This window comes from Paraburkholderia aspalathi (assembly GCF_900116445.1).
Classification (GTDB): domain Bacteria; phylum Pseudomonadota; class Gammaproteobacteria; order Burkholderiales; family Burkholderiaceae; genus Paraburkholderia; species Paraburkholderia aspalathi.
Genome location: NZ_FPBH01000013.1, coordinates 113305 through 170975, shown reverse-complemented (window position 1 = coordinate 170975; position 57671 = coordinate 113305). Strand labels below are relative to the sequence as shown.

Sequence of the window (57671 nt, the reverse complement as noted above, 5' to 3'; positions counted from 1 at the left end):
GGCCTGTTGGCCGCGCTGAAACCCCTCGCTTGCCCCGCCCGTTCATTAAGGGGCTGCATCCCTCACCCCGCCGCCGTGTAAACTGCTGACTTTTTTGACTCTGGTGGTATGGTGCAAGCCCCACAGCGCACAGCTTTCAGTGGTCCGGCGCTCATTCGTTTACTTGCTCGCCTGACGGACGTCGATGTTCCCGAATCCAGCCAGTCGCTTTCGGACCGGCTAAGCCAATGGCTCGGCTGGACCGACGCGATCGCGTTGTCCTCGGCGCTGAGCAACGCTCCGCCAGCCGTCGCCGGCGGCGCACGCGCCTTCAGCGACGCTGAAGAGAGCGAGTGCGCCCGCGTGCGCGCGTCGTTGGCGGATGCCATCGTCGGCGATAGCGTGTTTGCCGTCGCGAGGCGTCGCGGGTCGGCAGCGCAGGCGCTCCCGCAAGGCGCCCCGGCGGATGCGCCGGTCGACTATGCGGTTTTCCGTCAGCGCTACCTCTCCATGCAGCAGTCGATGGAGACGGGCATCGGCACCCTACGCGCCCGCCTGCGGGCCATGCTGGCCGCCAGAACGCCCGCCATGGCCCGGCTTGCGGTGATGGACGCCGTGATGGAGCGCGCGCTCAGCGAGCGTGAGCGGAGTCTGCTGGCCGCCGTGCCGGGCTTGCTGAAGGGGCACTTCGAGCGTTTGCGCGAGGCGGAGCAACAGACGCTGGCCGACGCGGAAGCCTCGGGGGACGCCGCAACCGTCCCGTCCGCCACACCCGCCACACCCGGCACGTGGCTGAACACGTTCCGCAAGGAAATGCAGAGCGTGTTGCTGGCCGAACTGGATGTTCGTTTACAACCGGTCGAGGGGCTGCTCGCCGCCCTTCGCACCTGCTAACTGGGACACTATGTCCAGATATCTCAATCTCGTTGTTTTTCTGGTGGGTCTGGCCGCGGTGTGCTGGATCGGTGGCGGCTACGTCGGCTCGAATGTGCTGGCGTTGGCGGTCACACTGTTGATTGGCGTCTGCTACGTGGCCGGCGCGCTCGAGCTGCGACGCTACAGCCAGGCCACGTCTACGCTGGCGCGTGCGGTTGCGGGTCTGTCCGGGCCGCCGGCCAGCCTGGGCGCCTGGCTCGAGCCCCTGCATCCCAGCCTGCGCAATGCGGTGCGCCTGCGCGTTGAGGGTGAGCGGGTGGCGTTGCCGGGCCCGGCGCTGACGCCGTATCTGGTCGGTTTGCTCGTGCTGCTGGGCATGCTCGGCACGCTCCTCGGCATGGTGGCGACCCTGCGCGGCACCGGCATGGCGCTGGAAAGCGCGACAGACCTTCAAGCTATCCGCGATTCGCTCGGCGCACCGGTCAAGGGACTGGGCTTCGCGTTCGGCACGTCGATTGCGGGCGTGGCCACGTCAGCAATGCTGGGACTGCTTTCGGCGTTGTGCCGGCGCGAACGGATCGATGCCGCTCAATTGCTCGACGTGAAGATCGCGACGACCTTGCGCATCTACTCGCAGGCCCATCAGCGCGAGGAAAGCTTCAAGCTCCTGCAGCGGCAGGCCGAGGTGATGCCCACGCTGGTCGATCGTCTGCAGGCGATGATGACGGTCATCGAACAGCAGAGCCTCGCCTTGAACGAGCGGCAGCTCGCCAGCCAGGACGCTTTCCACGGCAGAGCCGAAGCCACCTATACGCGCCTTGCTGCGTCCGTTGAGCAGTCGTTGAAGGAGAGCGTCGCCGAAAGCACCCGCGCCGCCAGCGCGGCGCTGCAGCCGGTCATGGCGGCCACGTTGGCGGGTCTCGCGCGCGAGACGACCGCAATGCACGACACCGTCACGCACGCCGTCCAGCAGCAGTTGGATGGACTCTCGACTGGATTCGAGGCAAGCACCGCCACCGTCGCGGGCATCTGGAACAAGGCGCTCGAGGGGCAGCAACGATCGAACGAGGCGCTCACGCAGCAGTTGGGCACGTCGCTGGATCGATTCACCGAGACTTTCGAGCAACGCTCGGCCGGCCTGTTGGAAGGCGTCTCCGCGCGACTGGAAGCGACGGCGGGCAACGTGTCGGCAGCGTGGAACGAGGCGCTGTCACGGCAAGAACAGGTCGGCGAAAAACTGGCGGGACACAATCAGCAAGCTTTGGCGGCGGCCGCAGCAACCTTCGAGCAGCACTCGGCGTCACTGCTCGCCGCAGTGGGCCAATCGCATACGGACATGCAGACGGAATTGGCCTCGCGAGATCAGCAACGATTGGCAGTCTGGACCGAGACGCTCGGTTCGATGGCCGCAACGTTGAACAAGGAGTGGGAGCAGGCGGGCACGCTTAGCGCGAGCCGGCAGCAGGAGATCTGCGACGTGCTGGCGCAAACCGCGCGCGACATCTCCGCTCAAACTCAGGCACACGCGAGCAGCACGATTGCTGAGATCGACCGGCTCGTGCAAGTGGCTGCGGATGCGCCCAAAGCCGCAGCAAACCTGCAGGCGGAACTCGCCGCACGAGATCAGCAGCGGCTGGAGGCCTGGACCGCGGCACTCAGTTCAATGGCCGCTACGTTGAGCAAGGAGTGGGAGCAGGCAGGGACGCTTAGCGCGAGCCGGCAGCAGGAAATCTGCGACGTACTCGCACAGACCGCGCGCGACATCTCGGCCCAAACACAAGCACACGCGAGCAGCACGATCGCCGAGATCGACCGGCTCGTGCAAGTGGCTGCGGACGCCCCCACGGCCGCCGCAAACCTGCAGGCGGAACTCGCCGCACGTGACCAGCAGCGGCTGGCCGCCTGGACCGAGACACTTGGCTCCATGGCCACCACGCTGAGCAAGGAATGGGAGCAAGTTGGCACGCGCAGCGCGACCCGCCAGCAGGAGATCTGCGACACGCTGGCACAAACCGCACGCGACATCTCCGCTCAAACTCAGGCGCACGCGAGCAGCACGATCGCCGAGATCGGCCAGCTTGTGGAAGCCGCGTCGGAAGCGCCCAAGGCAGCGGCGGAAGTCGTCGCCGAATTGCGTCAGAAGCTCTCCGACAGCATGGTCCGCGACACCGCGATGCTGGACGAGCGCAGCCGCCTGCTGGCAACGCTGGAAACCCTGCTCGATGCCGTCAACCATGCATCCACCGAACAGCGCACGGCCGTCGACGCGCTCGTCGCCACGTCAGCGGATCTGCTGGATCGTGTCAGCACCCGTTTCACTGACAAGGTCGAACTCGAGACCGGAAAGCTGGGCGCGGTGGCCGCGCAGGTCACCGGCAGCGCCGTCGAAGTAGCAAGCCTAGGCGAAGCATTCGGCGCGGCCGTCCAGGTGTTCGGCGAGTCGAATACCACGCTGGTCGCACATCTGCAGCGTATCGAAGCCGCGTTGGACAAGTCCCTCGCGCGCAGCGATGAGCAGCTGGCCTATTACGTCGCCCAGGCGCGAGAAGTCATCGACCTGAGCATGATGTCGCAGAAGCAGATCGTCGAAGACCTGCAGCACCTTGCCGGCAAGCGGGCGTCTGTCGGAGCTGAAGCGGCATGAGCGAGGAAATCGACGGCGGCGTGGAGACCACGGCGCCCATCTGGCCCGTCTTCGGCGATCTGATGTCGGTGTTGCTGGGCGCGTTCGTGCTGATCCTGGTGGGTGTCATCGGTGTGCAGCTGGAACTCTCGACCCGGCTGAAGCAAGAGGTCAAGCAGCGTCAGATGGAAACACAGCGCCGCAAGACGTTGGAGCAGGCGCTGGCAGGACCGCTGGCAGCGGGCCGGGTGACGCTGGTCAACGGACGCATCGGCATCAACGGCAGCGTGTTGTTCGCACTGAACTCCGATCAATTGCAGCCGGAAGGCCGGGACGTCCTGAAGAGCCTGGCGGGGCCGCTGTCCGCTTACCTCCGGGCCAATGACGAGATCCTGATGGTGAGCGGCTTTACCGATGACCGGCAGGTGCGGGAAGCTAACCGTCGCTTTGCCGACAACTGGGAGCTCTCGGCCCAACGCGCGTTGACGGTGACCCGTGCGCTGATCGATGCAGGCGTTCCCGCCTCTTCCGTATTTGCGGCCGCGTTCGGCTCGCAGCAGCCCGTCAGCACGAATGCCGACGACCAGGGCCGGGCGAAAAACCGGCGCGTGGAAATAGCACCGGTCCCGAGGCCTTCGAGCGCAACGGTGAAGCCTCGTGAGTAGTGTGAGTCGTCCGAGTAGTGGCGCTAACGAGGTGACAGGCGGCGCCCGGGCAACGCTCGACGCATGGCGCGAGCGTGGCGCCGATCGCATGGATCCCATTCGCTTTCATTTCATCGAGGCGCTGGATCGGCGGGCAGCCAGTCATAGCGGCGAGGCGCGGCGTCTCCTGGATGAGAGGCTCGCCAAACTGATCGAGGCGTATGCGGTCGATCTCGAGCGCGCTGCATCCGAGGCTGGCGATGCTGGCACCGACACCAAGGCATCACCTGGCGATCCCGCTCGCGGAACGCTGGCCGGACTGATCGACTACATCGCCAATCATGCGCCTGCAGACGATGACAGCCTCACAGCGGGCAGCGCCACGCCTCGGCCATCGTCCTATCCGGAACTGGAGGCGCTCGATTACTTCAGGGAGACCTGGTCCAAGGTCCGATCCGAGAAACAGCTGCGGCAGTCGCTGAAGAAAGCGCCCGGCAATGCCGGTCCGCTCAACTCGAGCAGCCTTGTTCATCGATCGCTCTCGCTGATGCGCGAGTTGTCGCCGGGGTATCTCCAGCAGTTCCTGTCGTACGTCGACGCCTTGTCGTGGATGGAGCAGATGAACGGCGGCGGTGCCTTGCCGGCTAAAGAGACGCCTCGCGCCACAAGCGCCAGAAAGAATACCAGGGGCAAATCGCGTTAGCGCGAGGGCAGATCCGTCGAGCCCCTGGACCACCACAATCCAGCCAAAAGCAATCCTCCGGTTTGCGCCGCTTTAACGTCCGAAATCGCAATTTAGAAGACGGCCTCTACTGGGATAATCAGATTGTACTGGCTGGTTAAAATCTGAAAATGTTCGAATCCCCGCTGTCTGATGAAGATTGGCAACGCATCGCCCACCTGTTCCACCACGACACCACACCGAGAGTTGGCCGACCACGGCGAGATCCGCGCGAGATCGTCAACGCCATACTGTGGATCGTTCGCAATAACGAAAAGTGGCAGCGCCTCCCCGCAAGCTTTCCGCCATCGCAAACCTGCTACATCAAATGGCTGGAGTGGCGACGCGCCGGCATGATGTCGAAGGTTTTCGCCGAACTCGGCATGAGCGAGCAGTTGGAGTGTTCAAACGGTTCGCAATGTTGAAGTGGTGAAGCAGGACAGGAAGAATCGGGACGCCGCGGATCACATCCATCCGCCGGTTGCGCGGGTCATCGCGCGTCACGCCCGATCCGCTGTCCACTTCACGAACACTGCACCGACCTCCCGCAAGACAGCCTCTCGAGCGGGCATGTCAAGCGCGGGCGCATCGTAATAGGCTGCGATCAAAAGCGGCGCGCGTCCGGGTGGGCGAACGATCGCATAGTCGTTGGTTTCTTCTTCCACGCTGGTTCCGGGCCTGTCACCCGCTACCCAGTCCGGCGGTAACGCAGCGCGGAGCCGGTTCAAACCCGGTTTGCAGGCAATCATCCAGTTTTCCAGCTGCGTACGCGATTGGGGACTCAGAACATTTCCCAAGAGAATTTTGCTCGCCGAGTTAGTGATCGAACGAGGCGTAGTGGTATCGAGCACACCGCTATTTTTGTTCGACTCGGGTTCGTACCGATCGGAACGCGTCACGGTATCGCCGAGACCGCGAACGAATTGCGTCAAAGCGGCGGGACCGCCGACGCTTCTCATCAACAACACGGCCGCCGTGTTGTCGCTCACTTCGACAATCGCCTGGCACAGTGCGCCCACCGACATCGCGCCTTCTGCAACGTGTGCCTTCGTCACGGGCGACGTAAAGATCAGGTCCTTCCCGGTGTACTTCACAAGACGGGCAAGATCCTCCTTGCCGGCATCCACACGCGATAGCACCTGCGCGGCGAGCAGTCCCTTAAACGTGCTGCACATCAGAAAGCGTTCGTCAGCGCGATGCGCCAAGGTTCGGCCCGAACCGGTATCGATAGCGAACACGCCAAGGCGTCCGCCATTGCGGCGTTCGATGTCAGCTAATGGGGAAGCGTTTGCGGCCAGTGTGGGAGTGATGCGAAGGCCTAGGAGCAGCGGCAATCCGAGCGTCAGGGTCCTGCGTGTCGCAGAGATGGTCAAAGAATCGTCCTCAAATTCAATTCGCTTACGACAACCACGCGACGGATAGGAACGATCAGGCATATCACGTCACGCGCTCACCATAAAGAACGGGCCAGTCCTAAGTAGAACTGGCCCGCTCACAGCGCAAAAATCACGTCTGAGGATTCGTACCGTCTGCAGCCTGAGCGTTGTCGGCGTCGTCCTGCTTCTCGCCGTCTTTTTTCTCGACCAATCCCTCCAATGCACCTGCGCCTTCAAAGCCTGCAATCGCTGCAACGCCTTTCGTTAGCAGACCTGCGTCCGGATCGACTTTTTCTGCTGCTTCAACGGCCGCTACCGCACCAGCGATCTTGCCTACTTCGTCCAAGAGTCCCATTTCGCCCTCCGCGAGAAAAAGTGAAATGCCATCCTCTCACGAACTTCGCGCCTTGTCGCCAAATGTAAAATTGACTTACCACTTTGCCGCCGACCCGAAATGACATTGAAAGAAATGTCCACTCTGTACGCCTAAATCGCCTTCGTTACCGGCGCAGTGGCAGCAGGATCGGTGATGCTGGCGTGGCCTGTTTCCACGTGACCTGCAATGCGCCGCAACCAGCCCGCATTGCCTGCAACCGTCAATTGAAAGTCATACCACTGACTGCTGCATGACAGGTCCCAATGCGCCTCCACACTGCTCGCCGCGGGCACGCTCAACGTGCGCGGCGCCTGGCCATAGGCGACGTCGCTTACGGTGACCGTGAGTGACTTGGTCCCAGCATTGGACACTGTCACGTAGACGTTGCCGTTGGCCACGTCGTAACAGGTCACGACATCCGGCTTGGCTGCAGCATCCGCAGTGGACGAACCCGCGAAGCGCCGGAAGTAACCGTTCGGGCCATAGACGTTCACCAGATAATTACCGTTCGCATCGAGTGCCCACGTATCGGTCAATTGCTTGCCGGCCTCGACGGTATAGCGGCGCGGCATCGCGGTCGGGTCACCCGTGTACACCCAGAAATGCGCGCCCTGCGTGCCGGTGTTCGCAAACGTCAGCGCATACCCTTGCGACTGCAACTTCCCGTTCACATGCAATTCGTACGGCAACGCCCGCGCGGGCCGCGTGCCCGCTTCCTGCGCCGTCACCAGCTGCTGAGCCGTGCTGGCCGGCGCAGCCTGCGCCGTGGAACGCGCGCATTGCAGATCGGCCTGCGCGACGTAGGTTTGCGTGCTCGGCAGCGACGGCACGGCCGCATCCGATTTCGAAAAGTCGAGCGCCGTGGTCAGGTCGCCGCAAACGGCACGGCGCCACGGCGAGATATTGGTCTCGACTACGCCGAAACGCTTTTCGATGAATTGCAGCACCGACGTGTGATCGAACACCTGCGAGCAGACAAAACCACCCTTCGACCACGGCGACACGACCGTCATCGGTACGCGCGGCCCGAGGCCGTATGGCAGATTGTCCGCGGTATACGTGCCGGCCTGCGTCGCGGTCACGACGTTGTGCCGTTCGAGCGAGATGTCCACGGTGCTCATGCCGGAGCCGGGCACCGTAGGCGCCTGCGGCGGCACCACGTGGTCGAAGAAGCCGTCGTTCTCGTCGTACATGATGAACAGGACGGTCTTGCTCCACACATCGGGATTCGACGTCAGCGCGTCGAGGATCGTCGAGATGTAGTTGGCGCCATAGAGCGGCGTGAACTTCGGATGCTCCGAATACGCGGCGGGCGGCAACAGCCAGGACACCTGCGGCAATGCACCGGCCTGCACGTCGGCCTTCAACTGTGTCAGCGTGCGCGTGCTCATCCCGCGGTTTTGCAGCGACGAACCCGCCGGTGCGTTCACGAAATTCTGGAACGAGGCCAGCATGTTCGTGCCGTAGTTGCCGGTGAAATTGTCGAAGCCGGTGCCCTGCTGATAAATCTGCCAGGAGATGCCGGCCGTTTCCAGCCGCTCGGGATACGTGGTCCAGTTGAAGGGCTGCAGTTTGATCGTATCGAACTGGTTGTCGATGTAGTCGGTGTTGTCGAGTAGCGGTCCGCCACCCGTGGCAAGCGGGTCGACCATCCCCGTCATCAAATACATGCGGTTCGGATGCGTGTTACCCGGAATCGAACAGAAGTAGTTGTCGCACACCGTGAAGGCGTCGGCGAGCGCGTAGTGGAACGGAATGTCCTCGCGCACGTGATAGCCCATCGTCATATTGGTTTTCTGCACAGCCCACTTGTCGGCGCGGCCGCTGTCGATCGCGCCGTGCGTGGTGGCCCACGTATGCGGCAGGCCGCCGATACATTGCGCGTTGACGTTCGGATTGGTCGTGTCGTAGCGGAACGGCGCGATCACCTTCGTCTGATCTTCCTGACGCGGCTGGAACCATACCGGCTGGCCGTTCGGCAGCGTCACAGGGAAACGGTCGTTATAGCCGCGCACGCCGCTCAGGTGACCGAGATAGTGGTCGAACGAGCGGTTCTCCTGCATGAACACGACAATGTGCTGCACGTCCTGGATCGTGCCCGTGACCGAACTCGGCTCGATCGCCAACGCCTTGCGAATCGATTCGGGAAACAGGGTGGTGGCGGCAGTCGCGCCCGCCAGTCCGGCGGACAGCTTCAGAAAATCTCGACGAGTTTTGGTGACCATGCGATGGACCTAATTTGAATTCTGGACTCAGGAAGCAGGCGGGACGAAGCCCGGCGGGCAGCTCATGCGCGCGTTCACAACGGTGGCGTTGCCGCATGCTGCCTTGGCCGGCGTGGACGATACGCCGTCGCTGCATGCGCCAAGCAGCGCGGTCGCAGCAACAGAACAGATGAGCGCAAAAAGCCGGAATGCCGACGTCGGCATGGAGGTCTCCGTGGAAATGAATGACTGACGGACGCGATCGCGCGTCGGCAACCGCCGCGCTCTGGCGCAAGCGGTGCCGAGACAATAGTTTCGATTTATTACACGCGAGTGTCGTGCTGGAAAGCAGATGGACTACGTGTAACCGCCGTGTAACCGCTAGCGCCTGGGCGGCTGCGGGTTATTCGCTGGATTGGTATCGAACCGCGCGACGCTATTAATGCCATCGTCACTGATGAGTGCAGTCAATTCAGCTTCCAACACGTCGGCGATTTCCTTGCCGTATATCTCGTCGCCATTCACGTAGACAGTGAATGATTGCAAGTACTTCGCTTTCTTCTCCGGATTCTCAATTGTCTGCCGGGTCCATTGATAAAGTGGATAGTTTTCCAAGCCCTGCTTTTCCGCTTCATTCACGTAGTCTGCGAAAGCGTCGAATTGACATTTCAAAGTCGCGTTGTGCTTGCCCAGCACATTGCGAAGCGCAGCATGCGAGGCACCGGCCGGGTCTGTACGCAGATCGTTTGCAAGTTCGGGTGAGACGGTGATTCTTAGCTGGAATTGCCAGGTGGGTTCCATGTGGACCTCGTTATCGAATCATGAGCGCACGCTCGTGGATATTCAGGAAGGTAGCATGGCCGTGATCCAACGTATCCAGTCCAAACTGCTGTCAGACAAGCAGCCCATCAGCACACTGCTCGCAATCCAGCAGCCTGAAACTCCGATATCGTCTATCGAGGGGCAAGGCAGGACGCCCGCCCCGATGGCATAGCTCGTGCTTTGTAGTCCATATGGTCAAGAGCCCAATCGCTCTGCCTTACTCCACCTATCGACTTAAGAGCAGACGCATGACATCACAAAACCAGCGTGAAAAACACCCGCTTTCGTACGGCACAGACTATGAACAGTTGGCTGCCAGGTTCAGGCCAATCTTCAACCGGATCGCGGAAGGCGCGCTCGAACGCGAACGCACTCGTGCGCTGCCGTACGAGCAGATTGTCTGGTTGAAGGAAGCGGGGTTCGGCGCAGTCAGAGTGCCGCGCGAATACGGCGGCGCCGGCGCGTCGCTTCCGCAACTCGTGCAGCTTCTGATCGAACTGGCCGAGGCCGATTCGAGTTTGCCGCAAGCGTTGCGCGGCCATTTCGCCTTTGTCGAAGACAGAATCAACGCAGCACCCGGCGCCGCACAGGACAAATGGCTGCAACGCTTCGTGGCGGGTGAGATCGTCGGTAACGCGTGGACCGAAGTCGGTGCGGTCAAGATCGGCGACGTGATCACGCGTGTCTCGCGCCACGGCAACCAGTGGGTCGTCAACGGAACCAAGTACTACAGCACGGGCAGCATTTTTGCCGACTGGATCGACGTCTACGCGCAGCGCGACGATAACGGAGCCGACGTCATCGCAGCAGTGAGCACGCATCAGACAGGCGTCAAACAAAGCGACGACTGGGATGGCTTCGGTCAACGCACCACTGGAAGCGGGACGTCCGTATTCGAAAATGCCGTGGTCGAAGAAGAGAACATCATCGACTTCGCCACGCGCTTCAAATATCAGACTGCGTTCTATCAGCTCGTGCTGATCGCCGTAATTGCAGGTACGGGGCGCGCCGCCTTGCGCGACATCTCACATGAAGTACGCAAACGCACCCGTGTTTACAGCCATGGAAACGCGCCACGCGTCAGCGAAGACGCCCAGGTGCAGCAGGTGGTGGGGCAAATCGCGGCACGCGTGTATGCAGCAGAAGCGGCTGCTGTGCGAGCCGCGGAGCCGTCACAAAGAGCATACGAAACGCGCTTCGGTGCGGACCGTGATGCTGAACATGCGGCGAACGTGGCGGCCGAAATCGAATCGGCAAAAGCCCAGGTCGCCGTGGCCAGTTTGATTTTGCAGGCGACCACGGACCTTTTCAATGCACTCGGTGCTTCGGGCACTAGCGAAAACAAACTATTGGACCGCCACTGGCGAAACGCGCGGACCGCTGCGTCACACAATCCGCTGATCTATAAGGAGCGAATTGTGGGAGATTGGGAAATCAACGGCAAGGAGCCGCCCTTCGTCTGGCAGATTGGCAATAGCAGAACTGCGGCATAGTCGGCTACCGCAGCGGCATGTGGACCGGTCTCGCGGCCGGTCCGCTTCAACCTCCAAAGGCATGCAACGCAAATGAGCCTACTTCTGCGCGGAAATCTGCTTCGCCCGGATCAAGCGCGCCCGCAACACATTGCGACTAATGCCCAGCAGCCTCGCCGCCTGAATCTGATTCCGGTAGCAGAAGTCGAACGCCACACGCATCACCGTGTCTTCGATCTGCTCGAACAGGTTGCCTTCGGCGTGATCGAACAGATGACGCAGCGCCCCTTCGAGCCCTTCCAACGGTGTGGACGCTACAGGTTCGGCAGCCGCCCGTCGCGCGGCATGAATCCCGAACGACGACATCTGCAGATCGCCCTCGCCTAACGAATCGCTGCGGCACACCAGCAACGCGTAGTGAATGACGTTCTCAAGCTCACGGATATTGCCGGGCCAACTATGTTCCAGCAGCTTTCGCTCCGCGCGCGGTTCGATGTCGACCGGACCGTAGCCCAATCGGTTCCGGTACTCTTCAATGAAGTAGCGGGCCAGCGGCAATATATCGCCGGGCCGATCGCGCAACGTCGGCACAGCCAGATGCACGACGTTCAGGCGATAAAACAGGTCCTCGCGGAAATGGCCTGCCGCCACCGCATCCTGCAGATGCACATTGGTCGCCGCCAGCACGCGCACGTCGATCGGAATGCTCCGTCGCGAGCCGAGCCGCACGATCTCGCGTTCCTGCAATACGCGCAGCAGCTTGACCTGCATCGACAGCGGCAAATCGCCTATCTCGTCGAGAAATAGCGTCCCGCCATTGGCCGCTTCGAACCAGCCAGGCTTGGCGCAGAACGCACCGGTGAACGCTCCCTTCTCATGCCCGAACAACTCGCTCTCCACCAGCGACTCGGAGAACGCCCCGCAATTGACCGCCACAAACGGGCCGTCCTTGCGAGCACTCAGGTTATGCACATGACGCGCGACCAGTTCCTTACCCGTCCCTGTCTCGCCGATCACGAGCACGTTAGCGTCGCTCGGCGCCACCATGCGAATACGCTCGAGCAAGGCCAGCGATTGCGGGTCCGAGAAGACCTGCGCGGTCGCGCGAATCGAGGTGGTCAGCGTGCGCTTGTCGGGCATCGTCAACAAAGGCGGCACTTCCGTTCGCGCGACGGCAGGCCGGTCCGGTAACACGTGATGGAGTGAATAGTTCATGAGTAGAAGCTCGGCGTCGGATATCGTTGCGTCAGAGCCCATTCGCCGATTTCTCGAAGCTTATAGGCAAGCGGATCGTGAAGCGTATGCGTGCGCAAATTTCGCCAGTGACGGTCTAGCCTCAACGCGCCATGCGTCGCACGCGCGCCGGCCACGTCAAACATACGGGTACAGATGTTGAGCCCGATTTCTGTGGCCGCAACTTTGGCCGTTGCAACCGCCAACGCCACGTCGCCGCGCTCGGCGTCGGTCAGCGCATCCGCTCGAATCCATGCCGCATCGAAACGATCGGCCGCGCGGTCGGTCAACAGCCGCGCCGCCTCGAGGCCCGCCCAGAACTCGCCATACTGGCCCAGGATATAAGGATCCGCGGCCGTGGTTTGCACGCCGGACGTATGCCACGGACGCGCCTCATGAAGCGTGTAATGACGGGCGTCGTTGAACGCACTTTCGCCGATGCTGAGGTACACATTCGTCAGGATCAGCTGAGCGAGCAAGGGCCGCAGACACGCAAAAGGCGTCGACAGCGGCCCCGGGTCGGTCAGAATCTCGTGGTTCTCCACTCGCACCTTTTCCAGCGTCACCGTACCGCTATCCGTTTGGCGCTGACCGATGTTGTTCCAATCCTCCGCGACGGAAATGCCCGTGCGCCCGGTGGGTACCGCCGCGATTAGCAACGCCCCCGTATCGGCGTCTCGCGCAGACGCGATCAGCATTTCGGAATCGAGCGCGCCGGAACAGAAGCTCTTCTGCCCGCTGAACTCGCGCCAATCCGCGTGCGAGTAGCTCACGGCCCGTTCATCGAGCGGGTTTAACGCATTGCCCCAGAACCATTGACGGCGCGCAGTCTGCTCGAACCAGGCGCGCCACTGCGCCGACGAACCGAACAACCGCACCGTCGCCAGCATCAGATGATGGAAGCCGAATACATGTCCGAGCGAACTGTCGGCCCGGCCAAGCGTGCGCACGACATCCAGCGTCTGCCGCCAGTTCGCCCCGAGACCGCCGTGCGCCTCCGGAATGCTCATCGCCAGAAGACCACTGGCGCGCAATGCGTCCCGCTCCGCTTTCGGCGTCCCACCTCGCGCGTCGCGTTCGGCGGCGGTTAGCGCAAATAGGGTCGCGAGCCGCTGCGCGATCTGCAGCGGCGTTTCACTGACCGATGCTGTCTCCGCGTCCGGTAGCAGACAAGCCGGCGCGTCCGGCAGTACGTAGGTCGAATTCATATGGGCAAGGACACTCACTCCGCTACACGCGGGCGTGGACCGTCATCTGTTGGCTGACGGGCGTTGAACGGCACTGATCAGGGTTGCTTCCTCAGAAGCGTATTCTGACCATCTACCGCGACTTCCGATGCATTTTGTTGTGGTATCCAAAGTCGAATTGCTGCTTACGCAGCAGCATCGGTATGGATGCTGCCTCTGCACCAGCACCGCTCTCACACATTGCCTCCCAGGCAGCAGGCCCGTTGGAATACTGAAAGCTCTCGCGTCCCTCTCCAACACCCTGCGCTGCTTCTCCAGCAGCAGCGCCGAGGCCATCTTGCTTCGCCAGCTTCATACGTCAGCCTGCAATGGTTCCATGCCACCGCGATATGCGCGGCAGCAAAAACCGCAAACGGTTATGCCATTTGACTTGGCGCGCGATCGGCGTTGGCTCGCACATTCGTCCTCGTCCCGTCTTGTCACGCAAAGCCGGATGGCACGGTATTCGCTAAATAAGCGGCACTCCCGATTAATTTGCTTTCGCCTGAAAGGATCGTTCGAATGGGTAAGAGATTGAAAGTAGTCGCCGTCTCCGGTGGATTGCAACGGCCGTCGCGCACCCTCGTGGTGGTCGAACGCCTGCTTGCCGCGCTCGGCGACGCGCTGCCGATCGACACGCATCTCGTCGAACTGGGGCAGATCGCCTCCAGCCTCGCCGGTGCGGTCCATCGCTCGCAAGTTCCTGCCGACGTTGCCGCGCACATCGGGGCCATTGAATCGGCGGACCTGCTGGTTGTTGCGAGCCCGGTTTATCGCGGGTCGTATACCGGGCTCTTCAAGCATCTGTTCGATCTCGTGCACCACGAGGCGCTCATCGACGTGCCGGTTCTGCTCGCCGCAACGGGCGGCAGCGATCGCCACGCGCTCGTCATCGATCATCAATTGCGTCCGCTGTTCAGCTTCTTTCAGACTCGCACGTTACCGATCGGCGTGTATGCGTCTGAAGCGGATTTCAACGGCTATGCGATCTCTAACCCGGCACTGGAGGAACGCGTTGCACTGGCGGTGACACGCGCGCTCCCATGGCTGCATGCCGGACGCCTCCCCGCTTCTTTCCCGCAAGCCGCAACGCTGGCTGCCTAAATCTCTTCATTCAATCATCAGGAATACCATGAGCCAGAACCATTCTCACGACGACGCCGTCAAGTTCGCCTACTGGGTGCCCAATGTCAGCGGCGGTTTGGTTGTCAGCACAATCGAGCAGCGCACGGACTGGAGTCTCGAGTACAACCAGAAACTCGCACTCACCGCGGAGAAGGCGGGTTTCGAATACGCGCTGAGCCAGATACGCTTTACCGCCGGATACGGTGCGGAATATCAGCATGAGTCGGTGTCGTTCAGTCAGGCCCTGTTGCACGCCACAACCAAACTTAAAGTGCTGGCGGCGATTCTGCCAGGTCCGTGGCACCCCGCCGTTGTCGCCAAACAGATTGCCACCATCGACCATATTTCCAACGGCCGTATTGGGATCAACGTGGTGAGTGGCTGGTTCAAGGGTGAATTCACTGCGCTCGGCGAACCGTGGCTCGAACACGACGAACGCTATCGCCGCTCGCACGAATTCATCGAGGCGCTCAAGGGCATCTGGACCCAGGACAATTTCACCTTCAAGGGTGACTTCTACCGCTTCAACAATTACACGCTGAGTCCCAAGCCCGTGCAGAAGCCGCATCCGGAGATCTTCCAGGGCGGCAGCTCACGCGCCGCACGCGACAACGCTGCGAGCGTTTCCGACTGGTATTTCACCAACGGCAACACGCCGGAGAACCTGAAGGCACAGATCGACGATATTCAGACCAAGGCAGCAAAAAACAATCACAAGGTGCGCATCGGCGTGAATGCCTTCGTGATCGCCCGCGATACCGAAGAAGAAGCCAAGGCCGTGCTCGCCGACATCATCAAACATGCGCACGTCGAAGCCGTGCATGCGTTCGGCGACGCCGTCAAACAGGCCGGCAAGGCTTCGCCGGAAGGCGAAGGCAACTGGGCCAAGTCGAGCTTCGAAGACCTCGTGCAATACAACGACGGCTTCCGCACCAATCTGATCGGTACACCGCAGCAGATTGCCGAGCGCATCGTCGAACTGAAATCGATCGGCGTGGACCTCGTGCTGACCGGTTTTCTCCATTTCATCGAAGAGGTGGAGTATTTCGGCAAGCGGGTCCTGCCGTTGGTGCGTGAGCTCGAACTCAAGCAGCAGGCCAAGGCCGCCTGATCATGACAAACGCACAGCCGTCGACGCTGCCGCACTGGCTGCGCCATCAGGCGCAGCAACGGCCGCACGCTATCGCATTGCGGCACAAGCGGCTGGGCACGTGGCACGCGTTGTCGTGGCAAGACGTCGCCACGGCGGTCGAGCAGCTGGCCGCCGGTCTCGCGCAGCAAGGCTTCGCGGCGGGTGACGCGCTGCTGCTCGTCAGTCATCCGCGCGAGGAGGCGCTGCTACTGTCGCTGGCCGCGCAATGGAACGGTGGCGTCGCGATACCGCTCGACCCGCAACTCACCGACGACGCGTCGCGCTCAGTGCTCACGCATATCGCGCCGCGCTTCGTGTTCGCCGAAGACGACGGCCAGATCGATCGCCTGCTGACGTATGAAGGTTTGCGCGTGATCGATGCCAACCCACGCAATCTGGCGTCGCATCCGCATGCCGCTGTAACCGACTATCGCGCGTTGTCGGTCCATACCGAGGGCGGCTTTGCTCCCGCTGCTCGCCCCCATGACGACGCATTCGCCTTCGTGCGCCTCGATGCCGATGGGCAACTCGTCGAACAGCGTTTCCCACATGCGACGCTGGTGCGTGAAGCACAGCAACTCGTCGCCGCAGAGAAACTGAACGCGGGCGACGAAGCGTTTGCCGCACGCGCATTCGCCGCCGCCTCCCAGGCGCGTTACCTGATCGCGCCATGGGTACTGAGCGGCTTTCGCCTGAATTTTCCGGAGTCGCTCGCGACCCGCGACAACGATCGCCGCGAACTCGCGCCCACGCTCGTAGCAGGCACGCGCGAAACCTACGCCCGGGTGGCACAGCTCGTCGACGACCGTTTGCCCGGTGCACGCTCATGGCGGCGCCGTCTGATCAATCGTGCGCAGCGCAAACAGGGCGGCCCACTTGCTCGTGCGCTGACGTGGTGGCTCATCACCCGTCCGTTACGCGAAGTGATCGGTTTTTCGCGCACGCATGCCGCGCTCGTCATCGGGCCGCCGCTCGATGAAAAAACCGCTGCGCTGTTCGAAGCAATACGCGTCGATGTGCGCGCCTGGCCCGATACAGGCGACTGGCGGCGTGTCGAACCTAAACGTCAGGCCATGGCGCCGCAGCACTATGCGACAGACGGCGCATCAGAACAGCCGGCCTATTGACGCATGACTCAACGTCCAATGACTTCATCCTCAAACGCCTTGCTCTCGCTCGACCATATCTCGCTGTCATTCAAGGGCGTGAAAGCGGTTACCGATATCAGCTTCGCCGTGCACACGGGTGAGATCTGCGCACTGATCGGTCCGAACGGCGCGGGAAAAAGCTCGCTACTCAACGTGATCAACGGCGTTTATCAACCGCAGCAAGGCAGCGTGAATTTCGACGGCCGTATCTATCGGCGCATGAATCCGTATCACGCGGCGCACAGCGGCATTGCCCGCACGTTTCAGAACATCGCACTGTTTCGGCGGATGAGCGTGCTGGACAACGTGCTTACCGGCCGCAATCTGCATCGGCGCAGCACATGGCTTGAACAGACTTTGAGCATTGGCCGTGCGCGCCGCGATGAGACGGTGCAACGCCGTTATGCCGAAGTCGTGATCGAAGCGCTCGATTTGCAGCGCTACCGCCATACCACCGTCGGCACCCTGCCGTACGGCGTGCAAAAGCGCGTTGAACTGGCCCGCGCACTCGCCGCCGAGCCACGTCTCTTACTGCTCGACGAACCGATGGCCGGCATGAACGCAGACGAAAAACGTGCAATGGCCGGTTATGTACTCGACGCCAACACGCAATTCGGCGTGACTGTCGTGCTGATCGAGCACGACATCGGCGTGGTGATGGACCTGTCGGATCACGTGGTGGTGCTCGATTACGGCAAGAAGATCGCCGACGGCGCCCCCGCCGACGTGCGCACCAACCCGGACGTACTGGCCGCTTATCTCGGCACCCGTCACTGAGAGATTGAACGACATGGGATTTTTCCTCGAAGTACTCGTCGGCGGACTGCTGGCGGGCGTGATGTATTCGATGGTCGCGATCGGCTTCGTGCTGATCTACAAAGCGTCCGGCGTGTTCAATTTCGCGCAGGGTTCGATGGTGCTGTTCGGTGCGCTTACGTACGTGAGCCTCGTCGAGCGGCACGTGTACCCCGTGCTGGCATTTGCGATCACGTTAGCGGCCCTGGTGCTGATTGCGTTGCTGATCGGCCGGCTCGTTTTGCGGCCACTGGTAAATCGGCCGCCCATCGTTCTGTTCATGGCGACGCTCGGCTTGAGCTTCATTCTCGAAGGCGCCGCGCAACTATTCTGGGGCGCCCAGGTGCACGGTCTGGACCTCGGCATCGACGACAAACCGCTGAACGTGGCCGGCGTCATGATCAGCCAGTTCGACGTCTTTGCCGCGGCGACCGCCGGCGTGCTGGTGATCGGCCTGTCGCTTCTGACCCAGCGCACGCGGCTCGGGCTGTCGCTGCGCGCAGTCGCCGACGATCCGCTCGCCGCGCTCGCTATCGGCATACGGCTGCCGCGCGTGTGGGCGATCGTATGGGCTCTCGCCGGCTTTGTCAGCCTCGTGGCGGGGCTCCTGTGGGGCGCTCGGCTCGGTGTGCAGTTCTCGCTCTCGCTGGTGGTGCTGAAGGCGCTGCCGGTGCTGATCATCGGCGGGTTTTCGTCGATCGGCGGGGCGATTGTCGGTGGCCTGCTGATTGGCGCGTCGGAAAAGCTTGCCGAAGTCTATGTCGGCAGCCTGCTCGGCGGCGGGATCGAAAACTGGTTTCCCTATCTGCTCGCGATGCTATTCCTGCTCGCGCGCCCAGTCGGTCTGTTCGGCGAACCCGCCGTTGAACGCGTGTGAGGCCCGCTATGTCATCTCTTCACACCACGCAGAACACGCTACGTCGGATCAAACCGTACCCGGTGCAATTGCCGGGGCTGAAGCTATGGTTCGCGGCGATTCTCGCGCTGATTGCGTTCGTCGCCGTGCCGATACTCGGCAACGACTACTGGCTCAATGCCATTCTGATTCCGTTCCTCGTGCTGTCACTTGCGGGACTCGGGCTGAACCTGGTTACGGGCTACGCGGGCCAGCTCTCGCTCGGCTCCGCGGCGTTCATGTCGGTCGGCGCCTATGCCACCTACAACCTCATGGTGCGGGTGCCGGGGTTGCCGCTGGTCGTCGACCTATTGCTCGGGGGATTGATCACTGCCGCCGTGGGCGCGGTGTTCGGTTTGCCGAGTCTGCGTATCAAAGGCTTCTACCTGATCGTCTCGACACTGGCTGCGCAGTTCTTTGTCGAATGGATCTTCACGCGAGTCAGCTGGTTTTCCAACAACGACACCTCGGGCGTACTCAGCGCGCCACGCCTCACGGCATTCGGCTGGAAAATCGACACGCCGGCCGCACGCTATCTGCTCGTACTCGGCGTCACCACCGTCCTGTTCATTCTTGCGACCCGCCTCGTACGCAGCGAACTCGGCCGACGCTGGATGGCCGTGCGCGATATGGACACGGCCGCACGCGTGATCGGCATCCCGACCGGCCGCACCAAGTTGCTCGCATTCGCGCTGAGTTCATTTGTGATCGGCATTGCCGGCGCGTTGTGGGCATTTGCCTATCTGGGCACGGTCGAGCCGCACGGCTTCGATCTCAATCTGTCGTTTCAGGTGCTGTTCATCATCATCATTGGCGGCATGGGGAGCATCGGTGGCAATTTTCTCGGGGCGGCCTTCATCGTGTTGCTGCCCATTCTTCTCTCCAATGCCGCAGGCGCACTAGCCACCATCGGCATTGAAGCCGGTCAGTTGCAGAACCTGCAGAAGATCCTCTTCGGCACGCTGATCATCGTTTTTCTCATCAAGGAACCGGACGGACTCGCAAGACTGGTTCAGACCGCGTGGAATCGTCTGCATGACTGGCCGCTGCGCCCATGACTTCGCTTTCACGCATCACCCTTTAATCCATCGTTTATCCATTCAAGGTCCATCCAGTATGAATTTCATCGACTCCTTCAAAAGGCGCGGGACAGTCTCGCGCGTCGCCGCTGCCGCGAGCCTGATGCTTGCCCTTACCGCCGCATTTGCGCCCACCGCGCAAGCTGCGGGCGAAGAATACTTCCCGCTGCAAAGCTACCGCGTCGGGCCGTATGCGGCGGGCGGCAGTGGCTTCTTCGGCGGCTTTATCGACTATATGAACCTCATCAACAAGCGCGATGGCGGCGTCAATGGGGTCAAGCTGACGTGGAGCGAATGCGAAACCGAATACGTCGTGGAAAAAGGCGTGGAGTGCTACGAGCGGCTCAAGAGCGGCCTGAACGGCGCGCCGGCTGCGGCGACCAATCCGCTCTCGGTCGGGATCGCCTATGCGACGCTCGATCGTTCGACCGTCGACAAGATCCCGCTCGTCACGATCAATCACGGCCGCACGGATTCCACAGACGGCGCGGTATTTCCGTACGTGTTTCCGCTTCAACTCAACCCATATAGCGAAGTCTCGGCGATCGTGAATTACATCGGCCAGCAGTCAGGCGGGCTGAATCAGCTGAAGGGCAAGAAGATCGTGGTGCTCTACCATGGTTCTCCTTACGGCCGCGAGACGATTCCCGTGCTCGATGCGCTCTCCAAGAAGTACGGCTTTGAACTCACGCAGATCGAAGTCCCGCATCCGGGTAACGAGCAGGGCTCGCAGTGGCTCACCATCCACCGGATCAATCCAGACTGGGTGATTCTGCGCGGCTGGGGCGTGATGAATCCGGTCGCCTTGAAGTCGGCGCAGAAGGTCGGCTTCCCGGCGAATCACATCATCGGCAACATCTGGAGTAATTCGGAAGAAGATGCGCGCCCGGCAGGCGACGCCGCGAAGGGTTTCATTTCGATTACCACGCATCCGTCCGGAACCGACTTTCCGGTACTTCAGGCGATCAATCAATATGTGATCAAACCCGGCAACGGCAACCTGAAGGACCCGGCGCGCTTCGGTACGGTGTATTACAACCTGGGCGTCGTCAACGGCATTCTCAACGTCGAAGCGCTGCGCGTGGCTCAGGCCAGGTTCGGCGACAAACCGCTTACGGGCGAACAGGTGCGCTGGGGGTTTGAGCACTTGAATCTCGACGACGCGCGTCTGAAGCAGTTGGGTGCGTACGGCCTGGTTCAACCGCTGAAGCTCTCATGCTCCGATCACGAAGGCGGCGGCGCCGTCCGCTTCCAGCAATGGGACGGTCAGCAATGGAAGGTGATTAGCGGCTGGGTTCAGGCCGATCGTGCACTGTTGCGCCCGATCATCGAGAAATCGGCGAACGCGTATGCCAAGGAAAAGGGCATTACGCCGCGCGATTGCAGCAAGGATCTCTGAGCATGAGCGCAGCCCCGATTCTGCAGGTCGAGGACATCGCCGTGACCTACAGCCAGCTCATTCCGGCATTGCGCGGCGTTTCGCTGACCGTGCCGTCCGGCGCCGTCGTCGCCTTGCTGGGCGGCAATGGCGCGGGAAAAACGACCACGCTGAAGGCCATCTCGAGCCTGATTCGCGCAGAACGGGGCGAGCTCACGTCGGGCCGCATCGCATATCGCGGCGATGCGATTACCGATGCGGACCCGTGGACGCTCGCCGAACGCGGCCTCGTTCAGGTGCTGGAGGGACGGCGCTGCTTTGCGCATTTGTCCGTGGAGGAGAATCTTCGGCTCGGCGCGTTCGTGCGGCGGCCTGCCCGCGCTGATCTCGAGGTGGATCTCGAACGTATCTACGGCACCTTCCCGCGACTCAAGGAGCGTCGTAAGGCGCTTGCAGGCTATACGTCCGGCGGCGAACAGCAGATGGTCGCGATCGGCCGCGCGTTGATGGCGCGGCCTTCCCTGGTGTTGCTCGACGAACCGTCAATGGGGCTCGCCCCGCAAGTCGTCGAAGAGATCTTCGAGACGGTGGCAGCACTCAATCGCGACGACGGCGTCAGCTTCCTGCTGGCAGAGCAGAATGCAGCGATCGCGCTGCAGTATGCGCAGTCCGGGTATGTGCTCGAAGGCGGCCGCGTGGTTGCACATGGGAAGGCAGAGGCGTTGCTGGAACTGGATACGTTGCGCGACGCCTATCTTGGACGTGGCCAATCCGCCACGAGCGGCACGCGCAGAGGGTCACGCCACTCTGTCCTGTGACTGGTCGGCCAACGCCGCGGAAACTAATATCATGCCGGTCGATAAAATCTCTCAAGCCTTATCCGCAGAATGCGCAGCCAGCCTTTTTTCGAGGTGCGGGATCTCTTCACTCCGGACCGGTTTGCCCAGAAGAAAACCCTGAGCGTGCGTGCATCCGCAGACGCGCACGAAATTCAACTGCTCCTGCGTCTCAATGCCTTCCGCCGTAGTGGGCATGCCGATCTCTCGTGCCAACGCCACAATCCCGCGAACCACGGCCGCGGATTCGCGTCGATGCACGGACTCTTTTACGAACGAGCTGTCGATCTTCAGCTTGTCGAATGAGAAGCGCACAAGCGTCGACATGGTTGAGAATCCTGTGCCGAAATCGTCGAGCGCGAGGCCGATTCCCAATGCGCGAAGGTTCTCGACGTTGTGCCGGGTGACGATATCGTCGCTCAACAATACCGTTTCCGTGACTTCGATATTCAGGCGCGCGGGCGGCAATCCCGTCTTGCTGAGGATCGCCGCAACCGTCGACGCGAACGATTCCTCCCGCAATTGCACCGGCGAAACATTCACGGCGACGCTCACTGCATCACGCCATGTGACAGCTTCCGTACAGGATTGCAGCAACGCCCACTCACCGAGTGCGAGGATAAGGCCCGTACGTTCGGCCGTCGGAATGAATGAGGATGGGGAAAGCTCACCGCGCGTCGGGTGTGTCCAGCGAAGCAGCGCCTCACGGCCGGAAATCGTATCGTCGGCGAGATCGACGATCGGTTGATACTCCATGCGCAGATCGCTATAAGACTGCATCGCGCCTTCCAGATCGCTTCGCAGAAGGCTCAAACTTTCGTCGGATGCGTGCCTGACGGCATCGAAGATAGAGAAGGCACTTTTGCCACTGCGCTTGACGGCGTACAACGCGCGGTCCGCGCAGATCAGCAATTGTGGTCCCGTCTTTGCGTGCTCCGGATAGAGCGAGACGCCCACGCTCGCGCCGATATGCACCAACGCTTCGCTGAGTGTGAAAGGTCGCGCGAGCGTTTTGACGATACGGTCTGCCAGCAAATGGACGTCGCGGGTCAACGCCGTGCCGTCGGTAATGGCAACAAACTCGTCGCCGGCGAGGCGTCCGACCAGGTCGCCAGTCGGCAATACTTCACGCAATCGAATCGCCGCTTCCTGAAGGATCTGATCGCCGGCGGCGTGACCGAGGCTGTCATTGATCGCCTTGAAGCCGTCAAGGTCGATTAGTAGAACCGCAAATCGATGATTCTGCCGTAACGAGCCTGCCGCCGTACGTTCCAGCAGCAGCTCGGTAATGCGAGCGCGGTTAGGCAGACCCGTGAGACTGTCCTGGTGAGCCAACCGATGACTGCTTTCACGCGCCAGCAGTAACGCAACGGTGTCGCGATTGCTGCGCAATGCCACGGTAAAGAAGCCTGCCGCGCAAAACGGCGCCTGAAACAGCAGCACGAGCTTGCCGGAGCCGGGAGAAAGCGCCGCCCCGCAACCCAACAGCCCGAGAATGAACGAAATCTGGAGAAGCACCAGCCTGGGTGTGCCTGCATTGCGCCCGGCTAGTCCGCCGATCACACCCACGGCGCAAACGTTGCCGAGCAGAAAAAGCGTCTGATTTCCGCTGGTATTGCACAAAAAAGTGCCATAGCCGAACAGGACCGCCCAGAGAAGACTGGCAAAGAGAAAAGCTGAGGTAGGGGTTGGCAGATTGCGGGCACTGCGCTCGCAGCACAGCCAGATCAACGCGAGACGCGTTATCAGCAGCGCAACCACGGCGCCGCCCCACCACGCGTAAAGAGCTCTGGGATAAAGGTAGTAAGCGGTTGCGCAGACACTGATTTCGCAGATCGACGCAAAAACAATCGACGCGGTTCGAGTGAACAGGTTGGCAAGCAATATTTGCCGATTGTCGGCGCTCAGGTTCTGAGCGGAGGACACCACCCATTTGAAAAATGGAGACCTTGGTTCGCTGAAAGCCATGACCTGCGCATTTTTAATGGTTAATGGGTCAAATCTGACACGCCTCGCAATTATTACGTAAACACCCACTGTCCGTTACAACGCAATTGCGCTGGCTTATTAGACACCCTTATTAGACACCCTCATTGGACACCCTCATTAGACACCATTACGCCTGTCCTACAGGCAATGCGGCGGCGCCTCCCGTCCGAAGACGCGAGCATCCCTTGCGGATTGCTTCACGCTCCGGCGAGAGATGCGGTCATTCAGGCTATTTCTACAGGCACCCGCTTTGCCAAAGCGCACATCAGCTCGTACCCGATCGTTCCGGATGCGTGAGCGACGTCATCGATCTTGACCTGGTCGCCCCACAGTTCGACCTTGGAACCGATCTGCGCATGCGGGCACGGCGTCAGATCGACCGTGAGCATGTCCATCGAAACACGGCCCACTACCTGCGTCATGACGCCGTCGATAGCGATGGGCGTACCCGTCGACGCGTGCCGCGGGTATCCGTCCGCATACCCGCATGCGACCACACCAATACGCATCTCGCGGTTCGCGGCGAAGGCGCGGCCGTAACCAACCGTTTCCTCCGCCGACAACGACTGCACACCGATCACTTCGCTCCGAAGTGTCATCGAAGCGCGCAAGCCCACGTCGTCAATGTGGCGCGACTGACCGGTGGGTGAACCGCCGTACAGCACGACACCAGGCCGCACCCAATCTCGATGCGCCTGGGGATGCCACAGAACGGCCGCTGAATTCGCGAGGCTTCGTTGACCCGGTATGCCTTGAGTCACCGCATCGAAGCGATCCATCTGCCATGCCACATCGCCATCGTCAGCATTCGCGAAATGGCTCATCAACGTGATGTCCGCAATGCCCGCCGATCTGGCCTGCTCCCACGCGGCACGATACGCATCGGGCCGGAATCCGAGTCGGTTCATTCCGGAGTTCATCTTCAGATGCACGTTGACGCGTTCATGCGACGGCGACAAGCGCAACAGATCGAGTTGCTCACGGCAATGCACGGCCATGGAAAGATCGAATTGTTGGGCGATTTGCACATCACCTGGCTTGAACACGCCTTCCAGAAGAAGGATCGGCTTGGTCCAACCCAACTCACGCACACGGACTGCTTCGTCGAGATCGAGTAACGCAATGCCGTCGGCATTCGCGAGTGCCGGGAAAACGCGATCGATTCCGTGTCCGTATGCGTTGGCTTTGACCACGGCCCAAGCCCGTGATCGAGAAGCCCTTTGCTTGACGATGGAGAGGTTGTGGCTGACTGCGGCGGGATGAATCTGTGCAACGATCGGGCGTGGCATAGGAGGCGTTGAGGGCTAGTTTGGAAAGGGAATGAATGCCCGTTGGTAAAGACTGGCTTTGCGGCCTACAGGCAGATTTTTCCACTATCGTATCCAGCTCAAGCCAGTTTTTGTTACTGTATTGTTTGGATTTTTGGGTTTATCTATTGGCTGCTCGTTGCTGCTTGAAACCCTTCCCGGCGGTTCCGGAGATCGGTCCGCCGGGAGGGTCCATCACCTCACAAACGCGATACTGACAGGAGCAGGTATGTCAACCGATTGCCCGGTATCCGACACCATGCCTGACACAGGGTCGATGCTGAACACATTCACTTTGCCGCTGCGTTGGTTGGCGACCAGTATCCATTTTCCCGACGGGTGGATTGCAAATCCCCATGGCCTCTCACCGCCCGAGGACGTGCGCTGAACCAGCGAAAGCTCTCCCGAATCGGGGCTGACGCGATAGACAACTAGCGCGTTTTCTCCACGGTCTTCGACATAGACAAAACGCCCGTCGTGGCTGACCGCGACCTCGGCGCCGCTTTTCACACCCTGAAATTGCGAGCTGCTTGTCGGCACCGATTGCACAAGCGTCAAACGCCCTTGCGACGCGTCCCAACGTAGCACCATGATCTCGGCAGTCAGTTCGGTCAGCAGATAAACGAACTGACCATCCACACCGAAAGCCAGATGGCGCGGACCACTGCCCTGCGGGGCAATGAAAGACCGCGGATGGGCCGCATCGTCCGGCGACAACGTGTGGGTGCCCCTGTTAAAGCCGTAAACGAACACGCGATCAGCACCCAGATCGGGAACGAGTGCGTATCGGCCGGACGGATCGACTGCGGCGCTGTGGGCATGCGCGCTCGCCTGCCGCCGGTTCGGCCCGGAACCTGCCTCCTTGATCGTGGACGCGAGTGAGCCCAGGCTTCCGTCGCCGTTGACCGCGATGCTCGATACAGACCCACCGCCGTAATTGGCAGCGAGTAAGGTCATGGAGGGTATGTCCAAGCCCAGATTCGTGGCTCCGCTACCGCCTGTGGCGACCTCGTTCAATCTGGTGAGCGCGCCGGTCCCGCGATCCACGGCATATGCGGTGACACTTCCCTCTCTCGTATTGTCATCGTCGACCGCATAGAGGATCGGCAAGCGAGGATGCGCAGCGACCCATGTGGATTTCAGCCCCTCAGCAACCGGGCCGATGACGGTCAGTTTGCCGGTGGACGCGTCGAAGCGCAGCGCGTGAATCTGCCGCTCCTGTGTTCCCACGTAGACGAGTTCTGTCTGTGCATGTTCCAGTAACGTAGCGGCACTGTTGTGGCCGCTGTACATTCCGGCTAACAACGTAAGCGTTATAAATACCGCCACAGCTCCGTACCGCATCAACCTGTTTCTCTGGTGGGGCCGTGTCATAGTCCGCTAGCTTGGAGGTCAGAAAGTGTGGGAAGAATGCACACGCAGTCTGGCTCCATATTGCTCAAGGAATGCGTGCGGGCAATCATCCGTTATTCCCGGCCCCGGCTCACCACGACGCAATGTCGGCGAAAGCGATCAACGGTCTCAGCATTGTCAACGGGGTGAACGGGCTGGCTAAGCGTATTCGATTCGCCACCGCGCGTCCCTGCACAAAAATCAGATTCACTGGTATTTTTTCGATCGCGCCTATTGCACATTCAGGGTCCATCCGAATCACAGACCCACCTATTGCGACAGGACCTTGCGCTGAGCCTGCTGTCGAGCAGCGAGGCGAAACTGGCTTGGCGCCTGACCGACTTCTCTCCGGAAGAAACGCGTAAAGTACGCGGCGTCTGCAAAACCAAGCCAAAAGGCGATCTGCTCCACCGACATGTCGCCGAAAATGAGGTTGCGCTTTGCCTCAGTGATAATGCGTGCGTGAATCATTTTTGTAGGACTTTGCTCCGCAGCGGAAGCACAGGCCGCGCGCAGTTGCACCAGGGAAATGGCCATCATTGACGCATAGTCCTGAAGCGGTAAGTTCTCCCGGTAATGTTCGTCAATCAACTTACGGAAGCGATCAACCTGGCGAACATCGTTGCGTGTTGCACCGTCATTGCCAGTCTGGTCCAAACGTGTTTCACGAACCAGCATGAGCAAAAGCGTCGTAAGCAGTGCTTCTGTACCGACCACATGGCCGACAGCATCTGACTCAACCTCCTGCTTAAGGCTCTCGATCAAGCTGGCAAACTCCATTCCCGCCTCGGCGGAATAGGAAAGTGGGATCATTCGGGGCAATGCCCAGAGCGCGATGAACTCACGGAGTTTGGCGTTAATCTGCGTCAGATAGGCTACTTCGATTGTGACGACCCATCTGTCAGCGTCGATCTCATAGTCGAGACCGTGAACGCATTCGGTCGGCAACAGCAAGGCACACGGGCCCTCGAATGGCACACTGCTACCCTCGAGATTCATTACACCGCGCCCGCTACGAACGAATATCACCTGGCCATAGGCAGGATGCGCGTGAGGTTCGGTGCGCCAGCGGCCCCGGTCGGTGACATGCCCAACGTGCACAAACCAGTTTTCATCCTCAGGGCGTTCAACGTACAAACGGACCTTTGGAACGGTTGTCAGCATTGTTTTGGGGATCGATTTGGGCTGGTACTTTGCCACGGCACTATGTGTCATAAAGTCTCCTTGGCCGCCGAATCGATTGGGTAGCGGCCGTCATTGACATTCCGGCCTTACGCAGAAGACTTCTGGCGCTGATTCCGCGCGGTCCTTATTTTTTCGATTCCATCATAGCCCTCTCATGGAGCCGCGGAAACAGCCCATATTTTTCCATACATTTCGGCGAGGCATGACCTGCGATTTACCCGAACGATGGCATCGATCTCCCGGCACCGATGCCGTCACCATCAGAATCTATGCAACATTCCAACGATGATGCCGCGCGTGTCAGCGCCCGGCGCGACCGCAATACCGGTATACCCGGTGCCGTTGAGCGTGAATTGCGCGCGATTCCGATTCTGGATAAACCCAGTAGAGCCATATAGCGTGGTCAGCTTGGAAAGGGAGTAGGAATAGGTCAAGTCCACTTGCTGTGCGTTGTTCCCCTTGCCTGTTTGATCATGCGCATAACCATACATAAGTGAAAGCTGGTCAGCGGAACTAAACGAGTACGAATCCGATGCTTCGTAGACGTCACGCTTCACGCTGTTATCGGTCTGATGCTCCGTATGGTATGCCAGATAGAACCGGGCAGCCCCCACCCCGACAGAGCCCCCTGCATTGAAAATCTTCAGGATTGAGGTTCCGGCCGTATTGGCCGCCTGTTCATATCCTGCAGCCGCACGAAAGGGCCCGTTCGCGTAGCGGACTGCCGCGTTCTTGACCTGACGCATCGACGCAAGCGCATGCGTCTCGATGAGATGGAGTCCATGGCGCGCGTGGACTCGATTCGTGCGCGCTGTTTGCGCCGCGCGCACAGATCCGGGCCACGTGCCACTGCATATGAATGTTCTGGGCGACGTGGCACGGTCCGATTGCCGGACCGTGTATTCATCCTGCGCGTTCGCCATCGCGCGTCGACGATTCGAAGAAGGCTCCAGTCACCGGACGCACTGGCTTCGAAGTAAGAATATCGGATGTGCGATCGCACGTCCCTACACAAAAACTAGATTCACTGGCATTTTTTCGAGCAATCCAGCGAAAGGGTCTTTCGCCGACGAATTCAATGACCGGCTCCCGCCGTCGCATCGCGTTCACCGCACAGTTCACTTCGCCGACGATCTGCCGCAGACACCCCCTCCACCACACGACAAAAAAATGCCAGCGAATCTAACTTTTGTGTAGAGGCAGCCGATCGGGCGTCCCATACCATTCGTTACAACCGCGACAGGATGATCTGCGTTGAATTGCTCAGCCAGTTGCTGACGGTGCGGCCGCAATAAGAAAATCTATATGGACGGAGACATGACGAAAATATCAGTCGCTTTGCGCAAGCCGCTTCTCGGTGTGGCCATGTTCTGCTGTTTGAGCGAGTTCGGTTACGCGGAGGTATACACCGCACCTAGTGAATCGGCTCCATCGCAGACCCAGCAGACCCAGACGAACAGTGCCGCGCCCCTCACTGCACCGGACTTGAAATCGGGGGAAGTCACCGGCGCGCCGCCTGTATCGTGGAACGATACGTATATCGGCTACCGCTACGGCAATGATTTTCACTACCCTGGCGTTCCCGACAAAGTTGCTCAGAACATTGGTTATCTCACGACGATCGGTGGTTTCAGGTTCGGTAGTTACGCATTCAACGTGGATTACCTCGTCTCGAACTCCGCGAACCCGGAGGCTGGTGGTCCCTCCTCAGGTGGAGCGCAGGAGGTGTATAGCGTTGGCCGAATCGAGTTGAGTGCCGGAAAGATTCTTGGGCGGCCGGTGGGCATCGGCATCATTCGGGACGTCGGCCTGACCGGCGGCTTTGAATTCGGCACCAAGAACGACGCCTACGGAGAGCGTGCGCGCATGCTCGTTTTCGGTCCGACTATCGAGTTCGCGTTGCCACGCGGGTTCCTGAATCTCACTGCGGGTCTTCGAACAGAGAGCAACCATAACGGTATTACCGGCGTCGACGTGCGCTTCAATACCGCGTGGCACATCGAGAGCTCATGGCTCTTCCCGTTCCGGGTGGGACCGTTGCCGCTGGTATTGCGCGGGTTTGCCAGCCTGACCGGGCCGAAAGGAAAGGACGGTTTCGGTGTTGAGACGACGACGGAATTTCTCACTCGCGTATCACTGCTAGCCGATCTGGGTTCATTCGCCGGTCACCCGCGTGCAGTGTATGCAGGCGTCGGTTACGAGTACTGGCATCACATGTACGGCACGCCGACTAGCGAAACGGTCGGCACGATAACGTCCGTCCCCATGCTGATGGCCGAAATTCATTTCTAATCAGCGACCCTCGTGAGCGCGATCATTGGCGACCCGTCATGCGGGTTGCCAATCGTTGTTTGACGGAGTTCATTGACGTCGTTCTTCCTCCATCGAGAAACGCTAGCCCTTCACCACGTCCGTAGGCTACGCTGCCATGGATCGTTTCCTTCGGCCAGTTGCGCTTCAAAGTGCTCCCGCGTGGTTGGCTGTGCGCGCTGGACGGCCTTGCTGATAACATCGGACAAACGTTCGTAGCCGATCACCTTACGAACTGGAAGAGACTTCGGCGTCTCCGAACTCTCTTCACGACAAGAGAGAACACAATGGAGACAAATCTAACTAAGCGATCAGCGCCCGAGAATCCCTGGAGCATTCTCGTTCTCCTCGCGCTCGGGCTGCTGATTTCGTTTGTTGATCGCACGAGTCTGTCTTCCGCGCTAGCGGACAAGAGCTTCGTTCGAGAATTTTCACTGACGAGCGTCGAGCGTGGCTGGCTCAATTCGGCCGTCTTCTGGTCCTATGGTCTCGTTCAGATGCCTATGGGTTGGCTGGTTGATCGCTATGGCGTGAAATGGCCTTACTCGATCTGTTTCGTGCTGTGGTGCATTGCGGCGGCGGCCACAGGCATGGTGACGACGCTGTCCGCCCTGATCGTCATGCGTCTGCTCATCGGCGTGGCCGAAGCTGTCGTGGTCCCGGCCACCTATCGCTATCTCGCCAACAACTTCGAGGAGACCCAAAAAGGCACAGCACTCGGTATCTTTTCGATTGGCGGCAAGATGGGGCCCGCACTCGGCGCGCCGATTGCAGCCTGGATGATCGTCACGTATTCCTGGAAGATGATGTTCATTGCGACTGGACTGGTCGGACTGATCTGGCTGGTGCCATGGCTGCTGATGGTGAGGAACGACTATCCCTCCAGAGGGCAACTTGCGGCGGCGATACACCTGGCCTCCTCGGTGCCGCTCAGAAACTTGCTGACGAGTCCGGTCGTCTGGGGCGGGCTGATCAATAACTTCTGCTACAGCTATTTCGCCTTCTATTGCATGACCTGGATGCCAGCCTATCTGGTCGAGCAACGCGGCCTTTCTCTCGAGAAATCCGGGCTCTACACCTTCTTCAGCTTTGTGGGCATCGCCATCGTCGCCGCGATCGCGGGATGGGCCGCGGACCGGATTATCGCCCGCGGCAACGATGCCGTTGTCGTGCGTAAATGCTTCATCGTTGCCGGCTTTATTGGCGGAACAACCGTTCTGCTCGGCGCCTACGCCCCTTCGCTCGAGATGGCACTGTTCTGGAACGTGCTCTCACTCTCGTTGCTTGGCCTTGTCACCGCGAATAACCTGGCGCTGTGTAAACTAACCTTGATCCCCAGGCAGGCGGTCGGCTTGAACACAGGACTCCAACAGGTCGCCACCAGTCTCGCGGGCGGTATCTCAGCCAGCCTTTCAGGCTGGTTGCTCCATCATGGCGGCAGCTACACACTACCCATGATGGCGATCTTCGCCTTCCTGCTGATCGGTGCAACGAGCACCGTGGTTCTGCTTCAGCGCAAATGGGCGCCAAAAGTCAACGACATTGCTCACGAACCCCGGCACGCAGAAACGCAGACCTCTGCTTAGGTGCAGGGTAACGCTGTTGAGTAAAGAACACTCCGAATAGAAAAACGCTGTGCGAAAGCACAGCGCTTTTTTCATGCCGCTGCGAGGACCGGATTACGGGTTGGGAACGTACAACGGCATCGCCTCTTCCCACAAGGTATCCGTGATCGGATGCTGATCCGTCCCATCCGCATTCATCACCCAGTTCTGGCCGTCAGGTTGGAAGCTGTTGTCGTACAGCGCGAGTTCGTCCCTGAAGCCATAGGTGCCTGAGCTGTACGCGAGCCGGCCATCCCAGGTCCAGACAGCATGGCCCTGGTTCGATCCATCCGAAGTCAGGCGCGTCAGACCCGTGCCATCGGGTTTGATCGTGAACACGTCATAGTTGAATTTGTTCGGATCGGTTGGGTCGATCAGCTTGCGGGTGAACACGATCTTGCTGCCATCCGGCGACCAGCCCGGCAGGTTGTCTGCCTCGCTGGTCAGAACGGTGGTGGCGCGTGTATCCAGATCGAGAATGCGCAGCCCCTGCACCTTGGGACTCCATACGCGGTAGACGATCTTCTTCCCGTCCGGCGAGTAGCTCGGGTAGCCCGAATTGATGGAACCGTCGGTCAAGGCCTCCGCGTGGCCGTTCATGCTGCCGTCGGCCTTGATACGCATGATCCGGCCTGGGCCGGCAGCACGCGTAAAGAACCATTGGCCCACGCCGAACGCCACCCACTGCCGATCCGGTGACCAGGTGGGCTGAAATGCGCCGGCCAGGCCCTTCTTGATCATGTCCTGATCGAGACCACTGGTGGCTGGGTCGTAAATTCGCGTATAGCCGGAGAAGTCCGGATTGATGATGGCAATGGAAGAGTTGATCGCCTTCTCTGTGTACACCAATTTCTGGCGATCCACTGACAGCTGCGGGAAGACGTCGATGTAGGTGTACTTCCACGCAGGATCGAAGCTGAACAGCGCCGTGCCATTTGCATGCGCGGGTCGAAGCGATATTTTTTCGTAGACCATCTTGCTGCCGTCCGACGAATAGCGTGGCGAGCGAATGCCCGTGTTGCTCGTGGATCGGAACATGCCAGCCGTGGTGTAGATACCCTCAGTGTCGCCGCCCTTGACGTGATACGCGACGTTGGTCTCACCCAGATACTGCGGGAATACCTTGAAGCCGGGCGTCGACGTCAAAGTCGTCCTGGCAAGGTCGGACAAATCCACCGACACCAGTTGCGAGCTGACTTTATTGATCAACTCCGGACGGTGCGCGCCCCAAGTCGACTCCACGGGCGTTTCATAAAACACGACACGCTTGCCGTCCGGTGACCAGGATGGCGACCCTTCGTCAAAGCCTGGATTGCCGGCAATTTTCTTCCAGCCGGAGCCGTCGGGTCTGATGAGATAGATGCTGCTTTCCTGCGTGCGTTCCCAGCCAACCGGCAGATTGTGGCCGCGCCAATCGCTGCCCGTATCGGAAGAAACGGCAAGCCATTTGCCGTCTGGGGACCAGGAAGGTCTGAAATAGCTATGCGGTTTGGTGGGATCGAATTTCAGCGCACCCGTGACGTTTTTCAGCGCACCAGTCGCAATGTTCAGTGTCCAGATGTTGGTGGTTCCGAAATCGCTCGCGCCCCTGCGTGATGAGACGAATGCAATGAGGTTAGAGTCGGTGGGCGAAAAAACGGCGGCATCGTCAACGGCAATGTGATTGGTGAGCTGCTGCAGGCCCGTACCATCCACTTTGACGCGATAGAGATTTGACTCGCCCAGGCCGTCACGCTCCGACGTGAACACGATCCATTGCCCGTCTTTCGAGAACGCCGCGTGATAATCAAAACCCGCGGTCGGAATCAGCTTGTGTTCATCTGTCCCGTCTGCATTGGACACATACAGCTCGGAAGTCACCGGACCGACGCGGTTGAGCAACAAGGTTCCATTTTGCGCGGCACCTGCTCCCGCTGAAATGAAAATCCAGGCGCCCCCGATTGCCGTACAAGCCAGGAGTTTCTTCAAAGACGAAGTTAAATACACAGCGTAATGCCTCCATTAATTATGCGTAGGTGAGCGGCGTGACACCGCTCAACCGCTCCTGCACCGCCACTTTCGCCGACGCATCGTGCTTCCGTTTCCTGCCGCTCCTTTCCGTGTTCCGTCATTGCTCAGCGAGCATTCAGCCCAGATTTCCCGTGACGTCATCGAACAGTTCGTCGACCGACAGGCGATGTGGAATGATCTTCTGGTCCAGCGCCCAATCGATTGCCAATTGAAGTCCTTTGCGGTTCTCTTCCAGTCCGATCGGCGGAAAGATGGCCGGCACGCCGCCTTCAGTCAATGCGCGGCTTTCGACGATCATCCGATACAGCTCGCGAACGATGTCCGGCCGCTGCTTCGACACGTCCTCATGCACCACGAACATGTGGTTGATCGGCACAACGCCTTCCCGCGCAAACCAGTCTTTGGCCGCGGCCTGCGCATCGGGAACGAGCGTGCGCACACGCGGGTCTTTCGGCATATCTTCACCGAGCAAGGCCGCGCTCAACTCGCCATCTAGCATCATCTGCGGGATCGAGGATCCCGCGGGCAGGCGCACGCAGTTATCCGGATCGCGATATTCGGCGAGATGCCCGTCGCCGAGTGTCATCCAGGTCACCTTGTCCAGATCGACACCGTATTCGTGACGCAGAATGCCCCGGATCCAGAGCGCAGTCGTTTGGGTATAGGTGCGAACGCCGACCTTCTTGCCTTCGATATCCTTCGGGTCGAGGTGGCCAAAGTCGATGTTGAAGCCGGCGCAATGATGCTGGAAGCGCCCAGATATCGGCGTCGGCAGCATGACGTAAGGCTTGCCATAGGCCTTGGCCTGCAAAAAGGTGACGATCGCGAGCTCGCCCGCGTCGAAGGCGTTTTCTCGAACCATTGCCTTGAAGCCGTTATGTGCCGGAGTCGGTCCGCAATAGTCGAGCTTGACGATGTCCGAGTTCACCCGCCCGCCCTTCATCGCCTTCGTGACCGGATAGTCGGCCAGATTGGTGCGTAATGTTGGCACCTCGGTGGGCACCCTGTTTAGTGTCGTTGTCATTGATGTTCGTCCTTAGGCTTGAATGGGTTTACAGCCGTACCTCGATGAGACACGGGCCAGGCTCGTGCACCGAGTCGGCCATGGCCTTGTGGAAAGCTTCGGCTGTGTCCACGGCGACGGCGAGAACGCCCATGCTTTTCGCCATGGCCAGCCAGTCGATACGCGGACGATCGATATCGATCATGGCCAGCGCGCGCGCCCCTGGCGCACCGGCGCCCATGTTGGCGTACTCGGCCTTCAGGATGGCGTAGCTGTTGTTGGCAAAGATGATGGTCGTGATGTTCAGGCCCTCGCGTGCCTGCGTCCACAGCGACTGGATGGTGTACATGGCGCTGCCATCACCGACCATGCAGAACACACGCCGGTCCGGGCAGGCCAGCGCGGCGCCGGTGGCGACCGGCGTGCCATAGCCGATCGAGCCGCCCATGTTGTTGATGAAGTCATGAGGGGCAGCGCCAACGGTCAACCCCATCGTCTCGCGGCCAGTGGTCAGCGATTCGTCGACGAGAATGCAGTTTTCGGGCAGCGCGGCGGCGAGCGCCTGGGCAATGCTGGCGGGCCCCAGAGCGCCGGTCGGCGGCGTCGCATCCGAACGCTGCTGGAGGACGCCTGCCGTGTTCGTCGCGCCGAGCGCCTGAACCAGCATGTCGAGGCCGGCGGCGCTATCCTCGCCCATCTCGACCAGCGCATGAACACTGGTGCCGGGTGACTTGAGCAAGCTCGGTTTGTCTGGATAGCTAAAGAAAGCGATCGGCTCGGTCGTCTCGACCGTGATGATGTGTTTGAAGCTGTTCAGATACTCGACGGCTTGTCCGACTGCATAAGGAATACGTTCGAGCGTGACCCGCCCTGCCCCGCGTTCGATCCGCGCACTAAAGAATTGCGTCGCGATGCGACAGCCGGTCGCCGCCTTGATCTTGCCCGCCAGTTCGAGCGCGCGACCGCGTGTCGAGTGGCCGGCGAGGACCATGAGCGTGGGCTCGCCCGAACGCAGCACCTGCGCAATGTGCTCGATGCGCGCAACGTCTGGAGTCTTCGCTGCGGCGGCTACGGTGCTCGGCGGCGCGACCTGCTGGCCCGCCTCCTGCCACGAGGTATCACCAGGCAGGATGAGCGTTGCAATCTGCCCCACGTGTTCGCTCGCCTTGCTCACCGCGGTTGCAACGTCCCAAGCCACCGCGCGCGGCGACTCGACGCGGCGCACCCAATGACTCAGCGGCCGTGCCAGACCTTCGATGTCGGACGTCAGCGGTGGGTCGTACTTCAGGTGCGCGGCCGAATGCTCACCCACGATGTTGACCATACCCGACGATGCCCGTTTGGCATTGTGGATATTGGCGAGCCCATTCGCGAGTCCCGGCCCGAGGTGCAGGAGTGTGGATGCCGGCGTCTCTTTCATCCGGTAATAGCCGTCCGCGGCGCCCGTGCAGACACCTTCAAAAAGACACAGGACGCTGCGCATGCGTGGATTCTCGAGCGCCTTCAGAAAGTGCATCTCCGAGGTACCCGGGTTCGCGAAGCAGATGTCGACGCCCTGATCGGTGAGCGTCTGAACCAGACTTTCGGCTCCGTTCATTCAATACCCCGCCATCTCGCGCGCCATGCCGACCACGCCATAGCTTTTCAGCGGAGCCGACATCAGGAAGCGGTAACCCTCTTCGAGCAGCCGCTTGTGATTCTTGGCGTTGACATGGGGATTGCCAACCACCACCTTGTGCTTGTGGCAGGTCTCGACAATCTGCCGCATGGCGTCGGCTACAACCGGGTGCTCGTAATCGCGCGGATGGCCCAGTTGCTGGCTGAGATCGCCCTCGCCAATGAGGATGAAGCCGATACCCGGCACATTCGCAAGAATGTCATCGAGGTTTTCAATCGCCTCCGTGCTTTCGCACATCAACCCGACCAGAATTTCGCCCTCGGGGGCCAATGGCCAGACATCTGCCTTCTTGTAGTAATCGGCCATGCTCAAACCCCAGTAGCGTGCCGCGTTGGCAGGGCCGTCACCGCGGATCCCCTTGGGCTCGTACAGCGGTGCGCCCTTGGGCCGGGCGTAACGGCACGACGCGACAGCGTTATAGGCTTGCTCCACCGTCGATACATGCGGCCACACCACGCCATAGGCGCCGCGATCGAGCACCTGCTTGGCAAAGGACTGATTCATTTCCGCGCCGTTGGCGGGAATACGCGCAATTGGCGTAACGCGCGACGCGACCGAACCGGATTCGGCAATCTGCTTCCGGTTCAGCATGTACTGCATCGCATCACCCAGCGCCGATACGTCGTAGGGGTTATGTTCCATCTCGAAGACGATGCCGTCATAAGGCGCGTCGCTCATCTCGATGGCGGTCTGCTTGTCCAGCTTGGAAAACGCGGCGAAGGCCGGCTTACCGGATTCGAAAGCGCGAATAATGCTATTGAGGCGGGTGTCGCTCATGGTCTTTCTCTCTCCGTGATTGGGTCCATAGGGGTTGCATGAAGCCGGATCAGTCGGCCGCTTTCCAGTACATGAAACCCATCCCCTCGCCGGTGCCGGCAGGCGTGCGCCAACAGGGGACGTAGTCGACCAGCGTCATCTCGGCGCCCGTTTCCTGAACCGCCTTCATCACGCTCACGTAGAGCTTGATTTCGGAAGTGCCCGACTGATACGAGCGGTCATCCACCGCGGCCAGGCCGTCATAGTCGTAGTCGGCCAGCATCTTCATGATGCTGTGGTCGAACTCTTCGTCGTTGACGAAGTGGGACAAACCGCCCGAGGCGAAAATGCCGACCCGCACATCGTCGGGCCATGCATTGATGGCATCGCGCAGCACCCATCCAAATTCGATGCAGCGCGACATCGACGGCTGCGTCGGCGGATAGAAGCAATTCATGATGATTGGCACATGCGGCGGCGGGTTGTCGCCCATGATCTGGTGATAAACGAAGCTGTAGGCATGCGGTACCACCGGATACTCAGGCAGCGGCTTCATCCACACGTTGTCGGGCCACGCAAAAAGATCGGTCAGATCGAAACCTTCGCCCTGGAAATGCTCGATGAGATACGCGGCCAGCTTCGGATGACACTTGTGTGTGACGTGGTGGTCGGGTGCATAGACAGCGCGCTGCGGCGGCCCGTTATGAACCTCTTCACCGCTGTAGATCGCGATCGATGGCGAGAAATCGGTGAAGATTTCCTTCTGGTCTTTGCCCAGAATGATCGCGACGTCGATGTTGGCGTCGCGGTAGGCCGCGGCCATCGCATCGAGCGCGGTACGGCAGCGCGTGGCGCGCGCAGTGCGCTCCTCGAGCGTCAGGAATTTCTCGAACGCTGCTTCGCGGTGCGCTTCCAGCTCGGGATAGGTCCAGGTCCGGTTGCGGTACCACAACTCCGGATTGTTGCGGTCCCGTTCCCCGTTCTTCAGCCAGTCCTCCGGTGCTTGACCGAGCATGCCGCTATGCGGCACTGCCATCCCGAATACGATCTTCGCCATATATGGTTTCTCAATGAATTAATGTGTGCATCAAGGCCGGCTGGTCCGGCCATGCCCTGCGTTCTAGGCTTGCCGCAGCGAGCCGTGCGTTTCGGTTACCTTGGGCGCCCATTCGGGACGGAACAGGATCATCGTGGTCAACGCGCCGATCAGCAGGAAGACCAGGATCATGAGCATCGGCAGGTCATAGCTTCCACTGACGTGGAGCAACCAACCCGACAGACTTGCCGCCACGCCGCCCGCGAGACTGGTGGCCACCTGCTGCACGCCCGTGACCAGTCCGATCGTCTGCTTCGGAATCAAGGTCAGGCGCGACAGCACGAGATTGTTCGCGGTGGTCAAGCCGAGCAGCGAGAGCGAGAGCACATTCCAGAACAGCGCCATCTCAAGTGAATGGGCATAGGCGCCGAGCAGAACCGTGCATCCGCCCACGAAGCCCGCGATAGTGAAAGCCTTGCGCACCCGAATCGGGTCGCCTCCCCGGGCGATGATCCGGTCCGCTGCCCATCCCGCGATCGCCGCGACGATCGCGATTCCGGCGAAGCTGAAGAACGTATAGAGCCCGGACCTTGAAATCGACAGGCCGCGTTGCTCGACCAGATAGGCGGGCATCCACGTCATGCAATAGAACGTGAAATAGCCGTAGCAAAAGTTCGTGATCATTCCGCCCCACACCACCGGGCTGGACAGGATGCTGCCGAGACTGACTGTACGGGCGCTTCGATTCGCCGCCGTGAGCTGCGTTCTGGAGGGAAGGTCGTTCCTGACCAGCAGAAGCCACGGAGCCAACCAGATCAACCCGACAAGACCCGTCGCGATGAACATGACTTGCCACGAATAATTGACGATGAACCAGGCGCCCACCGGCGCGCCGAGTGCGGGACCAAACTTGTTCCCCATTGCGAGGAGGCCTACAGCCAGGCCGTTTTGACTTTCGTCGAAATTGTTGCGAATCCAGCGATAGCTCGCAGGAATCACGATCGCTTCGGCCATGCCGATGATCAGACGCATGACGACCAGGCTCGCGAGCGCCGTCACCGCCCCCATCAGCGCGGTCGCGATACACCACAGCGCAAAGCTGATTGCGTAAGGCCACTTCACGCCGTAGCGGTCAGCCACATAGCCCATCGGCACCTGGAACAGACCATACGACCAGAAGAAAGCCGAGTTGATCCAGCCGCGATCGACGTTCGTCAGCGAAAAATGTCGAACGAAGCCTGCGTCCGCCAGTGTCGAAGAAATGCTGGTGCGATCGACAAAGGAAATCAACACACCGATCGCAAGGAGCGCGAGGATGGCCCAACGGCTCGCGATCCCGGGTCGTCCAGGTTTGCTTGTCTCCATCTGCCCTTTCTCTTTAGTGTGATTGGTTCTGCGTGCCGGCCACCACAAACCATCTTCGGTTGCCGGCACAGAGGCGACGCTACTTCAGGCCAGGGCCGGATATAGTCGCTGCGCGGTCTTGCCGAAAATCCACGCGCGGTCTTCGTCGCTCAGGCATGCCAGACCCGCCCGGGCCGTCGCGAGGATTTCCGGAAGTGTCCCCGGCGAGGTCGGATAATTGGAGCCCCAGGCCATCCGTTTTGCACCAAAGGCTTCCACCACGCGCGGGAAGAATGTTTCGGCACTCGCCTTTTCCTTCTTCACATCGCCAAAGATGCGCGGCGTGAGCTTCAGGTAGATGTTGTCGAGCGACGCCAGGTCGAACAGGCTGCGCGCCGCGGCATAGGGCGCACCATCGGCTACTTCGGGGCGCCCCAGGTGATCGAGGATGATGGGCACCTTAGGGAAACGCCGTGCAAGCGCCGTGACCTGCGGCAGTCCGATCGGCCCCGTCTGGATGCACATCGTCAGGCCGAGTTCTCCGCACAGTTCCCACGCTGGGAACGCGCGCGGATCGTCGAGTTCGCTCGGATCGAACTCCTTGGTGCTGCCGCCGGTGAACAAACGCAGGCCCGCGAGACCGAGCCCGACCCATTCGCGAATGCGTTCCGGTGCATCCGGCTGCAGTACGTCAACGGAGCCGACGGCAACCAGCCGATCTGAATATTTGCTGCAACCTTCAACGACATAGCGATTGTCGAAACCGTAGGTCGTCGAAGAATGAACCACCGCGGCCTTGGCGACGCCGGCCGCGTCCATCGCCGCGATCAACGTCTCAACGGTAGTGGGACGCTCCTTCGACCAATCCGAGCGCTTTCCGAACAACGGCGCCGGTGGATAGCGGCTCTCGTCATCGGAAATGATGTGGGGATGGATATCAACGATTGCGGAAGTCATGAGTGTCTCTGTGCGTGTTTCATTGCATATGGCTCGCGCCAAAGTTAGTTGCCGCGCGCTTTCAGGCGCGCATCGAGGCGCGGGTAGACGCGCCGCGCATTGCCCTCGAAAATCTTGTAGCGATCCTCGTCCGTCAGCGCAGTACACGCGTCGATATAGCGTTTGGTGTCGTCAAAGTACTGGCCGGTTGCCGGATCTTTGCCCCGTACGGCGCCGATCATTTCCGATCCGAACAGCACGTTGTCGGTTGGCACCACCTTGGTCAGCAACTCGACGCCCGGCTTGTGGTAGACGCAGGAGTCGAAAAAGATGTTGTTCAGCAGCCCTTCGAGCGGGCGCTCGCACATTTCAAGCGACATGCCGCGATAGCGCCCCCAGTGATAAGGCACCGCGCCGCCGCCGTGTGGAATCACGAGGCGCAGTGTCGGGAAATCCTTGAACACATCGGACTGCAGCAGTTGCATGAACACCGAGGTGTCGGCGTTCAGGTAGTGGGCGCCGGTGCCGTGGAAGCACGGATTGCATGAAGCCGCCACGTGGATCATCGCGGGCACATCCAGATCGACCAGCGCTTCGTAGATCGGATACCACTCGCGATCGGACATCGGTTTGCCGGTCCAGTAGCCGCCGCTCGGATCGGGGTTCAGGTTGCACCCGACAAAGCCCATTTGTTCGACGCAGCGTCGCAACTCGGGGATGGAATTCGCGGGCGCCACGCCCGGCGATTGCGGCAACTGGCACACCGGCGCGAAGTTGTCCGGATAGAGTTCCGTCACGCGGTGCACGAGGTCGTTCGATACTTCGGCCCATTCCAGGCTCGTGCGCTCATTGCCCAGATGGTGGCTCATCAATCCGGCGATCGGCGAAAACAGCGTCAGGTCGCTGCCGCGCTCGCGCTGCAGCTTGAGTTGACCATTTCCTATCGCTTCGCGAATCTCGTCGTCGCTCACATGCGCGGCGGCACGCGATGGCGCGTTGACCGGGTCGTTCGCGAATTCGACCTGCCTGGCTCGCCAGTTGCGGAATGAAGCGGGTACGGTCGTGAAATGACCGTGGCAATCGATAATCATGTCGTCTCCTGTCGACCAGAGTTGGCGCTTCAGCGCCTTACTCTGGTCCCATGCAAGATCAGTTGCGTGCGGGTCAGCGGGCCAATGGGTCCACAAACAGTTCGTCAATGGACATACGGCGCGGCGTGAGACCCTGCTTGAACGCGGTGGCTTCCAGTGTTTCGATCGTCTTGAGGTTTTCCTGCAGACCGTACGGCAGCGGATCGTGTCCGACGATCTTGCGCAGTTCGAGGTACTTCTTATCGCTGGCGCTCGTCGCCTCGCCGGCATCGAGGCGCGCCAGCCATTCCTTTTTCGCCTGTGCGAAGGCGTCGAAAATCGATTTCGCGATCCACGGATGCTCGGCGAGCACCGCGTCCTTAACGACGATAGTGCCGTGCATCGGGTAGACCCCGGTGCGGGCGAAGTACTCGCTTTCGAACTCGGTCGCATTGGGCAACAGATCGGGATAGTCGGCCTCGACCTCCTTCCATCCACCCGTGGGCGCGCCGGTGCGGCCGATACCCGCGGCGGCGGCAAAACCCGCCGACAATTCGCCTGTCGCCATCATTTCCGCCAACGAGCTTCCAGCCGGAGCATGGATGACGTTCGACGGCAGCTTGAGCTGCGTAACATGCTCCTCATCATCGACAACCCAGGTCACCCTGGAAGAATCGAGGCCGAACTCGTCGATCAGGACCTGGCGCGTCCACACGCCGGTCGTGACCGAATAGGCGCGCACGCCGACCTTCTTACCTTCCAGGTCCTTGGGGGTCTTGATCCCGGCGTCCGGGCGCACCAGCAAACCGCCGTGGTGAAAACGCCGCACGACAAAAATCGGCAATCCGACGAACGGCGCACCATAGGCGCGGGCGATGATGTAGGTTGTCGGCGCCAACTCGCAAACGTCGAATTCGACGTCGCGCACCATCCGGCGAAATGCGCCAATTTGCGGCTGGACTGTGATGAACTCGGCATCCACACCCTCGATGGAAATGGATCCGTTACGAATGGCCGATGTGTGGGGGTGCTCAGCGATTGCAATCTTGAGCGGGACTTTCCTGGTCAACTTCCTCTCCTATGTTGACCGGAGTTGGCGCTTTAGAGCTCACTCCGGTCCCATGCAAAATGATTGCGGACTTGTCGTCGCCGGCGGCTGGATGGAATCCGCGCAGGACATATCGACTCGATGGAGTAAGAATATTTGACGACGGAGCGCGCGTCCCTACACAAAAGTCAGATTCAATGGCACTTTTGTTGATGGATGGCGGGGGCGCCCAAGGACGCAGTTCGCCCTCGCCGGACCGAGTTGTTGCCTCACTTGCGCGAAGCGTTCTTGAGCTGCCACACCAGGTTGGCAAACGGCATGTCGAGATCGGCGTACACCTGCTGCGCCTTCGGGTCGTCGTTGCCGTGCAGCATTTCCACACCAGCCGTGGCGTAATCGGTCACCGGGATGCCGGCGCCTGCCAGACGCTGCAGCCCCACCGTGCGCTTGGTATCGCTAAACGTACCCGATGCGTCGAGCACCACGCGGGGATCGTAGCCTGCAGCCTTGAGCGACAGCGCCGGGAACGTGGCACACACTTCCAGCGAAACACCGGCGATCAGAATCTGTTTGCGGCCGGTCTTCTCGATCGCGGCGCGCACATTCGGATCGTCCCATGCATTGATCGAGGTCCGGCTGATCACCGGCACACCCGGAAGCGCGGCAGTCAGTTCAGGGATCGTGGGACCCCACATGCCGTCAGGCATCGTAGCGGTGACAATGACCGGGATGCCGAGCGTCTTCGCGGCTTTGGCCAAGGCCACAACGTTATGCTTGAGCTCACCGGTATCGATGTCGCGTACGCCGGTGAACAAGCCAACCTGGTGGTCGACCAGTACGAGCACCGTGTTGTCCCGCGACAGCAATGAGTACGGAGCGCCAGACGGAGCGACCGCGTTCGTCGCAGGCGCTGCGCTGGCCGTCTGGATTGTGGCGGCAGAGGTAGTGACGATCGCCAGGGGGAGAACGACAGCTTTCAGGAGATTAAGGATTTTCATGGTCTTGATTAACGTTGGCATTTTCGATGTGGCAACGACGTAGCGACGTCCTGCCGGACCGTCCGGTGCACATCTGCGCCGGGTTGAGATGAATCATATTTCCGCAACGACGATCGATAAATATGGTATTTCTCAACCTATCGTTTCCCACAGGAAACGATCGATAGACCAACCCAACGACTACCGGACGTCGGATGACCCCCGTCTCTTCTGACCTGAACGATCTCTATCTCTTTGCTCAGGTGATCGAGCACCACGGTTTTACCGCCGCGGGAGAGGCGCTTGGCGTAAGCAAATCCCATATCTCCCGCCGGATCACCGATCTGGAAGCCAAGCTCGGCGTTCGGCTGCTTCACCGAACCTCACGCCGGCTTAGCCTGACCGACGCCGGCGAAGAGTTGTACGCACATTGCCGGGCCATGATTGCCGAAGCGCAGGCTGGTGAGGAAGCGGTTCGGCGGCGGACTGCCGAGCCCTCGGGGCTGGTGCGGGCCAGCATGTCCGTCGCGATTACAGACATCCTGCTGGCCAGGCTGCTGCCCCGCTTCATGTTGCGCTACCCGAAGGTCCGGCTGGCCATCGAGGCAAGTAATCGACAGGTCGACCTTCTCGAAGAACATGTCGACGTGGTGATACGAGGTCTAGGTTTTGACGTCGAGCTTTCCAGCCTGGTCCAGGCGCCGCTGGGCACGGTGCGCTGGGGGTTGGTGGCCAGTCCTGTGTATCTGGCGAAGACCGGGACGATTGGTACGCCTGATGCGCTACCTCGCGACGATCTGTTGATCTACGAATCGATCAGTAGGCCAGTGACCGTATTGCGCCTGATCGGCGCGAATGGCGATGTCTCCATGCAGACGATTCAGCCCCGCCTGCAGAGCGACAATATCGCGGCGCTGAAGGAAGCCGCGTTGGCAGGAATGGGCATCGCCAGCCTGCCTCTCTATGCCTGCACGCGGGAGATCGAGATGGGGACTTTGAGCCTCGTACTGCCGGAATTTCGCTCGCGGGAGGGACGATTGGCCGTGCTGTTTCCGACGCGCCGCGGCATGATGCCTGCGGTACGCGCCTTCGTCGATTTCCTGAAGGACGAATTGCCGCCGCTCCTGGGTTAGTACCAGCGTGGCTCCTTCACCCTCGAAGGCGAAGGCGTGGTCCACGGCCTCTCCTTCTATCGGAGTGCATTCAGATACCGATTGACCTCGGTTAAGAGCGACGAGTGATATTTTTCCGGTAAGCACCGGTCGTCGCTGAGGCTCATCAAATCTTCAATCCTGCCGCGGAACGAGGCGGCAATGTCGGACCGCATGGCGTTGGGCAAGTGCGTCAGCAAGGAAACCAGCAATTCGCCGATGACTGCAAGGCGCGCATCATGCTGAACAACAGTAAGGCCATTTACTTTCGATAGCGCAGTGAGGGCGTTGAGTAACGCGTGGTCACTCTCCTTGCGGATTTGAACTGCCAGGGCAAGTGGCGATTGTTCTGCCGACGCGGCGTCGGCTTGTTGTGCATCGTCGCTCTGCATTTTGGAGTCGTTATACATAGGTTTGGGTTCAGGTCAGAAGGTTTGCCAGTCCGAGCCGGCCGTATCCACGGCGACCATTGCCGGTTTGTCGGCAATAGTGACGGGCGCAATCCTCGGCTTCGTGGGCTGTGCGCGACGCGTCGTTTGAGCATTCGACGCAGGCAGGCGAGGCCTGCTCTGCGGCAGAACCACTCGCGGCTCAATGTGAGCTGCGCCGCCGGCCACCTCAAACACCGAGACTGCATCCTTCAATCTGGTTGCCTGTTCCTCAAGTGATTTTGCGCCGGCCGCTGCCTGCTCGACGAGCGCCGCGTTCTGTTGTGTGACTTCGTCCATCTGGCCGACCGCCTGATTCACCTGTTCAATGCCACGGCTTTGCTCTTCGGACGCCGCAGCGATCTCGCCGACAATATCGGACACCTGCTTGATCGCCTGCTTGACCTGTCCCATGGTCGAACTGACTTCCACGGCTTGCATGGAGCCGTCCTGAATCGTTGCCACCGAGGAGCCGATCAATTCCTTGATTTCTTTCGCAGCGGCGGCAGAGCGCTGAGCCAGACTGCGAACTTCACTGGCGACGACGGCGAAACCACGCCCCTGTTCACCCGCACGCGCAGCCTCCACCGCTGCATTCAGCGCCAGAATGTTGGTCTGAAACGCGATGCCTTCAATGACACCGGTAATCTCCGAAATCTTGCTCGAACTCGCACTGATTTTCTCGATCGTTCCCACCATGCCCTGTACGGTTTCATTGCCTGCGTCAGCTATGTCGGTAGCGCGCGTTGCCAGCGCATTAGCCTGGCGGGCATTGTCGGCATTCTGTTTTACCGTCTCGGTCAACTGCGTCATGCTCGCTGCCGTTTCCTCCAGCGATGCGGCCTGTTGCCCGGTACGGGCCGCCAAATCGGTGTTACCGCTAGCGATTTCCCGCGACGCCACCGTGACCGATTCTGCGGATATCTTGATCCCGTGAATCGTATCGCTCAGCTGCTGATCCATTTTCTTGAGGGACGAGAGAAGTTGCCCGAACTCGTCTTGCGATTGGTTCGGGATGTCGTTCCCGAGCTTCCCAGTTGCGATCCGCTCGGCAATGCTAACTGACGTGTTCAACGGTATCAGGATTGCACGCAGCAAATAGATCAAGGCGCCAACAGCGAAAAGCACGGCACAGGCGATCACGCCAAAAGAAATGTAGCGAGTAGTCACAATAGCAACTTGCTGTGCAGCGAAACGCGCCTGAGCCGTCGTGCGCAAATCCTGTTTCATTTTGGCAAGAATGCCGAAAACGTGGTTCGCGTTATCCTTGACTTCCAGCCTGTTCACTTCGGCACCGCCTTTCACATCCCCGGCCTCAATACGCTCCACCTGATGCTTCATCCCAGCCTGCATTTTCTGGTAGGCGTCCTGTAGCCCCTTGACCACCTCCAGTTTTTCTCCATCGCGATGGCTTGCCAGTTCGCTTATCACTTTGTCGACCTGGCTAAACCGCTCTGTATTTTCCTGCTTCCATCCGGCAATAGAGGCAGGGTCCCCAATCGCGATCATCCGGAGAATGTTGATGTCGGTCCTGGTGAGTAGTCCATCGATCTCGCTAACTGACGCCGCATCAGAAAAATCCGCCCTGTACATCGATTCCAATTCATTTCCAGCGGCACTAAGACGCATGAGAAAGAAGGTGCTCAAGGCGAGCGTGATGAGCACGAGGCTCGTGACAATGGCGATGAGCCGGTTTCGAATGCTTAAGTTCACTGATTGTTCCTATCCGTGGTACGCGTAGCGCGAGTTGATGGCATTCCCGGCGCCAGCGGGAGCACATTGATCTCCACCAGGGCTTGCCGAATACCGCAACAAGACCTTCCGCTTGCTGACGCGAGTTGTATAGGAAGTAACGGCAACGTATACGGGGTCTGAATAGCTAATCCTAGCCATGCGGGACGTGTTTTATCGCATCGGGGTAACCGCCTTAGGACGGAATCACAATGGATGACGTGTCCGGTAGATACGCTTTGTCGGCCCTGGTGTTGTGGCTCGCCTTGAGCACGGCAAGCCCGATGCCGGCGCGAGAATCGATCGCCAGTTTTTCAAGTATTCGGCCGACATGAATGCGCACAGTCCAGTAGCTGATCTTCAAGATGGCTGCTATCTGTTTGTCGGCCAAACCCTTGAGTAGCAAGGGGCAAATTTCGCCTTCACGAAGAGTGAGGTCAAAGTGTTGCTGAAACCAGGACCCAGAACCGATCGTACGCGCCAACAGATAAACCATGTACGCACGTCCCTTCTTGCGTTCATCGGCAGCGTACTCGACGCAAAGGTCAAAACCGTTCCATTGCGCAGTCGCAGATGGGTCATACGGTATCCGGGATATCAGACGGCACAACGCCTCCCGTTCAGCCGGTTGCAAACCAGCCAGAAGCTTATGAGCCTTTTGATTGGGTTTCGGTTTTTCTGATTCCTGAACCAGGAAGCTCGCGTAATTTTCTATGGCTGTATCCGTCTGGTTGTTGGTGCGCGCTACGTGGCGTAATTGGTATTCGTTGATCAGGTAAGGACGCAGCATATTGAGCAAAGCAACTTCGCGCTCTCCGAAGCGCTTTTTCTGATTGCTAGTCCAAAACCGATAGTTAAACTGAACGTGCCCGGCTTCGTGCGGGTACAGGTCGACGCCGGAATACACCCGGTAACGTGAAAGAAAATCACTGAAATATTCTGTGTTACGGAAAGTTCGACGGTCGATCAAACTGTCGCTTAGAACCGCGTCCTCGCGCCCAATTAGCAGGGGGGAGATTGGATCAAGAAACTGAAAATGCTGTTCGTATTCCACAGCCATGTGAGCGTCGCGGCCCCAGTGAGTGGCCTGTTCGAATTGGCCATTGTCGCGACTCCAAATGGCGTGTCCGATGAAGTCTGCGTGAAATAGAGACGCAAGTTTCTGAATTACGTCTGGGCGATCGATAAGATTCTCGGGCGAGGGCCTGCCGAGTAGTTCGACCAGCTCCAGCACGAGACGAAGATCTTCGGCAGTAAAGTGCATCGTATGCAGAACGAGTGATTGATAACTCACCGATGGGACCGTACCCATGCGGTCCCAGACAGGAGAACGATCGGCGCTCACCGGCTTGAGCCAAGCCATCCGGCTCAAGGACCGAGACGGCTTCAAGTAACAAGCGCGATTGATGTTCAACACTCTGAGCCGCTGCGGCACTTTCCTCCACCAATGCGGCGTTTTGCTGTGCGGTGGGGCGCGAAGACCGCGGAGAAATGGTTTCGGCTTAAACGCGTTGCCCGACCGGCTGGCACACCGGCGAACGCGCCATGACAGCAACCTCAACCTGACTGTGTGTCAGCGCGGACAGCACCGTGTGGTCATGAAAGCGGAACGAGCAAAGTATCTGCGAAGTAGAGGCGAGCCTCTCGATCTCTTCAGGCGAAAGCGCCATCAGAACATCGGCCACCTCCGGCAGCACACCGAGACTGCTCATGCCCCAAGCTTTGTCTTCCACAAGTAGGCGCCGGGTCAGGAGAAGATAAGAAAGATTTATCTCGTGTATCAGACGGTGCGCGTCGTGTTCCATTTCAACTCCCCCCGCAATACCGACCGGATCGTCCCTGCTGCGAAGGCCCCGCGCAGCGCACAGACGCAACAAACGTCGCCGTATGTAGATGGTAGATCCGCGGCGGGTGCCGCGCAGTCAGGACTCTCGGAAACTTCGCTAGGTTGATACGGAAATTTCCGTAGGGAACTCCCTACATGCACTGCGCCGCCCTGGCGCGAATCCAAATCCTGACCGATCAGACAACTTTGGCATGGTTCCTGCATTTACTCGCGGCCTGCATGGGTATTGGCGTTTAAAGCTGACTGACCGGTCAACATTGGGGCATCAGTGCACGCAGAACATGCGGTCTGCAGTTTAGCGGTGCTCCTGCCGAGGTTTGGAGAGATTCACACAGCAGTGGCTCATCGAAAATATTAACGACAGTAAGGATTCGATCCGATGACTAACATTAGGTATCCAAAAGAAATGGACGGAAAGAAATGGATGGCTCGCGCAAGGCGCTGTGGCGCGCTTGCGACCTGGATCGGTATGGCGATGTCGGTCAGCCTGCTGGTCGCGCAAACGGCCTGGGCCGACGGTTCCACCGATTCGACGCTTGCGGAAAGCGGTGCTGTCGTGACTAATCCGACGCCGCAAACGGCGGCTTCTCCTTATGTGTCGAGCTGGTTTCACCAGAGTCTGGGCGTGATTGGCTCGAAAGACATTCGCTTCGGTCCGTACAAGACCAATGACGTGTACCTGGAGTACGAATACTTCGGTCGCAAGGGTCCGTTCGATCTGTACGGTTACGTGGATGCGCCGAAGGTCTTCGGCGTGGGCAGTACGCATGACTCCGGCGTGTGGGATAGAGGGTCGCCTGTCTTCAGCGAGCAGGAGCCGCGCGTATCGATCGACGACCTCGTTGGCAAGCACCTTGGCTTTGGCCCATTCAAGGAATGGTATCTGGCGTTCGACTGGATCTACGACCAGGGCTATAACATCGGTGGCCGCCAGAACACCCTGTACAGCGGCATCGGCACGGATATCGACACACACACCCCACTGATTCTGTCCGCTAATTTGTATGTGAAGCGCCAATGGGAAAACTACGGCGCGGCGAACGAGAACTCGTGGGACGGCTATCGCGCCCAGATGAAATACATCTATCCGCTTGGTACGTTCCACGGTGGCAATCTGACCTACGTCGGCTTCTTCAACTATGACTTCGGCTCCCGGCTGCGCGAAAAGACGGGTGACGATACCCGGACCGATACGGCCTTCGTCGCAACAAACGTGCTGATCTACTCGTTTACGCATTGGCGCTTCTGGACCGCTGCCCGCTACTTCCACAACGGCGGTCAATGGGCTGGCGGCGACCTCAACTTTGGCGATGGTCCGTTTGCGAACCGTTCGACCGGTTGGGGCTACTACGCCAGCGTCGGTTACCAGTTCTGATCGCATGGACAACGCAAACCAGATCAAACCTCACAAACGATCAGGGACACCGATTTCATGTTAAAGCAAAAATTTTGGCGAATGCTTGCGGGATTGGGACTCGCGGTTTCGCTGGTGACAAGCGCCCATTCTGCGGGTGACACCGCACAACGTCCGCGGCCTGTGAAGGTCCTCATCATCAGCATGTTCGGGCCGGAAGGCAAAGTGTGGCTGGACCACCTGGGTCCGATGGAACACGTCAAGGTACCGGGTCTGTCCGCGGACTACCCCGACGTCCAGTGCAACCACGACAGCGTGTGTGTCCTGACGACCGGCATGGGCCACACGAACGCGGCGGCCTCGATGTCCGCTTTGGTGTATTCGAGAAAATTCGATTTACGCAAGACGTACTTCCTCGTATCGGGCATCGCCGGCATCGACCCGGCACAGGGAACGCTTGGCTCAGCCGCCTGGGCGCGCTATCTGGTGGATTTCGGCATCCAGTGGGAATTGGATGCGCGTGAGATTCCGGCGGGATGGAAGTCCGGCTATCTCGGCATCAACACAAAGAGCGAAAACGAAAAACCACCGCTGGATTACCGCACCGAAGTGTTTCAACTGAACGAGGCGCTGCTGCAAAAGGCCTACGGTCTTTCGCGCGACGTGACGCTGACCGACAGCCCGCAGGCAGTCGCCTATCGCGCGAAATATCAGAGCGCGCCGGCCAATCAGCGTCCGACCGTCATCCAGTGCGACACCCTCGCGGGCGATACGTGGTTCTCGGGCAATGCCTTAGGGCAGCGCGCCCGCGACTGGACCAGCCTTCTGACCGACGGCAAGGGCGTGTACTGCACGACGCAGCAGGAAGACAACGCGACCTTCGAGGTCATCAAGCGTGCGCAGACGGCGGGCCTCGCCGATTCGCAGCGCGTAGCGGTGTTGCGTGCCGGTTCGGACTTCGATCGCCCGCCACAAGGTGTCTCGAACGTCGACAACCTGCTCGATTACCAGAATCAAGGTGGCTTTGTCCCGGCGCTCAACAACCTCTATCTGACCGGCTCGCCGCTCGTGGCTGCGATCGTCAAAGACTGGAAGCACTGGAAAGACGGCGTACCGGCCAATTAAACACACCGTGTTGATTCTCACGACCGGTGGAAAAGATGTCCGCCTCCGGTCGTGCCGTCCGCCTCAATCCGGGGCGTTCTTATTTCCCTAACTTCGAAGGGGAACTACGTGGATATCGTGCGCAGCCTTTGCGGCATGTTGATACTGCTGTTGATTGCCTATTTGCTATCGAACAACCGTGGCGCGGTACGGCCACGAACCCTTTTCGCCGCGCTTGCGACACAGTTGGCAATCGGCGCGCTCGTGCTGTTCGTCCCGTTCGGACGTAGCGCGCTCGCGGTCGTTGCCACCGCTGTCAACCGTGTGCTCGAAATGGGCAACCACGGTGTGTCGTTTATCTTCGGCGGGCTTGTCGACAGCAAGATGTTCGAGCTTTTCGGTGCGGGCGGTTTTGTGTTCGGCCTGCGTGTGCTGCCTATGATCATCTTCGTGACCGCGCTGATCGCGGTACTCTATTACGTCGGGATCATGAAGTGGATCGTCACCATCGTCGGTATGGCGCTGGAAAAATTGCTGGCGGTGAGCCGCATTGAAGCGTGCTCGGCAGTCGCAACCATCTTCCTCGGTCAAAGCGAAATGCCGGCCCTCGTGAAACCGTTCGTGCGGCAAATGACCAGCGCGGAGATCTTTGCCGTGATGTCAAGCGGGATGGCTTCGGTAGCAGGGTCCGTGCTTGCTGCCTATGCCGGCCTTGGCGTGAAAATGGAGTATCTGCTGGCTGCATCGTTCATGGCCGTGCCGGGCGGCCTGCTGTTCGGCAAGCTGCTGTATCCGACTGTTGAACCAACCCAGATGAATATCGACGGGCTGGATTTCGACGAGAAGGGTTCAGCCAATGTCATCGAGGCGGCCGCCTCGGGCGCGATGATCGGACTGAAGATCGCCATCAACGTCGGTGCGATGCTGATTGCCTTCATCGGTCTCATTGCGCTCGTCAATACGGGCGTGGGTGGCATTGCCGCATTGTTCGGCTTTGCGAACGTCACGCTGCAGGGGCTGCTGGGCGGCCTGTTGGCGCCGCTTGCCTGGATGATAGGCGTGCCGTGGCACGATGCGTCGCTAGCTGGCAACTTCATCGGCGAGAAGCTGATTCTCAACGAGTTCGTCGCCTATGGAGACCTGTCGCCGTACCTGAAGGACACCGCGCAGGTCGCCGCGGCGGGACTGCAGGTTCTTGATCCCAAGACGATTGCGATCGTATCGTTTGCGTTGTGCGGTTTCGCGAATTTTTCGTCGATCGCGATTCTGGCCGGCGGATTCAGTGCTGTAGCGCCGGAGCGCCGCTCGGAGGTGGCGCGCCACGGTCTGCGCGCGCTGACGGCCAGCACGCTGTCGAATCTGATGAGCGCGGCGATTGCCGGTCTCTTCTTTTCCTTGCATTGATATTGAAGGAGTCGTCATGTTCCTGCCCCAGGAATTCATTCGCAAGAAACGTGACCGGCAGCCACTCGACCGGGACGAAATTGCAGCGTTCGTTCGCGGCGTGGTGGATGGCAGCGTCACCGAGGGGCAGGTATCAGCATTCGCGATGGCAGTCTATTTCAACGACCTGAGCGTCGACGAACGCGTCGCGCTCACGCTTGCGCAACGCGACTCGGGGCAGGTGCTCGACTGGCATGCGTTGAACCTGAATGGACCGATCGTCGACAAACACTCGACCGGTGGCGTCGGCGATCTGACCTCGTTGTTGATCGGTCCGATGGTTGCCGCGTGTGGGGCTTATGTGCCGATGATTTCCGGACGCGGGCTCGGACATACGGGCGGCACGCTCGACAAGCTGAATTCGATCCCGGGCTATAACGTGACGCCCGATACGAACGAATTTCAGCGCGCAGTACGCGACGTCGGCGTGGCGATCATCGGCCAGACTGCGCAGCTCGTGCCCGCCGACAGGCGCATCTATGCGATCCGGGGCAACACGGCGACGATCGAATCCGTCGCGATGATCACTGCGTCGATCCTGTCGAAGAAGCTTGCAGCAGGGCTTGAAGGTCTCGTGATGGACGTCAAGGTAGGCTCGGGCGCGTTTATGCCGACTCCGGAAAAATCGCTCGAACTCGCGAGGAGCATCGTCGACGTCGGCAACGGCGCAGGCCTGAAGACCACGGCGCTGCTGACCGACATGAACCAGTCGCTTGCGCCGTGCGCGGGCAATGCGCTGGAAGTGGCGTGCGCAATCGATTATTTGACAGGCAAGTCGCGTCCAGATCGTCTGCACGACGTCACGATAGCGCTCGCCGCGCAGATGCTGATCAACGGCGGCATTGCTACCGACCACGCACAGGCGCGAGTCAAGTTGCAGGCGGTGCTCGACTCCGGTGCGGCCGCGGAGCGCTTCGCGAAAATGGTGGCGGCGCTGGGCGGCCCCATCGACTTGATCGACGCGCCTGCGCGTTATCTGGCCAAAGCGCAGATCAGGATTCCGGTTCCTGCACCGGGGGAGGGACAGGTAGAGCGGATCGACTGCCGCGCGCTCGGCGTCGCCGTCGTGGAACTGGGTGGAGGCAGAGTGCGGGCGGAAGACTCGATCGACTACGCTGTCGGCCTATCGGAACTCGTACCGCTTGGACAACACGTGGACGTCGGGCAGCCACTTGGCTTCGTGCACGCACGCAGCGCCCGGGAAGCGGCGCATGCGGTGGCGGAGGTGCAGCGCGCATACACGCTTTCCGCGGCAGGCGAAACGCTACCGCCAACCATCTATCGAATCGTTCAGTAGAGCCGACCGGGGAGTCGAGCACCGTGCGTGCCGTAGTTCTGGTTCCCGACACGGATGCGCAATCGGAAACGCACATGCGATGCGGCCGCCGAATCACGACCAGCACGTCCTACGGCGATGCCGCTTTTGTTCTATCCGCAGATTTCGGACTTTGATGTACTGACGATCAATCTCATTGGTCGGCGAGGCATGCACTATGAGGCTTACCAAAGCTGCCTTCGTCCTTCTTGGCTTCATCTGGGGATCGAACTTTATCTACATGAAGTGGGCGGTGACCCTGATCAGCCCAATGCAGATCGCGTTTTTACGGGTACTTTTTGGCTTCCTGCCACTGGCACTCGCCGCCTGGCATCAGGGAGTGATCAACCGTAGCCAGGTGCGTCATCTGCCTCACTTCTTCGTCATGGCCTCTGTGGCGACAGCTTTCTACTATGTTGCCATCGTAAAAGGCACTGCGCCGCTTCCTTCGGGCACCGCAGGCGTTTTGGGCGGCTCCATTGCCATATTCACTGCTATCTCCTCACTATTGCTCCTGCGAACCGAGAAGGTGAACGGGTTGATGGTGGCAGGCGTGGTTCTGGGATTTGCCGGCATCGTTCTGATTGCGCGGCCTTGGGAAGGTGCAGACAACCCCATCGATCTTGCCGGCGTTTTCTGGATGTTGGCAGGTGCGATCACCCTCGGGCTGTCGTATGTTTACGTCCGCCGTTTTCTGTCGCCATTCAACCTCCCGCCCCTGGCGCTGGTCACGTGGCAGATGGGGCTGGCCCTGCTCATACTGACCTTGCTCACAGACTTCACCGGGATGCGGCACATACTGCAGGATTGGCGGGCGGCCGCCGGTGTCGTGGTCGGACTTGGTGTCCTGGGAACCGGCATTGCCTTTCTGATCTACTACTTCCTGCTGCAGGAGCTCGGCGCAGTTGCCGCTTCGGGCTCAACCTACATTACACCTACCGTTGCGCTTCTGATTGGTTGGGTCGCCGGGGAAAAGGTTGGCGCATTGGAAGTGGCCGCCATCGCCCTGATTCTTGCCAGTATCGCGATGTTGCAGATTGGACGCCAACGAGCATAGGAGCCTTCCCACAATTTACTTGACATCTAAACTATCGACGCCTAAATTACCCTCCAGAGCAGGTTCACATGGAGAGTCAACATGCGCATCGTATGTATCGGCGGCGGCCCGGCCGGCTTGTACTTCGGCCTGTTAATGAAGGGCCGGAACCCGGCATATGACGTCACGGTGGTGGAGCGCAACCGGCCCTATGACACCTTCGGCTGGGGCGTGGTGTTCTCCGACCAGACGCTCGGCAACCTGCGCGCCGCCGACGCCCCCAGCGCAGATGCGATCCTCGACGCCTTCAACCACTGGGACGACATCGAGATCAATTTCCGCGGCAGGCAGGTTCGCTCGTCGGGCCATGGCTTCTGCGGCATCGGCCGCAAACGTCTGCTGAATATCCTGCAGGCGCGCTGCGAAGAACTGGGCGTCAAACTGGTTTTCGAAACCCAGGTTACGGACGACACCACCTACGAAGCCGACCTGATCATCGCCTGTGACGGCGCCAACAGCGCCATCCGTCAGAAGTACACCGCCACCTACAAGCCCGCGATCGACATGCGCGATTGCCGCTTCGTCTGGCTCGGCACCAAAAAACTCTTCGACGCCTTCACGTTTGCTTTCGAAGAAACTGAGTTCGGCTGGTTCCAGGCCCATGCCTACCGCTTCGACGATCAGACCTCGACGTTTATTGTGGAAACGCCGGAGCGCGTGTGGCGCGCCGCCGGTCTCGACGAAATGAGCAAGGAAGACAGCATCGCGTTCTGCGAGAAGCTGTTCGCCAAGTATCTGGACGGCAACCCGTTGCTGTCGAACGCCGCGCATTTGCGTGGGTCGTCGCAGTGGATTCGTTTCCCTCGCGTCGTCAATGAGGAATGGGTGCATTGGCGCAACAACGCCGATGGCTCACAAACGCCGATCGTACTGATGGGCGACGCGGCGCACACCGCGCACTTCTCGATCGGCTCGGGCACCAAGCTCGCGCTCGAAGATTCGATCGAACTCGCCAACAGCATCGGCGCGCATCCGGGTGATTTGCCCGCTGCGTTGCAGCACTACACGGAGGTCCGCAGTATCGACGTATTGCGTATCCAGAACGCCGCGCGCAATTCGACGGAGTGGTTCGAGCATGTCGACCGCTATACGTCGTTCGAGCCGGAACAGTTCGCGTATTCGCTGCTCACACGCTCGCAGCGCATCTCGCATGAGAACTTGCGGGAGCGTGACGCAACCTATCTCTCGACGTTCGAAGACTGGCTCGCGCACCGCTCAGGCATTGACCGCGCGCCGGAAAAACACTCCGTTCCGCCGATGTTCACGCCCTTCACGTTGCGTGGCGTCACGCTGAAAAACCGCGTAGTCGTCTCACCGATGGCGCAATACTCGGCCGTCGACGGCATCGCCGGTGACTATCACCTGATGCATCTCGGTGCCCGCGCCATGGGCGGCGCCGGGCTGGTCATGACGGAAATGACCTGCGTGTCGCCCGAAGCGCGCATCACGCCCGCTTGTCCCGGCATGTACGCGCCCGAGCATCTCACGGCGTGGAAACGCATTGTGGATCTCGTGCACGCTCAGTCGGACGCGAAGATCGGAATTCAGCTAGGACACTCCGGCGCGAAAGGCTCGACGCGTGTTGCATGGGAAGGCATCGACCAGCCGCTTGACAAAGGCAACTGGCCGCTCGTGTCCGCTTCGCCGCAGCAATATTTAAGCGGCATCAGTCAGACCTCGCATGAAGCCACACGAGACGAACTTGAAGAAATCGAAGCGCAATTCGTGCGCGCCACGCAAATGTCCGCTGAGGCAGGCTTCGATTGGCTCGAACTGCACTGCGCACACGGCTATTTCCTCTCGAGCTTCCTGTCGCCGTTGACCAACCAGCGCACGGACGAATATGGCGGTTCGCTCGAAAATCGTCTGCGCTACCCGTTGCAGGTCTTCAAGGCGATTCGCGCCGTCTGGCCGCAAGACAAACCGATTTCCGTGCGTATTTCCGCTAACGATTGGGTCGAAGGCGGCACCACGCCCGACGACGCCGTGGAAATCGCCCGCGCCTTCAAGGCGGCAGGCGCCGACATGATCGACGTCTCGTCGGGCCAGGTCAGCAAGCAGGAAAAGCCCGTGTTTGGCCGCATGTTCCAGACGCCATTCGCTGACCGCGTGCGCAACGAAGCCGGCATCGCAACCATCGCCGTTGGCGCGATCTCGGAAGCGGACCACGTGAACAGCATCATCGCGGCGGGCCGCGCCGATCTCTGTGCGATCGCACGGCCGCATCTGGCCAATCCGTCGTGGACGTTGAATGAAGCCGCAAGAATCGGCTATCTGGACGTGACGTGGCCGAAACCATACACGGCAGCCAAGTCGCAACTCGAGCGCAATCTTGAACGTGAACGTGCACAGGCCGCCGCAAACGCAGGCTTGTCGCCGCAAGAACGCGCGCAACGCGCTGAAGGAACCACGTGAATACGCCCAACACAACCCTCGCAGGACAGCACGCCGTCGTCACAGGCGGCGGCAGCGGCATCGGCGCGGCAGTGGCCGAAGCGCTGCTGCGTGCCGGTGCGCGCGTCACCTTGATGGGACGCAACGCACAACGTCTCGATGCGCAGCGGGAAAGTTTCAACGGACTCGGCGAAGTCGCATGCATCAGCGTCGACGTCACAAGC

The 57671-nt window shown here is 60.1% G+C and carries 51 protein-coding genes (1 of these 51 running past the window's edge); 25 read left to right on the top strand and 26 right to left on the bottom strand.

Translation table 11 applies throughout. The annotated features are described in order from the left end of the window. Positions 1-108 precede the first annotated feature (108 nt). The 5 genes from BM438_RS20905 to BM438_RS20885 all read left to right on the top strand — a co-directional run bounded on the left by BM438_RS20905 (position 109) and on the right by BM438_RS20885 (position 5268). Positions 109-873, top strand: coding sequence for a DUF3348 domain-containing protein (locus BM438_RS20905; protein ID WP_093637037.1), 765 nt, complete (start codon positions 109-111; stop codon positions 871-873). Positions 874-883: 10 nt separating this feature from the next. Then, complete coding sequence (locus tag BM438_RS20900) at positions 884-3499, top strand: DUF802 domain-containing protein (RefSeq protein ID WP_093637034.1); 2616 nt, start codon at positions 884-886, stop codon at positions 3497-3499. Further along, positions 3496-4143 (top strand): OmpA family protein, encoded by a 648-nt coding sequence (locus tag BM438_RS20895; RefSeq protein WP_093637032.1) that lies wholly within the window; start codon positions 3496-3498, stop codon positions 4141-4143. The genes BM438_RS20900 and BM438_RS20895 overlap by 4 nt, the downstream gene beginning before the upstream one ends. Further along, positions 4136-4825 (top strand): DUF2894 domain-containing protein, encoded by a 690-nt coding sequence (locus tag BM438_RS20890; protein WP_244179412.1) that lies wholly within the window; start codon positions 4136-4138, stop codon positions 4823-4825. The genes BM438_RS20895 and BM438_RS20890 overlap by 8 nt, the downstream gene beginning before the upstream one ends. A 149-nt stretch (positions 4826-4974) precedes the next feature. Further along, a complete protein-coding gene (locus tag BM438_RS20885) occupies positions 4975-5268 on the top strand; it encodes a transposase (RefSeq protein ID WP_093637029.1) in 294 nt (97 codons plus the stop codon). 75 nt (positions 5269-5343) lie between these two features. Here the strand turns inward: BM438_RS20885 and bla are convergent, their stop codons facing one another. The 3 genes from bla to BM438_RS20870 form a co-directional block, all read right to left on the bottom strand. Next, a complete protein-coding gene (bla, locus tag BM438_RS20880) occupies positions 5344-6177 on the bottom strand; it encodes a class A beta-lactamase (RefSeq protein ID WP_279630554.1) in 834 nt (277 codons plus the stop codon). A 172-nt stretch (positions 6178-6349) separates the two neighbouring features. Further along, a complete protein-coding gene (locus tag BM438_RS20875) occupies positions 6350-6574 on the bottom strand; it encodes a hypothetical protein (RefSeq protein ID WP_093637023.1) in 225 nt (74 codons plus the stop codon). 131 nt (positions 6575-6705) lie between these two features. Further along, complete coding sequence (locus tag BM438_RS20870; protein ID WP_093637020.1) at positions 6706-8820, bottom strand: phosphocholine-specific phospholipase C; 2115 nt, start codon at positions 8818-8820, stop codon at positions 6706-6708. Positions 8821-8884: 64 nt separating this feature from the next. Between BM438_RS20870 and BM438_RS45575 the strand changes: the two genes are divergently transcribed. Next, positions 8885-9052 (top strand): hypothetical protein, encoded by a 168-nt coding sequence (locus tag BM438_RS45575; RefSeq protein WP_167378427.1) that lies wholly within the window; start codon positions 8885-8887, stop codon positions 9050-9052. 128 nt (positions 9053-9180) lie between these two features. Here the strand turns inward: BM438_RS45575 and BM438_RS20865 are convergent, their stop codons facing one another. Next, positions 9181-9600: a hypothetical protein gene (locus BM438_RS20865; protein WP_093637017.1), complete on the bottom strand. Its 420-nt coding sequence runs from the start codon at positions 9598-9600 to the stop codon at positions 9181-9183. Positions 9601-9869: 269 nt separating this feature from the next. Between BM438_RS20865 and BM438_RS20855 the strand changes: the two genes are divergently transcribed. Further along, positions 9870-11114: an acyl-CoA dehydrogenase family protein gene (locus BM438_RS20855; protein WP_093637011.1), complete on the top strand. Its 1245-nt coding sequence runs from the start codon at positions 9870-9872 to the stop codon at positions 11112-11114. Between the two features lie 78 nt (positions 11115-11192). Here the strand turns inward: BM438_RS20855 and BM438_RS20850 are convergent, their stop codons facing one another. The 3 genes from BM438_RS20850 to BM438_RS20840 all read right to left on the bottom strand — a co-directional run bounded on the left by BM438_RS20850 (position 11193) and on the right by BM438_RS20840 (position 13868). Beyond that, complete coding sequence (locus BM438_RS20850) at positions 11193-12308, bottom strand: sigma-54 interaction domain-containing protein (RefSeq protein WP_093637008.1); 1116 nt, start codon at positions 12306-12308, stop codon at positions 11193-11195. Then, positions 12305-13534: an acyl-CoA dehydrogenase family protein gene (locus BM438_RS20845; protein WP_208620681.1), complete on the bottom strand. Its 1230-nt coding sequence runs from the start codon at positions 13532-13534 to the stop codon at positions 12305-12307. Before BM438_RS20845 ends, BM438_RS20850 begins: the two co-directional genes overlap by 4 nt. A 112-nt stretch (positions 13535-13646) precedes the next feature. After that, the gene (locus BM438_RS20840) at positions 13647-13868 is read right to left on the bottom strand and encodes a hypothetical protein (RefSeq protein ID WP_093637005.1); all 222 of its coding nucleotides are present in this window, start codon (positions 13866-13868) and stop codon (positions 13647-13649) included. Between the two features lie 206 nt (positions 13869-14074). Here BM438_RS20840 and msuE point away from each other — a divergent pair, with 206 nt between their 5' ends. The 8 genes from msuE (at position 14075) to BM438_RS20800 (ending at position 21922) form a co-directional block, all read left to right on the top strand. Then, positions 14075-14656 carry an FMN reductase gene (gene msuE / locus BM438_RS20835; RefSeq protein WP_093637002.1) on the top strand — a complete coding sequence of 194 codons (582 nt, stop codon included), beginning with the start codon at positions 14075-14077 and terminating at the stop codon, positions 14654-14656. Positions 14657-14684: 28 nt separating this feature from the next. Further along, entirely contained in the window at positions 14685-15788 is a 1104-nt protein-coding gene (sfnG, locus tag BM438_RS20830; RefSeq protein WP_093636999.1) for a dimethylsulfone monooxygenase SfnG, read from the top strand. Positions 15789-15790: 2 nt separating this feature from the next. Continuing rightward, positions 15791-16936: an AMP-binding protein gene (locus BM438_RS20825; RefSeq protein WP_093636996.1), complete on the top strand. Its 1146-nt coding sequence runs from the start codon at positions 15791-15793 to the stop codon at positions 16934-16936. A gap of 18 nt (positions 16937-16954) precedes the next feature. Continuing rightward, the gene (locus tag BM438_RS20820) at positions 16955-17734 is read left to right on the top strand and encodes an ABC transporter ATP-binding protein (protein WP_093636993.1); all 780 of its coding nucleotides are present in this window, start codon (positions 16955-16957) and stop codon (positions 17732-17734) included. Positions 17735-17747: 13 nt separating this feature from the next. Continuing rightward, the gene (locus BM438_RS20815; protein WP_093636990.1) at positions 17748-18629 is read left to right on the top strand and encodes a branched-chain amino acid ABC transporter permease; all 882 of its coding nucleotides are present in this window, start codon (positions 17748-17750) and stop codon (positions 18627-18629) included. Between the two features lie 8 nt (positions 18630-18637). Further along, positions 18638-19705: a branched-chain amino acid ABC transporter permease gene (locus tag BM438_RS20810; RefSeq protein WP_093636987.1), complete on the top strand. Its 1068-nt coding sequence runs from the start codon at positions 18638-18640 to the stop codon at positions 19703-19705. 124 nt (positions 19706-19829) lie between these two features. Next, the gene (locus BM438_RS20805) at positions 19830-21125 is read left to right on the top strand and encodes an ABC transporter substrate-binding protein (protein WP_234487558.1); all 1296 of its coding nucleotides are present in this window, start codon (positions 19830-19832) and stop codon (positions 21123-21125) included. Between the two features lie 2 nt (positions 21126-21127). Beyond that, on the top strand, positions 21128-21922 hold the full coding sequence (locus tag BM438_RS20800; RefSeq protein ID WP_093636982.1) for an ABC transporter ATP-binding protein: 795 nt from the start codon (positions 21128-21130) through the stop codon (positions 21920-21922). 51 nt (positions 21923-21973) lie between these two features. Here BM438_RS20800 and BM438_RS20795 read toward each other — a convergent pair whose 3' ends face one another. The 5 genes from BM438_RS20795 to BM438_RS20775 form a co-directional block, all read right to left on the bottom strand. Further along, entirely contained in the window at positions 21974-23908 is a 1935-nt protein-coding gene (locus BM438_RS20795) for a putative bifunctional diguanylate cyclase/phosphodiesterase (RefSeq protein ID WP_093636979.1), read from the bottom strand. Between the two features lie 245 nt (positions 23909-24153). Next, the gene (gene alr, locus BM438_RS20790; RefSeq protein ID WP_093636976.1) at positions 24154-25218 is read right to left on the bottom strand and encodes an alanine racemase; all 1065 of its coding nucleotides are present in this window, start codon (positions 25216-25218) and stop codon (positions 24154-24156) included. Positions 25219-25431: 213 nt separating this feature from the next. Beyond that, positions 25432-26610 (bottom strand): lactonase family protein, encoded by a 1179-nt coding sequence (locus BM438_RS20785; RefSeq protein WP_244179410.1) that lies wholly within the window; start codon positions 26608-26610, stop codon positions 25432-25434. A gap of 288 nt (positions 26611-26898) precedes the next feature. Further along, on the bottom strand, positions 26899-27843 hold the full coding sequence (locus tag BM438_RS20780; protein ID WP_093636971.1) for a helix-turn-helix domain-containing protein: 945 nt from the start codon (positions 27841-27843) through the stop codon (positions 26899-26901). A 230-nt stretch (positions 27844-28073) separates the two neighbouring features. Further along, a complete protein-coding gene (locus BM438_RS20775; RefSeq protein WP_244179409.1) occupies positions 28074-28559 on the bottom strand; it encodes a porin in 486 nt (161 codons plus the stop codon). 571 nt (positions 28560-29130) lie between these two features. Here BM438_RS20775 and BM438_RS20770 point away from each other — a divergent pair. Further along, positions 29131-30105 carry a hypothetical protein gene (locus tag BM438_RS20770; RefSeq protein ID WP_093636969.1) on the top strand — a complete coding sequence of 325 codons (975 nt, stop codon included), beginning with the start codon at positions 29131-29133 and terminating at the stop codon, positions 30103-30105. Between the two features lie 305 nt (positions 30106-30410). Next, positions 30411-31709 (top strand): MFS transporter, encoded by a 1299-nt coding sequence (locus BM438_RS20765; RefSeq protein WP_093636966.1) that lies wholly within the window; start codon positions 30411-30413, stop codon positions 31707-31709. A 93-nt stretch (positions 31710-31802) separates the two neighbouring features. Here BM438_RS20765 and BM438_RS20760 read toward each other — a convergent pair whose 3' ends face one another. From BM438_RS20760 to BM438_RS20715, 10 genes are all read right to left on the bottom strand, one after another. Continuing rightward, complete coding sequence (locus tag BM438_RS20760; RefSeq protein WP_244179408.1) at positions 31803-33569, bottom strand: hypothetical protein; 1767 nt, start codon at positions 33567-33569, stop codon at positions 31803-31805. A 283-nt stretch (positions 33570-33852) separates the two neighbouring features. Continuing rightward, positions 33853-34761 carry a substrate-binding domain-containing protein gene (locus tag BM438_RS20755; RefSeq protein ID WP_093636960.1) on the bottom strand — a complete coding sequence of 303 codons (909 nt, stop codon included), beginning with the start codon at positions 34759-34761 and terminating at the stop codon, positions 33853-33855. Positions 34762-34789: 28 nt separating this feature from the next. Next, a complete protein-coding gene (locus BM438_RS20750; protein ID WP_093636957.1) occupies positions 34790-36337 on the bottom strand; it encodes an acetolactate synthase large subunit in 1548 nt (515 codons plus the stop codon). After that, the gene (locus tag BM438_RS20745; protein WP_093636954.1) at positions 36338-37195 is read right to left on the bottom strand and encodes an HpcH/HpaI aldolase family protein; all 858 of its coding nucleotides are present in this window, start codon (positions 37193-37195) and stop codon (positions 36338-36340) included. 49 nt (positions 37196-37244) lie between these two features. Then, positions 37245-38231: a DODA-type extradiol aromatic ring-opening family dioxygenase gene (locus BM438_RS20740; RefSeq protein WP_093636951.1), complete on the bottom strand. Its 987-nt coding sequence runs from the start codon at positions 38229-38231 to the stop codon at positions 37245-37247. Positions 38232-38294: 63 nt separating this feature from the next. Continuing rightward, complete coding sequence (locus BM438_RS20735) at positions 38295-39575, bottom strand: MFS transporter (RefSeq protein ID WP_093636948.1); 1281 nt, start codon at positions 39573-39575, stop codon at positions 38295-38297. An 84-nt stretch (positions 39576-39659) separates the two neighbouring features. After that, entirely contained in the window at positions 39660-40511 is an 852-nt protein-coding gene (locus BM438_RS20730; protein WP_093636945.1) for an amidohydrolase family protein, read from the bottom strand. A gap of 44 nt (positions 40512-40555) precedes the next feature. Further along, positions 40556-41581: an amidohydrolase family protein gene (locus tag BM438_RS20725; RefSeq protein WP_093636943.1), complete on the bottom strand. Its 1026-nt coding sequence runs from the start codon at positions 41579-41581 to the stop codon at positions 40556-40558. 73 nt (positions 41582-41654) lie between these two features. Continuing rightward, positions 41655-42629, bottom strand: coding sequence for a PhnD/SsuA/transferrin family substrate-binding protein (locus tag BM438_RS20720; RefSeq protein WP_093636940.1), 975 nt, complete (start codon positions 42627-42629; stop codon positions 41655-41657). A 248-nt stretch (positions 42630-42877) separates the two neighbouring features. Beyond that, complete coding sequence (locus BM438_RS20715; RefSeq protein ID WP_093636937.1) at positions 42878-43606, bottom strand: isochorismatase family protein; 729 nt, start codon at positions 43604-43606, stop codon at positions 42878-42880. Positions 43607-43800: 194 nt separating this feature from the next. Between BM438_RS20715 and BM438_RS20710 the strand changes: the two genes are divergently transcribed. After that, positions 43801-44718, top strand: a complete 918-nt coding sequence (locus BM438_RS20710) for a LysR substrate-binding domain-containing protein (RefSeq protein WP_093636934.1) — start codon at positions 43801-43803, stop codon at positions 44716-44718. A gap of 56 nt (positions 44719-44774) precedes the next feature. Here the strand turns inward: BM438_RS20710 and BM438_RS20705 are convergent, their stop codons facing one another. The 4 genes from BM438_RS20705 to BM438_RS20690 all read right to left on the bottom strand — a co-directional run bounded on the left by BM438_RS20705 (position 44775) and on the right by BM438_RS20690 (position 48700). Further along, positions 44775-45128, bottom strand: a complete 354-nt coding sequence (locus tag BM438_RS20705; RefSeq protein ID WP_143131731.1) for a hypothetical protein — start codon at positions 45126-45128, stop codon at positions 44775-44777. Positions 45129-45161: 33 nt separating this feature from the next. Continuing rightward, positions 45162-46877 (bottom strand): methyl-accepting chemotaxis protein, encoded by a 1716-nt coding sequence (locus BM438_RS20700; protein WP_093636928.1) that lies wholly within the window; start codon positions 46875-46877, stop codon positions 45162-45164. Between the two features lie 214 nt (positions 46878-47091). Continuing rightward, positions 47092-48258, bottom strand: coding sequence for a helix-turn-helix domain-containing protein (locus BM438_RS20695; RefSeq protein ID WP_244179407.1), 1167 nt, complete (start codon positions 48256-48258; stop codon positions 47092-47094). A 139-nt stretch (positions 48259-48397) separates the two neighbouring features. Next, positions 48398-48700, bottom strand: a complete 303-nt coding sequence (locus BM438_RS20690; RefSeq protein WP_093636925.1) for a flagellar transcriptional regulator FlhD — start codon at positions 48698-48700, stop codon at positions 48398-48400. Positions 48701-49165: 465 nt separating this feature from the next. Between BM438_RS20690 and BM438_RS20685 the strand changes: the two genes are divergently transcribed. The 7 genes from BM438_RS20685 to BM438_RS20655 all read left to right on the top strand — a co-directional run. After that, the gene (locus BM438_RS20685) at positions 49166-50116 is read left to right on the top strand and encodes a nucleoside-specific channel-forming protein Tsx (protein ID WP_093636923.1); all 951 of its coding nucleotides are present in this window, start codon (positions 49166-49168) and stop codon (positions 50114-50116) included. A gap of 57 nt (positions 50117-50173) precedes the next feature. Next, positions 50174-51220 carry a purine-nucleoside phosphorylase gene (locus tag BM438_RS20680; RefSeq protein WP_093636920.1) on the top strand — a complete coding sequence of 349 codons (1047 nt, stop codon included), beginning with the start codon at positions 50174-50176 and terminating at the stop codon, positions 51218-51220. A gap of 108 nt (positions 51221-51328) precedes the next feature. Then, positions 51329-52603 (top strand): NupC/NupG family nucleoside CNT transporter, encoded by a 1275-nt coding sequence (locus BM438_RS20675; protein ID WP_093636918.1) that lies wholly within the window; start codon positions 51329-51331, stop codon positions 52601-52603. 16 nt (positions 52604-52619) lie between these two features. Further along, on the top strand, positions 52620-53939 hold the full coding sequence (deoA, locus tag BM438_RS20670; protein WP_093636915.1) for a thymidine phosphorylase: 1320 nt from the start codon (positions 52620-52622) through the stop codon (positions 53937-53939). A gap of 196 nt (positions 53940-54135) precedes the next feature. Beyond that, complete coding sequence (locus BM438_RS20665; RefSeq protein WP_093636912.1) at positions 54136-55014, top strand: DMT family transporter; 879 nt, start codon at positions 54136-54138, stop codon at positions 55012-55014. An 81-nt stretch (positions 55015-55095) separates the two neighbouring features. Further along, positions 55096-57468, top strand: a complete 2373-nt coding sequence (locus BM438_RS20660; protein WP_093636909.1) for a bifunctional salicylyl-CoA 5-hydroxylase/oxidoreductase — start codon at positions 55096-55098, stop codon at positions 57466-57468. After that, a protein-coding gene (locus tag BM438_RS20655) for an SDR family NAD(P)-dependent oxidoreductase (protein ID WP_093636907.1) crosses the window boundary here: on the top strand, positions 57465-57671 show its start. It continues 567 nt past the right edge of the window; 207 of the gene's 774 nt are visible here — the first part of the coding sequence; it begins with the start codon at positions 57465-57467; the stop codon falls past the right edge of the window. Before BM438_RS20660 ends, BM438_RS20655 begins: the two co-directional genes overlap by 4 nt.

Bases quoted from the DNA above. Each gene is read 5' to 3' on its own strand.
- BM438_RS20905 (WP_093637037.1), top strand. From the start codon at position 109: ATGGTGCAAGCCCCACAGCGCACAGCTTTCAGTGGTCCGGCGCTCATT.
- BM438_RS20900 (WP_093637034.1), top strand. From the start codon at position 884: ATGTCCAGATATCTCAATCTCGTTGTTTTTCTGGTGGGTCTGGCCGCG.
- BM438_RS20895 (WP_093637032.1), top strand. From the start codon at position 3,496: ATGAGCGAGGAAATCGACGGCGGCGTGGAGACCACGGCGCCCATCTGG.
- BM438_RS20885 (WP_093637029.1), top strand. From the start codon at position 4,975: ATGTTCGAATCCCCGCTGTCTGATGAAGATTGGCAACGCATCGCCCAC.
- BM438_RS20875 (WP_093637023.1), bottom strand. From the start codon at position 6,574: ATGGGACTCTTGGACGAAGTAGGCAAGATCGCTGGTGCGGTAGCGGCC.
- BM438_RS20870 (WP_093637020.1), bottom strand. From the start codon at position 8,820: ATGGTCACCAAAACTCGTCGAGATTTTCTGAAGCTGTCCGCCGGACTG.
- BM438_RS45575 (WP_167378427.1), top strand. From the start codon at position 8,885: ATGCGCGCGTTCACAACGGTGGCGTTGCCGCATGCTGCCTTGGCCGGC.
- BM438_RS20865 (WP_093637017.1), bottom strand. From the start codon at position 9,600: ATGGAACCCACCTGGCAATTCCAGCTAAGAATCACCGTCTCACCCGAA.
- BM438_RS20855 (WP_093637011.1), top strand. From the start codon at position 9,870: ATGACATCACAAAACCAGCGTGAAAAACACCCGCTTTCGTACGGCACA.
- BM438_RS20850 (WP_093637008.1), bottom strand. From the start codon at position 12,308: ATGAACTATTCACTCCATCACGTGTTACCGGACCGGCCTGCCGTCGCG.
- BM438_RS20845 (WP_208620681.1), bottom strand. From the start codon at position 13,534: ATGAATTCGACCTACGTACTGCCGGACGCGCCGGCTTGTCTGCTACCG.
- BM438_RS20840 (WP_093637005.1), bottom strand. From the start codon at position 13,868: ATGAAGCTGGCGAAGCAAGATGGCCTCGGCGCTGCTGCTGGAGAAGCA.
- msuE (WP_093637002.1), top strand. From the start codon at position 14,075: ATGGGTAAGAGATTGAAAGTAGTCGCCGTCTCCGGTGGATTGCAACGG.
- sfnG (WP_093636999.1), top strand. From the start codon at position 14,685: ATGAGCCAGAACCATTCTCACGACGACGCCGTCAAGTTCGCCTACTGG.
- BM438_RS20825 (WP_093636996.1), top strand. From the start codon at position 15,791: ATGACAAACGCACAGCCGTCGACGCTGCCGCACTGGCTGCGCCATCAG.
- BM438_RS20820 (WP_093636993.1), top strand. From the start codon at position 16,955: ATGACTTCATCCTCAAACGCCTTGCTCTCGCTCGACCATATCTCGCTG.
- BM438_RS20815 (WP_093636990.1), top strand. From the start codon at position 17,748: ATGGGATTTTTCCTCGAAGTACTCGTCGGCGGACTGCTGGCGGGCGTG.
- BM438_RS20810 (WP_093636987.1), top strand. From the start codon at position 18,638: ATGTCATCTCTTCACACCACGCAGAACACGCTACGTCGGATCAAACCG.
- BM438_RS20805 (WP_234487558.1), top strand. From the start codon at position 19,830: ATGCTTGCCCTTACCGCCGCATTTGCGCCCACCGCGCAAGCTGCGGGC.
- BM438_RS20800 (WP_093636982.1), top strand. From the start codon at position 21,128: ATGAGCGCAGCCCCGATTCTGCAGGTCGAGGACATCGCCGTGACCTAC.
- BM438_RS20795 (WP_093636979.1), bottom strand. From the start codon at position 23,908: ATGGCTTTCAGCGAACCAAGGTCTCCATTTTTCAAATGGGTGGTGTCC.
- alr (WP_093636976.1), bottom strand. From the start codon at position 25,218: ATGCCACGCCCGATCGTTGCACAGATTCATCCCGCCGCAGTCAGCCAC.
- BM438_RS20785 (WP_244179410.1), bottom strand. From the start codon at position 26,610: ATGACACGGCCCCACCAGAGAAACAGGTTGATGCGGTACGGAGCTGTG.
- BM438_RS20780 (WP_093636971.1), bottom strand. From the start codon at position 27,843: ATGACACATAGTGCCGTGGCAAAGTACCAGCCCAAATCGATCCCCAAA.
- BM438_RS20775 (WP_244179409.1), bottom strand. From the start codon at position 28,559: ATGCGTCAGGTCAAGAACGCGGCAGTCCGCTACGCGAACGGGCCCTTT.
- BM438_RS20770 (WP_093636969.1), top strand. From the start codon at position 29,131: ATGACGAAAATATCAGTCGCTTTGCGCAAGCCGCTTCTCGGTGTGGCC.
- BM438_RS20765 (WP_093636966.1), top strand. From the start codon at position 30,411: ATGGAGACAAATCTAACTAAGCGATCAGCGCCCGAGAATCCCTGGAGC.
- BM438_RS20755 (WP_093636960.1), bottom strand. From the start codon at position 34,761: ATGACAACGACACTAAACAGGGTGCCCACCGAGGTGCCAACATTACGC.
- BM438_RS20750 (WP_093636957.1), bottom strand. From the start codon at position 36,337: ATGAACGGAGCCGAAAGTCTGGTTCAGACGCTCACCGATCAGGGCGTC.
- BM438_RS20745 (WP_093636954.1), bottom strand. From the start codon at position 37,195: ATGAGCGACACCCGCCTCAATAGCATTATTCGCGCTTTCGAATCCGGT.
- BM438_RS20740 (WP_093636951.1), bottom strand. From the start codon at position 38,231: ATGGCGAAGATCGTATTCGGGATGGCAGTGCCGCATAGCGGCATGCTC.
- BM438_RS20735 (WP_093636948.1), bottom strand. From the start codon at position 39,575: ATGGAGACAAGCAAACCTGGACGACCCGGGATCGCGAGCCGTTGGGCC.
- BM438_RS20730 (WP_093636945.1), bottom strand. From the start codon at position 40,511: ATGACTTCCGCAATCGTTGATATCCATCCCCACATCATTTCCGATGAC.
- BM438_RS20725 (WP_093636943.1), bottom strand. From the start codon at position 41,581: ATGATTATCGATTGCCACGGTCATTTCACGACCGTACCCGCTTCATTC.
- BM438_RS20715 (WP_093636937.1), bottom strand. From the start codon at position 43,606: ATGAAAATCCTTAATCTCCTGAAAGCTGTCGTTCTCCCCCTGGCGATC.
- BM438_RS20710 (WP_093636934.1), top strand. From the start codon at position 43,801: ATGACCCCCGTCTCTTCTGACCTGAACGATCTCTATCTCTTTGCTCAG.
- BM438_RS20705 (WP_143131731.1), bottom strand. From the start codon at position 45,128: ATGCAGAGCGACGATGCACAACAAGCCGACGCCGCGTCGGCAGAACAA.
- BM438_RS20695 (WP_244179407.1), bottom strand. From the start codon at position 48,258: ATGGCTTGGCTCAAGCCGGTGAGCGCCGATCGTTCTCCTGTCTGGGAC.
- BM438_RS20690 (WP_093636925.1), bottom strand. From the start codon at position 48,700: ATGGAACACGACGCGCACCGTCTGATACACGAGATAAATCTTTCTTAT.
- BM438_RS20685 (WP_093636923.1), top strand. From the start codon at position 49,166: ATGGCTCGCGCAAGGCGCTGTGGCGCGCTTGCGACCTGGATCGGTATG.
- BM438_RS20680 (WP_093636920.1), top strand. From the start codon at position 50,174: ATGTTAAAGCAAAAATTTTGGCGAATGCTTGCGGGATTGGGACTCGCG.
- deoA (WP_093636915.1), top strand. From the start codon at position 52,620: ATGTTCCTGCCCCAGGAATTCATTCGCAAGAAACGTGACCGGCAGCCA.
- BM438_RS20665 (WP_093636912.1), top strand. From the start codon at position 54,136: ATGAGGCTTACCAAAGCTGCCTTCGTCCTTCTTGGCTTCATCTGGGGA.
- BM438_RS20660 (WP_093636909.1), top strand. From the start codon at position 55,096: ATGCGCATCGTATGTATCGGCGGCGGCCCGGCCGGCTTGTACTTCGGC.